Source organism: Thalassospira indica (assembly GCF_003403095.1).
In the GTDB taxonomy this organism is placed as follows: domain Bacteria; phylum Pseudomonadota; class Alphaproteobacteria; order Rhodospirillales; family Thalassospiraceae; genus Thalassospira; species Thalassospira indica.
The window spans coordinates 3280688-3338358 of record NZ_CP031555.1 but is presented as its reverse complement, the minus strand read 5'-3'; the positions used below and the strand labels follow the sequence as shown (position 1 = coordinate 3338358).

The following is a 57671-nucleotide window of genomic DNA, read 5'->3' as shown; positions in this document are numbered from 1 at the left end:
ATCGAATTGCAGGTATCAGAGACACAATCTATTCGCCTCTGCTGCCGTCCATTAATCTTGTCGACTGATGTTTGCATTCAATCAGATCCCGTCTCACAGGATACAAGTGATAGTAGTGAGGAAGAGAATGAGAGAATGGAAACTTACCTCCGTTTGAGCGACCCTGCCTTCATATTGCGTGAAGACGAAGAGGAAGAAATATGACGGAGCGAAACCTGAAATTTGTTCCTGAAACTCAACTTGAATTTGCTCACGGCCAGTGCGAGGAGCATCCAAAAGACGGTTTGTTTCTATACGGCCCGTTGGCTTCACCAGTTTCGGGTGGAGTACTGAAGTATGGTGTTATCGGAACAGATAAGGGAATTGAGTTGTTTGCAAAGTGGCGCAAATCGGTTCAGGGATATATCGCTCCATACAAGGAAGGTGTTGCCCATCATTCTGCTTTTCCGGGCTTTCAAGCCGCATTTGGAATGAAATGGCCTGAGAAGCCGTTAGCTGAGTTACGTGTTTCGAATACCAAAATACAGGACACCATCCGTATTCGGAATCGTCATGAGTCGATCAAGAAAACCGTCGATATATTTTCTGACGCGATATCGGACCATTTGAACGATGAAGCAGATATCACTCCAGACCTTTGGTTCGTTATTATTCCGGGTGAGGTGTTTTTATGGGGAAGACCACAGAAAGCGCCGCCGATCTCAGAACGTAAAGCTGGTTCAGCGCAGATGAAAAATAAGGACGCTAGAGAGTTTTTAGCTGAGCCCTCAATGTTTGAAGAAGACAACCAGCAGGCACAGCTTCAGTTATATGATTTGAATTTTCATAATCAGCTTAAAGCAAGATTACTGAATAAAGCTGTTGTGCAAATTATTAAGGAGACAACACTTGATCAGGCTACTTGGCCTGAAACCGCGACGGAGAAGCGAACAATTCAAGACCCAGCAACCTTGGCATGGAATCTTTGCACGACAACCTATTTTAAATCGGCAGGTCCTCCATGGAGAATACGTGATATACGTCCAGGCGTTTGTTACGTTGGTATCGTATTTAAGAAAGACTCTTCTGACCCAGCCTCAGGAAATGCCTGTTGTGGTGCTCAACTATTTTTGCGTTCTGGAGATGGGTTGGTTTTCAGAGGTGCAGTTGGTCCTTGGTATTCCAAAGAACTTAGGCAGTTCCATTTGCCGCGGGCAAAAGCTTCTGAGCTGATGAAATTAGTTATCCAAGCTTACAAGCGCATCCATGGTGAACCACCACAGGAAATATTCATTCATGGGCGTACTCGTTTCGACAAGGAGGAGTGGCTGGGGTTTAACGATGCCAAGACGGATGAGACAAAAATTATAGGCATTCGAATACGCCCTACAGATGAACTAAAGCTTTATCGCTTAGCAAAACAACCACCAATCAGAGGTACGTATTATCAGGTCCATAAGCGCATGGCTTATCTTTGGACAAAGGGATACGTTGCGAGGTTTAATACTTATCCGGGCTTTGAGGTGCCAAATCCCTTAGCTGTATATATTGATTGGGGTGATGGTGACTTACACCAAGTCGTTTCCGATATACTCGCCCTGACAAAGGTGAATTTTAACGGGTGTTCATTTTCAGATGGAGTTCCCGTAACTCTTAAATTTGCGGATGCAATTGGAGAAATTCTAACTGCTGCACCAAATATCGAAGGCGCACCTCAGCCGTTCAAGTATTATATTTAAGCGGGAAGCATCTTTTCTCGGGTGCTAGTATTTTTCGTGCGTAGGGTCTTCGTGTGGGAATGGCTCAATGTGACCGAAGTTTACCTCCGAAACGTCCATGTAGACCTTAACGTCTAAGACCTCCGGCTCGGGGATTTCATCTGTTTCTCTTTGGACAGTTAAAACCAATCCTGCGGTGATGTTTTGTTCTGTATCGTAAGCTTGCGAACTCAAATGAACCTCATCTCTGTCGAAGCTGTCGGTCACGTAAAAATCAAATGATGCAAAGAACCTGACAGTCGCATCCACCGCAATCGTAAAAACAACCTCATCTTCTGTTGATTCGATAACAATGGGAGCAACACCGTCCATAATTGAAAATGTCTCCAGTGTTGCACCTTCTGAATTCCCTTCGAACTCGACGGGCGCGCTGCCATCAGCCAGAAAATAAAGGCTTTCCAGTTGGTGCTCGAATTCTCTATGTATGGACTCTTCAAGATCTTTAGCATTCCCCTCCTGCCATAGCGCGATAACATGGTCAGCGGTTTTTCTGCCTGAATCATTAAAGTAGGAAAGTGCTAGTTCTAAGTCATCAATACAGACCAAAAAGTCGGAATTATCGGCAAAATTTTGCCAACCTTGGTCGGATGAAACACAGAGTATGAGGTTCTTGCCGTGTTTGGCAGCTCTTTCCAAAGAGAGTAATGCAAATGCGTCTGGAAACTCATTTTTCTTCTTGGCATTATCTTCGAAGGGGGGCTGTCTTTCAAAGTAGCGTGTGATCAAATCATCTGTAGATGAATCTGATGCTGGAACGATTTGAATAGCCCCTGGAATTGTAGACACCCCATCACTTATAAAGTGAGGCAAGGAGTTTACGATGCCCAAGAGTCATTTTACCGATGAGTTCAAAATCAATGCCGTTCGCCAGATTACAGAACGAGGTTACTCAGTAGCGGAAGTTTCTGCTCGTCTCGGTGTCAGCACACATTCCCTGTATGTGTGGAAGAAGAAGTTCAGCAAGTCCCCTGATACGATTGCTGAAGCTGATCAACAATCATCCGAGATACGCCGCCTGAAGCAAGAACTCGCGCGGATCACCGAGGAGCGCGATATTCTAAAAAAGGCAACCGCGTACTTCGCCAGGGATGCAAAATGAGGTACGCGTTTATTGACCAGCATCGCCGGGTCTACTCGGTGCGCACCATGTGCCGGTGTTTGCAGGTTCATCCCAGTGGCTTTTATGCCTGGCAGAAGAAACCACACAGCGCCCGGTTTCTGGAAGATCAAAGGCAGACCGCGCTTGTTCGCCAGATATGGGAAGACAGCGGTCAGGTATATGGCTACCGCAAAATCCATGATGATCTGCTGGATATGGGAGAGAGTTGCAGTCCGAACCGTGTTGCCCGACTGGCCCGCAATGCAGGCATACGCGCCCGGATCGGTTACAAGAAGCGTCCCGGCAAATATGGCGGCAAACCGGCTGTCGTCGCTGACAACAAACTGGATCGGCAGTTTGATACCGCCAGACCAAATACCGTTTGGGTGACCGATATCACCTATATCAAGACACAGGAAGGATTTGCGTATCTTGCCGTCGTAATTGACCTTTATTCCCGCATGGTGGTTGGCTGGGCATTGAAGCAGCGACAAGATACAGAGGTTGTTCTGCAAGCCTTGCTGATGGCCGTCTGGCGGCGTAAGCCAAAGAACAGGGTGCTGATCCATTCTGATCAGGGTTCCCAATATACCAGCATCGACTGGGCCGCTTTCCTTCGTCAGCACAATCTTGAACATAGTATGAGCCGCCGTGGGAACTGTTATGACAATGCTGTTGCCGAAAGTTTCTTCAACTTGCTTAAACGCGAACGCATCCGCTGCAGGGTCTATAAATCACGGGATGAGGCACGTCAGGATGTCTTCGATTACATAGAAATGTTCTACAACCCGAAGCGCAAACATAGTACCAACGGGATGTTGTCACCCGTCGAATTCGAAAGACGAAAAATCTGATCAAACCGGGTGTCTACAATTCCAGGGGCTATTCAATTTCGCCCTTAACTTCATAAAGAAATTTGTCGAATTGCAACTTAGCCGCTTCTTTAGCGTCGCTGTCCAGCGATAATTCTTTTTCTATTTTTTCGCCGTCGAAATCAATCTGCCATCGTTTAGCGTGATCTTGAAGAGCCTTGTTTACAGCTTTGCGAGTGCTCTCTGCGGCGCGGGAGATGTGGGACTTGATCTCATTCTCGACTATTTCAGATATGAGAACTTTTATTGTTCCATTCTGAAATTGATCCAATGCTTTGAGAACCTTGTGCTCTAGGTTGCAACCAAATTTATCAATGATTGACGTATCAACAGTAATCGCTAGGAACTGGTTCTTTGCGATGTGATCTTTGATCTGCTCAGGCTCTAGGTGAGGCAATTTTAGTCTCTGTTTGTATAGTGTTTGTTGTTGTCTGCAATTTTAGGCGGTAGAATAAGTGAATGGCAACAATAAATAGTTGAGCAAAAAAACACCCCCAGCCTCACGACCGGGGGTGTTCTCACATCAGAACCCTAAAGCTCCAAATCACATCAGGCGATCAGCCTCTCACGCCAGATCAAAGCGATCCGCATTCATGACTTTGGTCCAAGCCGCGACGAAGTCCTTGACGAACTTCTCCTGGTTGTCGTCCTGGGCGTAGACTTCGGCGTAGGCGCGCAGGATGGAGTTGGTGCCAAACACCAGATCGACGCGGGTGGCGGTGAATTTGGTGTCGCCGGACTTGCGATCAAAAATGTTATACAGGTTGTCGCCCGCCGGCTTCCAGCTATAGGCCATGTCGGTCAGATTGACGAAGAAGTCGTTCGTCAGAACACCTTCGCGATCGGTAAAGACGCCGTGCTTGGTGCCACCATGGTTGGTGCCCAGAACACGCATGCCACCGATCAGGCAGGTCATTTCATGAGCCGTCAGACCGAGGAGCTGCGCACGATCCAGCAGCATTTCTTCTGGCGATACAACATAGTCCTTTTTCGACCAGTTGCGGAAACCGTCTGCCAGCGGCTCGAGCGCGTCGAAGCTGTCGGCATCGGTCATTTCATCGGTGGCGTCACCCCGACCCGGTGCGAACGGGACGGTGATGTTTACCCCGGCATCCTTGGCGGCCTTTTCAACCGCGGCGGTACCGGCCAGAACGATGAGATCGGCAATCGAGACTTTCTTGGCAAGGCCTGCCTGGAAGTCTTCAAGGGCCTTCAGCACCTTGGCAAGGCGGGCCGGTTCGTTGCCCTCCCAGTCCTTCTGCGGGGCAAGACGGATGCGTGCCCCATTGGCACCACCACGTTTGTCCGAACCCCGGTAGGTGCGGGCACTATCCCAAGCGGTATTGATCAGATCGGCCGGGGCGATGCCAAGAGCGAGCAGTTTGGATTTGAGATCGGCGATTTCGGACTCGCTCAGCGTATAATCAACAGTCGGGATCGGGTCCTGCCAGATCAGGTCTTCAGACGGTACATCCGGACCGTGATAGCAGGATTTCGGGCCCATATCACGGTGGGTCAGTTTGAACCAGGCACGGGCGAAGGTTTCGGAGAAGTATTCCGGGTCCTTCATGAATTTCTGGCAGATGGCGTTGTAGGTCGGGTCGACTTTCATCGCCATATCGGCATCGGTCATGATCGGCATGCAGCGGATTGACGGGTCTTCGACGTCGACCGGCATGTCTTCTTCCTTGATGTCGATCGGCATCCACTGCCATGCACCGGCCGGGCTTTTCTTGAGTTCCCATTCATAGCCGAACAGCAGGTCAAACCAGCCCATATCCCACTGGGTCGGGTTTTTGGTCCAGGCGCCTTCGATGCCCGAAACAACGGTGTCACGACCAATACCACGGCCTTTGGTATTGAACCAACCCATGCCCTGGTCAACGATGTTGCCGGCTTCGGGTTCCGGGCTCAGGTCTGCGGCATCGCCGTTGCCATGACATTTACCAATGGTGTGGCCACCGGCGGTCAGTGCCGCGGTTTCTTCATCATCCATTGCCATACGGGCGAAGGTTTCACGAACCTGGGCTGCGGTTTTGGCCGGGTCAGGCTGACCATTTACGCCTTCCGGGTTCACATAGATCAGACCCATCTGAACCGCAGCCAGCGGGTTTTCCATGGTGTCCGGTTTGGAAACGTCGCCATAGCGGCTGTCAGAAGGTGCCAGCCATTCTTTTTCAGCGCCCCAATAGGTGTCTTTTTCCGGGTGCCAGATGTCTTCGCGGCCAAAGGCAAAGCCAAATGTTTTCAGACCGGCAACTTCATAGGCAATGGTGCCTGACAGGATCATCAGGTCAGCCCAGGAGATTTTGTTGCCGTATTTCTTTTTGATCGGCCAGAGAAGACGGCGGCCCTTATCGGTGTTGACGTTATCGGGCCAGGAGTTCAGGGGTGCGAAACGCTGGTTGCCGGTGCCGCCGCCACCACGGCCATCGGCCAGGCGGTAAGAGCCGGCAGCATGCCATGCGACACGGGCGAACATGCCAACATAGCTGCCCCAGTCTGCAGGCCACCAGTCCTGACTGTCTTTCATCAGGGCGCGGAGATCATTTTTCAGCGCTTCGACATCAAGTTTTTTGAGTTCTTCGGCATAGTTGAAATCCTTGCCAAGCGGGTTCACTTTGGTGTCGTGCTGGTGAAGGATGTCAAGGTTCAATGCGTTCGGCCACCAATCCATGACCGTTGTGCCCAGCGCGGTCTGACCGCCATGCATTACCGGACATTTCCCTGCGGTATGTTTTCCGTCCATTTTCTCTCTCCGTCGTGGCTGAGATGTTTTAAACAGCTTCTGGACCCGTATCGCGTGTATCGCGCGGTCGTGGGACGCGTTGGTGTGTTGCGTCCGTTTGTTGTTTCTCCCTGACCTAGTTTAACCAAAACCAGCACCATGAAACCAGAAGTTATGCGTGACGGTTTCATGTTGAAGGTAATCATCAACTCAGGGATCGCAATGCGACACGGGGTAATCAATTTTGCGCAAAGGGTTTCCCATCGCTTTAAGAAGGCTAACAACGATACAGTTGATAGGGGAAATAGTTATTTCATGTGTTTTCGATAGTTTTTATCGATGGTTTGATGTGGATTAGTGAAAGTGCCGGTTTGGGCCGGGGTCGGTTGGGGCCGTGACATTTGCAATCAGTCGGGTAGACTGTGTTCGAGTTCACAGTCTTAAGGCCTTAAACATGCGGGGTTTTCCTGATCCCGGATGTTAAAGGCCAAATCATCGCCCCACAGAAAGCGGAAATCCCCATATGTCTCATTCTTCAAAAGGTGCCATCTATATGGCGGCAGCAGCCAATTTGCTGATTGCGGTGGCCAAGTTTGGCGGGGCGGCGATTACCGGATCGGCCGCGATGATGTCGGAAGGCATTCATTCGCTTGTCGATACCGGCAATCAGGGGCTTTTGCTTTTGGGTTTGAAGCTTTCAACCCGTGAACCCGATGAACGGCATCCGCTGGGCTATGGCAAGGAAACCTATTTCTGGTCGTTTCTGGTGGCGGTGATGATTTTCGGGTTGGGTGCGGGCGTTTCGATCTGGGAAGGGGTGGACAAGGTCATTCATCCGCATGCGCTTGATGTGCATGTGGTGGCAACACTTGGCGGGTTTGATATCCGCACCTATCACGTGGTTTTTTCGATCCTTGTGATTGCGATTGTGCTTGAGGGCTTGGCGTTTCGCACGGCCTATATCACCTTCCGGGCACAGCATCCGAACGTGCCGCTGATCAAGGCGGTACGCAGCAGCAAGGACCCGACCGTGTTTGTCATCCTGTTTGAGGATTCAGCAGCGCTTTTGGGGCTTGTTGTGGCGTGTGTCGGGATTGCGGCGGCGTATTTGCTTGAAATGCCGGTTCTTGATGGTTTGGCATCGGTGATGATCGGGCTTATTCTGGCGGTGACGGCCTTTATGCTGGCGGTTGAGTGCAAGGGGCTTTTGATCGGGGAAAGTGCCAACAGCCAAAGCCGCAAGAAGATCAATGATATGGTTGCCGCCATTCCCGGCATCCTTAAGGTCAACGAGATCATTACCCTGCATCACGGGCCGCAAAGCCTGATTGTGTGCGTCAGTGTTGATTTCGAAGATACGGTCACATCGGTCGCGTTGGAGGCCGCCGTATCGCGGCTTGAAAGCGATATTCGCGCCGAAATTCCCGAAGTATCGAAAGTGTTTATCGAAGCACAGAACTGGCGTGCCCATCAGAAGCTTCTCGATGAATTAGGTAGCACCCCCGATGCCACGCCCTCGGCCCACCCGGCCTAAAGCTTCGGTGCTATTGGCGTGTGTGCTGGTTGCAGTTGAACTGGTGTGCGCGAAATAGTATGAGGAATAAAACCAATAAGGAATTTCACGGGAAGGGACGTATTCGAGCATGACTAAAAAGATCTTCCCGAGCTGGATCGCGGTTGATTGGGGGACGTCGAACCTGCGCCTTTGGGCGATGGATGATACCGCTAACATCCTTGGTTCGGCGGAAAGTCCGCTGGGTATGAATGCGATTGCAGGCGACCCCAAACTTTCGTTTGAGGCGGTCCTGATCGACCTGATCGAAGATTGGCTTGGCGCTGCCCCGGCAAAGCTGCCGGTGGTGATTTGCGGCATGGCCGGGGCCAAGCAAGGCTGGCTTGAAGCCCCTTATTGCGATGTGCCGGCACGTCCGAGCGATCTGGCAAAGGGAGCGGTGACGCCGAATGTGACCGATCCTCGCATTTCTGTTTTTATCCTGCCGGGGCTTTGTCAGCGCGCTGACCCTGACGTCATGCGCGGCGAGGAAACCCAGCTTGTCGGCTTCATGGCGCAAAATCCGGACTTTGCCGGTTGGGTCTGTTTGCCAGGTACCCATTCGAAATGGGCGCATGTCAGCACAGGCATGATCAGGGGCTTTCGCACCTATATGAGTGGCGAGGTGTTTGCCTTGCTCTTCCAACACTCCATCCTGCGCCATTCGGTTGATGATACTTGGGATGATGCGAGTTTTGCTGATGCGGTGCGCAAGGCATCCGAACAGCCAACCGCGTTTTTGCATAGCCTTTTTGGGGTGCGGGCGGGCGCGCTGGTGGCACCTGTGGGCGCATCTGTGGCCCCGGGGGCATCGGTTTTGTCGGGCACGGTAATTGGTGCAGAAATCGCCGATGTTTTGGGGCTTTTGCAGCCGGGCGAGAACATCGCGCTCATCGGGGCGGGCAAGCTGGCGTCGCTTTATCAGGCGGCCTTGGCCGTTCATGGCTATAGGGCGGCCTTGCAAGACGGTGCTGCAATCACGCTTTCGGGGCTGCGTCAGGCCCATGACACCCTTATTTCGCCACCACAGGAGACCTGAGCCATGACAAACTATGTCGGAGAACAGATTACCGATCCGGTAACCGGCAAGGCCCATCGCCGCCTGATCGCGATCCTGCGCGGCGTACAGCCCCATGAGGCCGTTGATATGGCGCGCGCGCTGGTCGATGCCGGGATCACCATGATCGAAGTGCCGCTGAATTCCCCCGAACCGCTTAAAAGCATTGCGGCGATGAAAGACGCGGTTGGCGATGCGGCGATGATCGGGGCGGGGACGGTCCTGACCCCCGATGATGTTGCCAATGTCAAAGCGGCGAATGGTGAATTCATCGTGTCGCCAAATTGCGATATCGACGTGATCGCCAAGACCAAGGAACTGGGCATGGGGTCTTGGCCCGGCGTTTTGACGCCCACCGAATGCTTTGCCGCGATCAAGGCCGGCGCAGATGGCCTCAAGATTTTTCCGGCCAGCATCATCGGGTCTGAGGGCATCAAGGCCATGCGCGCGGTCCTGCCCAAAGACCTGCCGGTTTTTGCTGTCGGCGGGGTTGGCCCGGATGATTTTAGCACCTATGCTAAGGCGGGCTGCGATGGCTTTGGCCTTGGATCGGGCATCTATAAACCCGGCATGACCGCCAGCGATGTGTCCAAGGCCGCCATTGCCTATGTTACGGCGCATGATGCGGTGTTTGGCTGAGGTCTTTGCTGTCAACTCGCCGTTTATTCTACGGGCAATTGATGGTGCTAAAGCCTACAGAACGTGTCGGTGCCGCAGCAAAGAAACAGCTACCATCATTGGTCGTGTTCCCGGTTGATGCGACGTTGAAAATTGTTGCTCCGTTACCGCTAATAACTCTTTTGGTGCCGGTGGTTGAAAGTGAAAACGTGTTGTTGGCAATGGTCGCATTGGTGGCGTTTCCAACAACAATTCCGTTCGTAGTGGCGGTATTGGATGATGCCGATAACGTGTTGTTACGAACGACCAGATTTGTTGAGCCACTGGCTGCGATGGCAACGCTACTCGTTGTCCCATCAAAGGACGTAAGTGTGCTGTTTTCGATTGTGACACCGGTTGTGTTGTCAGCGCGAACTGCAAACGTGCCAGTCCCATTATTCGAATTGCTGACGGTCATTCCGATCAGTTTGGTATTATCTCTCATCAGCAGTGTATAAGCGTTATTTTGGTTCGTCGCCGCGATTTTGCCGCCGGAGATGGTCAGGACCGCTTCCCGACCGGAAGGGGATTTAACAGTGATATTGCCAGACCCGACCAGCGTTTGACCGGCAACCATATTTACCTGCTTATCTACATCAATTGTTCCGTCAATGATAACCGTATTGGCCCCTGCTGTGCCCAGGTCAATATTGAATTCATCTGTATCGGCCACCGATGAGGCGTTGATAACCGTCAAAGTTTGGCCATCGGCTGTTTCTGTGGCGGTTTCAACCGGGCCGAAGGCGCCAGCTTGGCTGACAATATCAATGTCACGGACCACCGGATCAGTCATGCGCCGTTCCATCGGTGTCAGGCGCTTGTGGCCTGCGCCAAAGAATTGCAGCGGAATGCGCAGACGTGCTGTAACAAATCCCTGTGAGCCACGCGGTTTGTCATGTTGCCATTCGCCTCCTATGGAAAAGCGCGATCCGTTCCAAAGCCAGGGTACCTCGTCGAATGTCATTTCAGCCCGCAGTCGTGGGCCGGTTATGTCCTCGACTTTATCGGCAAAGAAATGATATCCACCGGCAAACAATCGGATTTGCCGGGGTTCTTCTGGTTCATAGACCGGCAGACGCCAGCCGATTTCGCCATCAAAGCCCGCCATGCTGCGTTCTTCGCCGCCGCGGAAGCTGATGGTTGTGCCCGACAGATTGGCCTCGTTCAAGGCGTTAACATTGCGAACACGGCTTCCCTGCGGGATATAGGCGTTGCTGCGAAAATCCCAGTCGGTTGAAAGCGCCTCGGCACCAAGTGTTACCTGATTGAAGTAGTTGCCCCATTCGCTTTGTCGGCGATCAAAATAGGCAACACCACCCAGATTCCAGCCACTTTCATGCATGTGGCGGATGCCAAGGCCGAAATTGCCTTCAACACTGCTGCCATCATCCATGCGTGTACGTAAATTAGTAAAGAACAGCGTATCTTCATTCTGAAGAAGCGGAATGAAAAGATCGGTCTCACCGAGATTGCGGTCTGTGCCTGCTTTGCCTTCAAGATCAAGGTGCGCTCCCCATTTGGCAGAAGTTTGATCCTGTGCACTGCTGGGCGAGGTCAGACTGAGAAGCGTTGCAAAAACGGCAAGTGGCAGTGGTATCTGGGGGCGGAAGAGTGTCTTCACGGTAAAACCTGTCGGGCTACATATAAGCGTGTTGAGCGTCGGGCAGGCACGCCTTTGGATGTGCCCCGGTGCTTTGGTTGATTGATTGTTTGTGGGCGAAGGCTAGTGACGATCAAATGGGCAAGCCACGGAAATTCTTTATCAATTTCGCAAAAGTTATCATTTTCCGAACCGGCGGCGTCTGACCGGTGCTCAGATTATGTAAATGCACCGATGGTGATAAATGGCGGCGGCGCTTTTCTACTGGCGTTTGGGATTGTCGAATATTTTGGAACATTCGTTTTCCAAATCGTGGAAGGGCGTTTGACCCGGTTGGCCTGTGCGGGCTAAATTCCTGCCATTGTCTGAATTCCTGAAAATGGGAGGATCCATTGGATCTTGGAATTAAGGGCCGCAAGGCCATTGTGTGTGCGTCATCCAAGGGGCTTGGTCGTGGCTGCGCGATCAAGCTGGCCGAAGCCGGTGTTGATCTTGTGCTCAATGCGCGTTCCGAAGGGCCGCTGAGTGAAACCGCGGAATATATCCGTGATACCTATGGCGTGAATGTCACAACGGTCGCCTGCGACATTACCATCGAAGAAGGCCGTAACAAGGTTCTGGCTGCTGTCGATGCGCCGGATATTCTTGTGAACAACGCCGGTGGTCCGCCCCCGGGGGTGTGGTCCGACTGGGGTCAGAAGGAATGGGAAGCCGCCGTTCAGTCGAACATGCTGACACCGATCCTGCTTGCGACCGCGGTTCTGCCGGGCATGATTTCGCGCCAGTGGGGCCGGATTGTGAATATCACATCGGGTTCGGTTAAATCGCCAATCCCGCATCTGGGCCTTTCAAACGGTGCGCGTGCCGGTCTGACCGGCTTTGTCGCCGGGACTTCGCGCCAAGTAGCCAAGGATGGTGTGATTATGAACAACCTCCTGCCGGGCCAGCACGATACGGACCGTATCAATGCGCTGATGACCAACAAATCCAAGGCAGAAGGCATTTCGCTGGAAGAGGCACGCACCAAAACCCAGGCGGGTCTTCCCACGGGACGTTTTGGTGATCCGCTTGATTTCGGGGCGACCTGTGCCTTCATGTGCAGCGAGCATGCGAAATTCATGGTCGGGCAGAATGTCTTGCTTGATGGCGGAGCCTTCAACTCCACCATGGGCTGATATGTCGCCTTTCGTCACAGGACGGTCTGCAAACACCCATTTGCTGCGCTTCCGGTGCTCACGTACGTTAAGTACTCTGCGCGCCGGTTCTCGCAAACAGGCATTTTCGACACGCCCTGTGACGAAATCCAACATATCACCAAGTACCCAACACAAAGGGTGGTGCTAGCATGGCGTCATTCACCTTTGTTTATGTGCTGCGCGAATGTGATTTCAGGCCGGGGCAGGGCAAGGCCGCTTTGCCCCGAACCTATGTTGGCTGGTCGACCGATGTTGAGGCCAGGCTTGCGACGCATAATTGCGGCAAGGGGGCCAAGACGACGCGTGGACGCCAGTGGGAGCTGGTTTATGTCGAACGGTTTCGCACCTTCGGGCAGGCGATGAGCCGGGAATGGCATCTTAAGCGCGATCGCAAGCTGCGTAAGATGCTGGCAGGTGGATAGTCTGGTTGATTTGGGCGAAAATCAGGGCTTGCATCATTGCGCCAAGTGACAGATATGTCCTTGCGACAAACGCATATAAACCGGGGTATCCTTCATCATGGCATTCGTTCGCAAAAATCCACTGAAACTCAACAATCTGCAGCTGCGCACCCTTGTGCTGGCCCAGGTGATTGCCAAGGACCCGAATTCGGGCAAGATTGACGAGGCCACCGGCGAAGCAACGCTTCTGCGTGTCCCCCATGCCCATGGCGACCATGTTCATGTTGGAAAGTTCACTGTGGCCGCCCGGGATGCCAGCGGGTTCGATAACCCGGCTGTTTGGGTCGCACTTGCCCGCAAGGGGCTCGTCAAGGAAGGCTATCCGGCCAGCATCGTTCTGACCAAGGAAGGCATGGAATATGATACCGGCCTTGGCGATCATTTCCTTGAGGAAAGCGATCACTAGGATCGGTTGATAGCGATACCGACCTGAGACAAAAAAGCCCTGCAGTTGCAGGGCTTTTATTTTGGAAATTACGTGCCTTGTTTAGTCGACCCGGATGAATTTTCCGTCCTGGATGGCCACAAAATAGATGTTGCGATTGCCATCGCCAAAGGCATCAAACACCAGTTCCTGATGCAGCCCCTGTTGCGGCGGCAGATTGGTCAGCGCATCGGCAAGCGATTGATCCGGGTGCTTGGTGCGGAGTGCGGCAAACAAAACGGTCGCCGCGTCATAGCCCAGAACCGCGGTATAGCCGGGTTGACGACCGAACATTTCGTTGAACGCCGCGACAAATTTCTGGAAGCGTGGATTGGTGTCATAGTGGTCATAGACCTGTGCCAGTTCCACGCCCTCAACCGCCTCGCCACCGACCTCGATCAGGGCCTGTGAACCTGCCCATTCTGAGACAGAAAGCGGAATGCTTGAGGACAGCTTGCGGATTTCCTGCGCCATCATCGCACTGTCTGTGCTGTTGGTGATCAGAACGATCGCGTCAGGATCGTCGGCCAACAGTTGGGCTGCTGCTTCGGCGTGGGTGATATTGTCGGTATTGATCCAGATTTTGGAGATGACCCGCCCGTCAAGGGCATCAAGTTCCAGAAGGAATTCCCGATACCAGCTGTCGGCAAAGGCCTGGTTCTGGCCGTCAAGGGCAAGGGCGACACGTTCATAGCCCTGATCGATATAACGACGCGCATAGGCGCGCGCATTTTCACGCGTCGTGGTGTTCATGCGAAACAGGTTGTCACGAAAACCGGCAAAGTCGGCCGCAGAGACCGTCGGCGAAATGGTCACGACACCCAATTCATTGATCACCGGCAGCATTGCCATACCGATCGAACTGATGATCGGGCCGACAATGGCATCAACGCCAAGGCGCTTGAGCTCGCGCACGTGATTTTGGGCCACTTCCGGTGTTTTCAGATCATCACGTGGAATGATTTCCACCATGCGACCATTGATGCCGCCATCGGTATTGACCTGTTGGGCGGCTAGTTTCAACGCATCAAGCGCATCCGTTCCGGCATCCGATCCGGGGCCGGACAGGCCCGCAATGAAACCGATTTTGATCGGGCCTGATTGATCACAGGCAACCAGCAAGAAGCATCCGACAAAGACAGAGCACAGAAACCTGATGGACCGCATTTTATTCCTTGCAGTTTTTCTTGATCGGCCCGATAGGCTGGCCCTTTGTTATTGCCTTATCCTGTCATGATCGTCAGCGACAAGGCGACAAATCCGATATGGCAGTTCCCCGAATGTGTTTCAAGCGGTTGATATTGCGATATTTGCCGCACCAACCCAAATCCCGATCCTAGCCAAAGTCGCGTCTGGCCTGAAGCACCCGTCCCATGGTGGTCATCAGGCACAAGGCCCCGAAAATGGCGGCGATCATGTTAAACGAGGCCGGGAAGATACAAATAAGGCATAAGACCAGTATGGTCTCGCTGCCTTCGGTGATGCCGGTCAGATAGAAAAAGCTCTTCTTGCCTTGGGCATCGCCATCCATGCGCCCCTGCTTGGCAGCAATGATCGCATAGGCCAGAAAACTCGACCCGGTGCCGACAAAACAGAAAATCAGAAACGCCGCCATCAGGGCATGTTCCGGACGACCGATGGCAAAGGCCAGAATGATGCCCGAATAAAACAGAAAGTCGGACACGATATCGTAGTAACCGCCAAGATCGCTTTCCTGGCTTTTTGCATTGGGATGGCGCGACCGTGGGGCGGCATGGCGCGCAACCGCGCCATCAAGCCCGTCCATGAACCGTGATCCAAGGATAAAAACAAGTGCTGCGTAATCAAGTTTCAGCACAAGACAGCCTGCCGCCAGCAAGCCAAGGAAAAAGCCAACGCCGGTGATGAAGTTCGGCGTAATGCCCGTGCCCGAAAGCGTACGCGCAATCGCATTTAACGGCACATCAATCAGCGGGCGCAGGCGGGCATCAAACATCTGGTGTTTCCGGTTATCTCGTTGAAACAGCGACTATAAGCGCAAGTTCGATGGAATGAAAATCACCAGTTTGTTGATTGCGGGTGAGATGGCTATTCACCCGACGGGATCAGTTGGTAATAGGGGCTTTCTTCAAGCACGGCGTCATCGACGGGGCTGAGTTTGTTTTGTCGAATGACCGCCTGAATTTCTTCGATATAGACACTGCCGCGTTCGGAATATCGGGTCAGTGTTTCGGCCAAGACAGATCCCGAAAGGGGTTGCTGATCGGTGATCATTCTGGCGCGCAAATCGCGAAATTCCGTGTAAGCCGACCCGGTATTGAGGTTCATCATATAGGCCCGGACCGAACCGAACGGTGTTTTGAAAGCCGCGATCTTGTAATCACCAAGATGCTTTCGCTGTTCTTCGGGCGTGATGCCTTCGCCGCCATAGGTCCATTGACCAAACAATGCGTTGCCAAGAGCGGCAAAGCGCGATGTGCCCCAGCCGCTTTCGATGGCCATTTGCGCCATGGCAAGCGACGGGGGAACCGGTGCGATGCGTTTTTCAAGTTCCACGATGGTTGCCGGGTCTTCAGGGGCTGTTTCAACACGGTATTGTTCGGCCAGTTCGGCAATGACTGAAAGGTCGTTGGTGCGGATCGCATCGCTAAGGACGCTGCTTTGCAGGGCGATTTCCTCGTTCGCAAGCAGGGTCAACGGGCCGAGTGTCCGGAAAAATGTACGTTTCTTGGCCGTGACCGTCAGTTGATCGGCAAGTTCGTCACGCCATCTCGTCGGGATGGTTTGCAGGAAAAGCCGGGGAACGATGCGTTCCCCCGCGTTCCAGCGTTCTGCGGTATAGCCAAGATCCTCAAACAGCTTTTCAAGCTGTTCATAGCCATTCAGTTCAATGCGGATAACGTCGCTTTGGTCGGGCGTCGGCAGAAGGATATCCGCCCGTGCAGCGGGAAGGACACCCGCGGCCATCCCAAAGGTGGCAACCGCCAGAACGGAAAATATGCGTATCAGGACACGTTTAAACATGGTGTGCCTCGCTGATCTGACCTGACATCGGTGCAGGATCAGGATGCTACCATGCTTTGGGGTTTAACGGCGAAAATCTTCAAGACGTTTGCGCTGTTTTCCAGTCTCGTCAAAGTTATCGGGTGCCAGCCACGCCTCGAACGCGGCCTTGACGGCAGGCCATTCTTCAACAATGACGGAAAACCATGCGGTGTCGCGGTTGCGCCCCTTATAGACCATGTGATTGCGAAACGTGCCTTCATAGGTGAAGCCATACCGTGTGGCGGCGGCACGCGACGGGGCGTTTTGATCGTCGCATTTCCATTCATAGCGGCGATAGCCCAACTCATCAAAGGCGCGCTTCATCATCAGATACATCGCCTCTGTCCCGCCGATGGTTCTTGAAAGGGCCGGGGCATAATTGATATTGCCGATTTCGATCACGCCATTGGTGGGATCCATCCGCATGAAGGCGGCAACGCCGACGGCCATGTTGGATGCCTTGTCGATGATGGTATGGAGCATCGGGTCATTATTGGCATTCATGCCATCCAGCCACGCCTTGTAGGCGGTGAAATCGGCAAACGGGCCAGTCGGAAGGTATGCGAAGCGCGACCCATCGGGCACCTTGCTGTTGGCATCAAACAGTTGCGTGGCATCGCGGGCAACATCAAGCGGGCTTACGATGACGTGGCTGCCGATCATGTCGTTGCGCGGTGGCATCGCGCATCCGGTCCAGTTTTCAACCGGGTGGCCGACGGGTTTGCCAAAGATGTCTTTGTGGGGCGTGGTCATTTTCAATCCTGACTGGTGTTAGTATGCTGCCAGATTGTTACGGAATGGTGCCGTGTTGAAGGGCCATTTTTATCAATCTGATGATACCAATTTGTTATTGGGTCATTTCCGAACATAGAAAACCCGGCATTTATAGATGCCGGGTTTTCCTGAATACATGTCTGAGTGCAGATCAGATTTCCGGGAACCAGGCCCCGAGAACACCGAATTCTTCAAGCTTGGAGACAATGGCCTCTGCTGCTTCTTCGGCGGTCTGATCGGATGTGTTGACCGTGATCTCGGCATTTTCCGGGCGCTCATAAGGGCTGTCGATCCCGGTGAAGTTTGCGATCTCGCCAGCACGGGCCTTTTTATAAAGACCCTTCACATCGCGCTGTTCGCAGACTTCAAGCGGGGTGTCGATAAACACCTCGATGAACTCGTCTTTCTCAACAAGGCTGCGCGCCAGTTGGCGTTCGCTTCTAAACGGCGAGATGAAGGACACCAGCGTGATCACACCGGCATCGACAAACAGCTTGGCGGTTTCACCCACGCGGCGGATGTTTTCCACACGATCGGCATCGGTAAAGCCAAGATCCTTGTTCAGGCCATGACGCACATTGTCGCCATCCAAGGTGTAGGTGTGCTTGCCCATGGCATGGAGCTTTTTCTCAACCAGGTTGGCAACGGTTGATTTACCCGCACCCGAAAGCCCGGTGAACCACAGAATGGCCGACTTCTGGCCTTTCTGATAGGCACGCGCCCCCTTGTCGATGTCCAGTTCCTGCCATTTGATGTTGGTCGCACGGCGGAGCGAATGGTTGACCATGCCCGCCCCAACAGTGGCGTTGGTATAGCGGTCAATGATGATGAAACGGCCCGAATGACGGTTTTCGTCATAAGGATCAAAGGCAAGCGCCTTGTCAGCCGAAATATTGGCAATGCCGACTTCATTAAGCTCAAGCGTCTTGCCCGGTTCATGTTCAAGCGTATTGACATTGACCTTGTATTTAAGGTCGCTGATCTGCGCATTGGCAACCTGTGCGCCCATCTTGATCAGATAGGGACGGCCGGGCAGAAGATGATCTTCATGCATCCAGATGATGCGGGCTTCGAACTGATCGGCAAAGTCGGGCTTGGCATCTGCGTGTGCCAAAACGTCACCACGCGAAATGTCGATTTCATCTTCAAGGGTCAGGGTGATCGCCTGACCGGCAATGGCAACATCTAGGTTGCCATCAAAGGTGACGATGTCCTTGACCTTGCTGGTCTGGCCCGATGCGGTCACGATAACCTCGTCACCCGGTTTGACGCGGCCTGATGAAATGGTGCCGGAAAAGCCCCGGAAATCAAGGTTCGGGCGGTTCACCCACTGCACCGGCAAACGGAACGGCTTTTCAATCGCATCCTGTTCGACCTGCACATCTTCAAGATGGGCCAGAAGCGTCGGGCCGGAATACCAGGGCGTATTGGCGCTCGGCGCGATCATGTTGTCGCCACGCAGGGCCGAAAGCGGGATCGCGGTGATCGAGCTATAGTTCAACTGCTCGGCGAATTTCATATACTCGGCAACGATCTGATCGAACTTCGACTGGTCGTAGTCGATCAGGTCCATCTTGTTGACGGCCAGCACCACATGCTTGATGCCCAGAAGGGATGTGATGAAGCTGTGACGGCGGGTCTGGGTCAGAATGCCCTTACGCGCATCAATCAGGATGACAGCAACATCAGCGGTCGAGGCACCGGTTGCCATGTTGCGGGTATATTGTTCGTGGCCGGGGGTATCGGCGACGATGAATTTGCGCTTGTCGGTCGAGAAAAAGCGATAGGCGACATCAATGGTGATGCCCTGTTCGCGTTCAGCCTGCAAACCATCAAGCAGTAGGGCGAAATCAATTTCGCCACCTTGCGTCCCGACCTTGCGGCTATCTGATTCAAGGGCGGCCAGCTGATCTTCAAAGATCAGTTTGGAATCCCAAAGCAGACGCCCGATCAGGGTCGATTTACCATCATCCACGCTGCCGCAGGTGATGAAACGCAGAAGGCTTTTTTCTTCCTGGGCCTTGAGGTAACCAAGAATGTCTTCAGCAATCAGGTCAGATTTATGGGACATCAGAAATAACCTTCCTGCTTCTTCTTCTCCATCGACCCGGCCTGGTCGTGGTCGATCATGCGGCCCTGACGTTCGCTTGAACGGGTCAGAAGCATTTCCTGGATAATGTCGGGCAGGGTGGCGGCCTCGGACTCAACCGCCCCGGTCAGCGGATAGCAGCCAAGCGTCCTGAACCGCACCGATTTCATTTCCGGCTTTTCACCCGGGTTCAGCGGCATGCGGTCGTCATCAACCATGATCAGCATGCTGTCGCGTTCGACCACCGGACGTTTGGCAGAATAATACAGCGGCACAATCGGGATCTGTTCGAGATAAATGTATTGCCAGATGTCAAGCTCGGTCCAGTTGGAGATCGGGAAGGCACGGATGCTTTCGCCCTTGTTGATCCGGGCGTTATAGATATCCCACAATTCCGGGCGCTGGTTCTTCGGATCCCAGCGATGGGTCTCGGTCCTGAATGAAAACACACGTTCCTTGGCACGTGCTTTTTCCTCGTCACGCCGCGCACCGCCAAAGGCTGCATCGAACTTGTATTTGTTCAGCGCCTGTTTCAGCGATTCCGTCTTCATGACGTCGGTATGCAGGCTGGAGCCATGGGTGAACGGGCCAATGCCGCGCTCCACACCGTCCTGATTGATATGCACAATCAGATCAAAGCCATATTCAGCCGCCATACGGTCGCGAAATGCGATCATTTCGCGGAATTTCCAGGTGGTATCGACATGCATCAATGGAAAGGGCGGCGGGGCCGGATAAAACGCCTTGCGCGCCAGATGCAGCAGAACTGATGAATCCTTGCCGATGGAATAAAGCATCACCGGCCGCTCGAACGATGCCGCCACCTCGCGGATGATGTGGATACTCTCTGCCTCAAGCTGGCGGAGATGGGTCAGATTAGGCTGCATTCTCTTTCCTGCCGATCAATCATAACTGTGGCAATCAACACATAAATTAGTGTTTATAAAAGTATTTCACTTAGCTTTGATGGGTAATATGGAACGCCCCGCAACGCAAGTGTGATTTCTATTTTCACACAAAATTTTGTAGTCGAATGATTATCAACACTCTTAGCGGTGTTTAATTCGAAAGGCGTGGCGGGGCAAGTTTATTTGCATCGCAGGGCCTCTGTTCGGGGAGGAAGACCTAAATTTTACCTTCCAAGCCAGAGTAAGCCAGATGCATTGACCAGATACCCCATTCATCGCCATATCAATCACACGCAATTGCGGCGGCGATATGTGGGGGGCGATGAACGGAAACGCACAGCCATTCAAGACCTGGATTATTCAGGATGGTATGGCCCTGATGTGGCAGGGGCGGGGCATTGTTGCCATTTCGGTGCTGCTGACAGTTCTGATCAGCGGGCTTGGCGCTGTCATGCCCGGCCCGGCATTGCTGGACGCTGAAGGCACGCCCAACCTGACGGGCGCCATCTGGCAAGTCATCTGGTTTGCGATTTATACCATTCCGCTGATCCCCGTTGCCTATGTCAGCCACATCGCTGTCCTAAGGGGCGAGGTCGGGTTTGCAGCCATGCGCGTGCAAGGTTTGGCCGGTTTGTTGCGTTTTGCGCGGGGCATGATGGCTGCTGTAGTGGTGGTGGCGGTGTTGGTCACGCTCTATCAGCTTGTGTTTGTGTCTGATCTTCTATTGATGAGTACAGGCCGCGTTGATGCGTCGGCCGCTTTACGTCTTGGTGCCGGGGCTGTGGTGGCCCTTCTGGTCTTTGTCCTGTTTGTGCTGTTGGGCGCATGGGGTGCGATGATCGTTCAGACGGGGCGGGCAAGGTTTGGCGATGTTTTGTCCGTCGGACGGCAATGCTTCTTCTATCTGTTTGTGCGACTCTTGGCGGTGGTTCTGTTCCTGCCCATTCTCTCAGCCTTGGTATTGCCGGTCATGGGGCAGGTGGTGGCGATACTGGTTGCCGTTGGCATCCCCGCCGATCCGGCATTTCTGATCGTCAGTGCGGCATTCTCCGTATTGATCGGCTGTTTCGCGGTTGTGCTGGTTTCTGTGATCTTTTGTCGGGCTTGGCTGCGGGTAAAATAGAAGGCACAGTGCAAAACCGCATAGGGCTGTAACAAGCTTGGCGACAGATCAAATTGTAATTTTATTTCAAATTTAGATGGCTTGATAAAATAAACTTGATTTAGGTCAGTGTTGCTTGCCAAATAACGGCAATGTTGCTGACCTAAAGAGTGCTGCCATGTCTGTTCAATGGAATGAAATGATCGTCGCCGATGCCCGTGCCCTGCGGGCGTCCGAAATTCGTGACCTGCTGAAAGTGGCTGAACGGCCAGAGATTATTTCATTTGCCGGTGGCGTGCCCGATCCCAAGCTTTTCCCGCTTGCGACCTTTAATGATGTTTATGGTGATCTGACCGGCGATGAGCAGGCCGGGCGTCGCAGCCTGCAATATTCCATAAGTGAAGGCCTGCCCGGGTTGCGGCAATGGATTGCGAACGATCTGGCGGCGACGGGGGCTGTGCGCGATATTGATAATATCCTGGTTACCTGTGGTGCGCAGCAGGGGTTGGATATGCTCGCCCGTCTGCTGCTGGAACCGGGGCGTGAAATCGTTCTGGAAAAGCCAAGCTATCTCGGCGCGATGCAGGCTTTTTCCATGCGTCGGCCAAGCTATGTCGGCATTGCCATGGATGATGAGGGGCCGGTGATTACCGAACTTGATGCCGCCTTTGCCAAGGGGGCGCGGATTGCCTATCTGTCGCCGGATTTCCAGAATCCGACCGGGCGATCCTATTCGCTTGATCGCCGTTTGGCGGTGCTGGAGACTGCGCGCAAATATGGCGCGGTGATCCTTGAAGACGCGGCCTATTGCAAGCTTGCCTATGAAGGTGAGAGCCTGCCGTCGCTTTTGGCCCTTGATGACACACAAGGCGATCCGGATGCCGGAACGGTTATCCAGCTTGGTACTTTTTCCAAAACGCTGGCACCGGCCCTTCGTATCGGCTGGATCACGGCACCGCGCCCGGTGATCCGTCAGCTTGTTTTGATGAAGCAGGCGGGGGATCTGCATGTTTCGACGATCAATCAGGAAATCGCACTGCGTGCCGCATCGAAACTGTTCCCAAGCCATCTGGAAACCCTGCAGGATGCCTATCGCGCCAAGCGTGATGTGATGCTAAGCGCGCTTGAGGACTTCATGCCCGAAGGTGTCACTTGGTCGCGCCCGCAAGGGGGCATGTTTGTCTGGTTAACATTGCCCGACAACATCAACAGCCGCGAACTTCTGATTGATGCGATGGAGGATGCCAAGGTCGCCTTTGTCCCCGGTCAGGCATTCTTCTGTGATCAAAGCGGCATCAATACCGCGCGCCTGAGCTTTGCCACCGAAAGCAGCGAACGTATCCGCGACGGGATTGAACGTTTGGCCCTGCTGATCCGGCGCAAGGACAACCAGTAAGCAAAAAAGAACCCGGCAGCGGGTGGGGAGTGCTGCCGGGTAGAGACCTGCTGTCGGGGGTATAAAGCAGGTCACGGGAGTTTGGTTCGGTTAGGTCAAGCGGATCATTACGCCTGCCCCATCAGGGCACGCAGCAAAAGTGATGCGGCACCAAGCACGACGACGCCGCCGATATAAAGGCCGACAAACCACAGCCATCTGCGGGTTTTGGGTGATTTGATACTGGCCATCAGTGATACCCCTCATCCCCGGTTTTTCCGCGAAACACCCAATAGGCATAGGCGGTGTAGCCCAGAATGATCGGTAGCAAGATGGCGGCCCCCACCAGCATGAAGGCAAGGCTGTTTTCAGGTGCCGCGGCATCGCGGAAGGTGATCATCGGCGGCACGATATTGGGATAAAGCGTGATCCCGAAGCCAAGGTAACTCAGGAAGAAAATGCCAAGCGTGATGCCAAACACGGTCTTTTCACGCTTCTTGACCGCATGCCACAGCCAATAGAGCAACCCAACCGTCACAAGCGGAATGGGGGCGAGATAAAGCATGTTTGGCAGTTCAAACCAGCGCTGGGCATAGGCCGGATTAACATAGGTCGTCATCAGCGACACCACGCCAAGATTGGCCGCCATCCAGATCACGGCGGGTTTGGCGAGACGGCGCAAGTTGCCCTGAAAATCGCCTTCCATCTTCATGATCAGCCAGCCGGTGCCGAGCAGGGCATAGCCCACCACAACCGCCGTCGCGCAGAACACCGAAAACGGGCTCAACCAATCAAACGCACCGCCCACAAAACGTCCGTTTTCAACGGCAATGCCTTCGATAAAGCCGCCCAGCATCGCACCTTGCATGGCGGCTGCGATGATTGATCCGGCCGAAAAGGCAAAGTCCCAGTGTTTCTGGTGGTTCTTGCTTTTGAACCGAAACTCAAACGCCACACCACGGAAAACGAGCGCGAGCAGCATGGTAAAGACCGGAATATAAAAGGCCGTCATCAGCAATGAATAGGCCTGCGGGAAGGCGGCATAAAGTCCACCCCCGCCAAGGATCAGCCAGGTTTCATTGCCATCCCACACCGGGGCGACGGTATTCATCATCCGGCCGCGATTTTTCGGGTTCTTGATGAATGGAAACAGGATGCCGATGCCAAGGTCAAAGCCATCCAGCGTGACATAGGCAAAGACGGCAACAGCAATCAGCAGAACCCAGATCAGTTGATAATCCATGATCATTCTCCTGCCACGGGCGGATGTGCGGCGGTTGATTGGCGACCACCGGCCCGCAAGATTTCGGTTTCTTCAGGGATGTGGGCGCTACGCGGGTCCTTGATCATGGCGCGCAGGATATAGGCCGTGCCGACCCCGAACACGATGGCATAGACCACCACAAAGGCGATCAGCGATCCGGCAATGGCGGTCGGGGCGACGGGCGACCCAGCCTCGGACGTACGCATCAGGCCATAAACCACCCAGGGCTGTCTGCCCACTTCGGTGGTAAACCAACCGGCCAGAATGGCAACAAAACCACTCGGCCCCATCAAAAGGGCAAAGCGATGCAAGTAGCCACAGCTATAAAGCTTCTTGCGCAGGCGTGCGATGACGCTGGCAATGCCCAGAAGTGCGATCAAAACACCCAGCCCGACCATAATGCGAAACGTCCAGAACACAATTGCCGCATTCGGGCGATCTTCAGGCGCGAAGTCCTTAAGGCCGGTGATCTTGCCATCCCATTCATGGGTCAGGATCATCGACCCCAGCTTGGGAATTTCGACCGCGTATTTGGTTTCCTCTTCTTCCATGTCGGGCATGCCAAACAGGATCAGGGGCGCACCTTCGCGGGTGTCAAAATGCCCCTCCATCGCGGCCACTTTGGCCGGCTGATGTTCAAGGGTATTAAGCCCATGCAAATCACCGGCAAAAATCTGGATCGGGCCAAGGATTGCCGCCATCCACATTGCCATGGAGAACATGATCCTGGCCGCCCGGTTTTCACGATCCCGCATCAGATGCCATGCACCAACCGCACCAACCACAAGGGCGGTGGTAAGGTAAGCCGCCAGCACCATATGCACCAGACGATAGGGGAAGCTCGGATTGAAAATCGCGTCGATCCAGCTTGAAACAACCGCCCGGCCATTTTCGATCACATAGCCGTCAGGCGTTTGCATCCAGCTGTTGGCTGACAAAATCCAGAAGGCCGAGAAAAGCGTTCCAATCGCAACCATTGTGGTGGCGGTAAAGTGCAGCTTTGGCCCGACACGGTTCAAGCCAAACAGCATGATGCCAAGGAACCCGGCCTCAAGGAAGAAGGCGCTCAGCACCTCATAGGCCAGAAGCGGGCCGATCACACCGCCGGTAAATTCGGAAAACGGTCCCCAGTTCGTGCCGAACTGATAGGACATGACAATCCCGGATACGACGCCCATACCAAAGGCAAGGGCGAAGATTTTCATCCAGAATTTGTAAAGCGAAAGATAGGTCTCGTCCCTGGTGCGCAGCCACAGGGCTTCGAGCACAAACAGGAAACTTGCCAGTCCGATGGTAAAGGACGGGAAGATAATGTGGAACGAGACGGTAAAGGCAAACTGTATGCGCGCCAATAGTTCTGCATCAAGCATTGGCAGGGTCCTCTAAGGTGGCGAAGCCTCGGGACAACTCTGCATCTTCCGCGATCGGAAGTGCCCTTTGACGGATGCATGTGTCGGTTTCGGGTGGCGCATGCACAGGTTGCCCTGTCAGACCGACCATTAGAACCGACCCCAAAATGCTGCATTGCGAATGCGCAATTTACACTTGGAATATTTTTAAATTCGATTGTTGCGATCTAGGTATTCAGGGACGAAAGGCACAGTTTCTCAAGTGCCAAAGAACTTTGGGTTTGCTGGCGTTCCTTGTGGCGCAGCACCATGAATTTGCGCGGCGGGATCGGGAAGTTTGCGCGGGCAAGGCGGCCTTGCGCGATCAGCGAACTAACCGCGAACTGGGAAACTGCGGTGGCGGCGACGCCGTTTTCGACTGCGGTAATGACGGCCTCGTTGCTGGGTAAGACAAGTGCGGTGCGCAGGCGCGCGGGATCAACGCCCAGATCGAGCAAGGCGGCTTCGAATTCCGATCTGGTGCCTGAACCGGCTTCGCGCAGGATCCAGTTGGTCTGGGTGACAAGCGCCTGTGGGCTCAGCGCCCGGCCATTGGCCCAAGGGTGTTTGGGGGACACAACAATCACCAGGGCGTCTTCGGCGACTTCGCGTTTGGCCAAGGCCGGTTCATCAATGTCGCCTTCGATAAAGCCGATATCGGCCGCACCACCGCGAACCGCATCGGATACGGTTTTGGTGTTGCCAATCGTCAGGCGGATTTCGATGCCGGGATACTGGTCATGAAATTTCATCAGGAACGGCGGCAACCAGTAACTGGCAATCGTCTGACTGGCATAAACATTAAGCTCCCCGCGCTGCATGCCGCCCAGTTCGGCGAGCGTCAGTTCTGCTGCCCGCGCACGGGCCAGCGTTGATTTGGCTTCATCCAAAAACAGTCGCCCGGTCTGGGTCAGCTCAATCCGCCGTCCCACCCGGTTAAACAGCGCCACACCATAAAAGCCTTCAAGGTTCTTGATGGCGGAGCTGACGGCCGATGGCGTAAGCCCAATCGCCTCTGCCGCGCGGGTCAGATGTTCGCGTTCGGCAACCGCGACAAAGATCTGAAGCTGTTCGAGTGTCATCATGGTTATGTTCAACTGTTCAATTTAATCGAATGAAATATGAATTTTTATTCGATGGAAGTAAATGGTTGGGCGTGAGATTTTCTGCCTGTGATCAAAACACAGGAAAACCATGTTTTTTAACACCCACCTCAAACCGATCCTGCCCGGGCTTGCCGTGACCGTTTTGGTCGCACTTGCCGCGAAGCTGGCCGAACATGCCGAGCGTATGTTGTTCGGGCGTGGCTGGGTGGAAAGTCTGGTTTTTGCCATTCTGATCGGGGTGGTGGTGCGATCGGTGTTTGGATTGGCGCCGCGCTATTTTGCCGGGGTGCGGTTTTGTGCCAAGACGTTGCTTGAAATTGCCATTGTGTTGCTGGGCGCATCGATCAGCGCGCAGGCCATCGGATCGGCCGGTGGCGGGTTGGTCGCGGCCATCATCGCGGTCGTTTGTATCAGCCTGTTTGTCAGCTACCACATTGGTCGGGCGCTTGGTCTTTCCAACCATCTTTCGATGCTGGTGGCGTGCGGCAATTCGATCTGTGGCAATTCGGCAATTGCGGCAACCGCGCCAGTGATTGAGGCGCAATCGGATGATGTAGCGGCATCTATCTCGTTCACTGCGGTTTTGGGTGTCTTGTTTGTTTTTGTCTTGCCGATGCTTCATGCCGGGCTTGGATTATCGGCAACCCAATATGGTATTTTTTCCGGCCTTACCGTTTATGCCGTGCCACAGGTTCTGGCGGCAACCGCCCCGGCCGGCACCCTTGCGGTTCAGGTAGGCACACTGGTCAAGCTGATCCGGGTTTTGATGCTGGGGCCAGTGATCTTTGCGCTGGCCGTGATTGGCGGTCGGGCACGTGAGACGAAGCTTCCGATTGCGCAGGTTGTGCCGTGGTTCATTATCGGCTTTATCGCCATGATGGTGGCCTGTTCGTTTGATCTGATCCCGGATGTTGCCCGCGCGCCGATCAAAACGACATCGTCCTTCCTGACCATCCTTGCCATGGCTGCTTTGGGATTGAGTGTCGATATCCGCAATGTCCTGCATGTCGGCGGGCGGGTGGTGATAGCTGCCCTGTTGTCGCTGATGTTTCTCTGCGCCCTTTCGGGGGTGGTGCTTGTAGTTCTGGCATAAAAAATGCCCGCTGCCCAAATGGGGAAGCAGCGGGCAAGGGGGAAGAAGCCGCACATGCGCCGGATAAGCTGGCAGCTTCTTATGGCGTTTCGCTGGGGGTGGACACCATGGGAGGAGATGTCGGAAACGAAACGCCCGGGTAGATCCAGGATCGCAAAGCGATGGCTTTGCTAATCCGTGATTGGTGCCTTTTCTTCATGCGCCTTAAGCGCGTTCCATTCATCGTCGCTAAAGATGCGCGATCGGGTCAGGAAGCGTTTGCCTTCCGGGCCCTCCAGCGAAAACATGCCGCCGCGCCCATCGACCACATCAATGATCAGTTGGGTATGACGCCAATATTCGAACTGTGCGCGCCCGATATAAAACGGACTGCCTTCAATCTCGCCCAGCAACACATCCTGATCACCGGTTTTGAACTCTCCGTCCGGAAAGCACATCGGCGCACTGCCATCGCAACAGCCGCCCGACTGGTGAAACATCACCGGCCCGTGGATATCCTTAAGCTTCCTGATCAGTTCAATTGCGGCATCTGTCGCAACCACCCTGTCAGGCGCGTTTTCTGATCCAGTCAATGTCACCTCCTTCTTTGCGAAAGGCGACCGGACGCGAGGTTGGCCTCGCGTCCGGCTGTGAAGAGGATCGGATCAGAAGAAGCCCATCGGTTTCGGATCGTAGGAAACCAGAAGGTTCTTGGTCTGCTGATAATGGTTCAGCATCATCTTGTGGTTTTCACGCCCGATGCCCGATTGCTTGTAGCCGCCAAAAGCCGCATGCGCCGGATAGAGGTGATAGCAGTTGGTCCACACACGACCGGCCTTGATGTCCCGGCCGAAGCGATATGAACGGTTGGCATCCCGCGTCCAGACACCAGCCCCAAGGCCATATAGCGTGTCATTGGCGATATGCAGCGCCTCGGCGTCGTCCTTGAACGTGGTGGCCGATACGACCGGGCCAAAGATTTCCTCCTGGAAAATCCGCATGCGGTTATGGCCCTTGAAGATGGTCGGCTGGATATAGAAACCATCCGAAAGATCTCCACCCAGATCGGCCTTGTCACCGCCACACAGGACTTCGGCACCTTCCTGTTTGCCGATATCCAGATAGGACATGATCTTTTCCATCTGCTCGGTCGATGCCTGCGCACCCATCATGGTGTCGGTATCAAGCGGGTTGCCCTGTTTGATGTTGGCAATACGCGACAGCACGCTATCCATGAACTTGTCATAGATGCTTTCCTGAATGATCGCGCGCGACGGGCAGGTGCAAACTTCACCCTGGTTCAGGGCAAACATCGCCATGCCTTCGGCGGCCTTTTGGCGGAAATCATCATCCGCCGCCATGATATCTTCAAAGAAGATGTTCGGCGACTTGCCACCAAGCTCCAAGGTCACCGGAATGATGTTTTCCGATGCATATTGCATGATAAGGCGGCCGGTAGTGGTTTCACCCGTGAAGGCGACCTTGGCCACACGGTTGCTTTGTGCCAGCGGCTTGCCAGCCTCCACGCCAAAGCCCTGCACAACGTTGACCACACCCGCCGGGATCAGATCAGAAATCAGTTCCATCAGAACGCAGATCGATGCCGGGGTCTGTTCGGCCGGTTTCAGAACCACACAGTTACCCGCGGCAAGGGCCGGGGCCAGTTTCCACACCGCCATCAGGATCGGGAAGTTCCATGGGATGATCTGACCGACCACGCCAAGCGGCTCATGGAAGTGATAGGCGACCGTGTTGTCGTCAATCTCGCCAAGCGAGCCTTCCTGCGCGCGGATGGCGCCTGCGAAATAGCGGAAATGGTCAATGGCAAGCGGGATGTCGGCTGCCAGCGTTTCACGCACGGCCTTGCCATTGTCCCACGTTTCGGCGACGGCCAGCATTTCAAGATTGGCTTCCATACGATCAGCAATCTTGTTGAGCATGTTGGCCCGTTCCGTGACCGAGGTCTTGCCCCAGGCCGGGAAGGCGGCATGTGCGGCATCAAGGGCCTTTTCGATGTCTGCAGAGCTCGATCGTGCGATTTCGCAGAACGGCTTGCCATTTACCGGCGACACATTTTCAAAATACTGACCCTTTGCAGGGGCCACCCATTCACCGCCAATGAAGTTTTCATAGCGGCTCTTGAAGCTGACCTTGCTGCCAGAGTCATTTGGATTCTTGTAGATCATTTGGGTTCCTCCGAGATAACGGGCGATTTGCCGCCCGCATTTTTGATTATGACGATCCGTTACCCGCAAAGGTCGTGCCACTTGCCGATTTCGATACCGGTTTGTCAGAAAGAACCTGTTTTTCAGATGGTTGAGCGTTCCCGGTTGAGCCGCGGGTTTTGTGCCATCGGCATGACTGGAACAGGGCGATTGGCACAAATTGTTCCAAAAATGGAACACTCACGGTTTTGCCGGATTTGGCGGGCGAAACTGTTTGGCGTGGGGGACGTCAAATGTGTTACGATTTGGCCTGTGATCGGCTGTGACAAAAGTCACGCACCGGAAAAATCCGGGCCAAAACAATGGCAAAAACACCGACACAAGGGAGATAGCGTCTATGTCAGGAAACATTCCCGGCGGACGGATAGAAGCAGCCCTGCAGCTGAGCGGCGGGGCGCAAAATCGTGCGGTGCTTGAAAGCTGGCAACGGTGTGAACAACGCTTTGGTCTGGCTCATGACACCCTGCGCCGTCCCGAAGTCATATCTGAAAGCCAGACCCGGCAATTGCGTGATCGCAACGGGCGGCTTTATCACCATGCCCACGATCTGGTGCGTACCCTTTACCGCAAGATTGATGCATCCGGCTATGCGGTGTTTCTGACCGATAATAGTGGTGTCATCCTTGACAGTGTTGCGGCCCATTCGCTTTTGCCGTCATTTCGCACCAACGGCCTGCTCCCCGGTGCGGTCTGGAGCGAGGAACGCGAAGGCACCAATGGCATTGGTACCTGTATTGTCGAAGGCCGCCCGATCACCATCCACAAGGATGAACATTTCCTGGCCCAGCATTCGGTTCTGACCTGCACCGCCGCCCCCGTCTTTGATCCCGATGGCAAGGTGTGCTCGGTCCTGGATGTGTCGGCTGTGCGCGAAGATATCAAACGCCCCGATTGCCTGCGCGTGCGCGGCATGGTGGCCGATTACGCCGATGCGCTTGAACGTATCCTGTTTTTTGATGAACGCGCCGGTGATGTGATTGTCCACCTTCATCCCGATGCCCGCCATGTCGGATCAACCCGTGATGCGATGATTTCGATTGCGCCAGATGGCACAATCAGCGGGGCAACATCGACTGCGCGTCGCATTCTGGCGGCATGCGACAATTCCGCCGATATCGCCGATATGTTCGAGATGGATGTCGACAACCTGATTGCCAAACTGGCAAGCCCGGACGGGCAGGGACCATCGGCAACCCCGCTTAATATCGCGGGCGGTGGTGTTCTGTTTGGCAGTGTCACCATACCGCAACGTATGCGCCGCCGTTATGTCGGGCGCTCAACACCGGTGGCGCGCAAGGCGCCATCCCTGCCAGCCCGACGCACGACCGACATCCCGGACAAGGACGCCGCCCTTCGGCGTATTTTTGAAATCGGAACGCGGCTTCATGCGCGCGATATCAATGTCCTGATGTCAGGCGAAACCGGCAGCGGCAAGGAATATCTGGCCCGTCATATTCATGATGCCACCCTTGGTAAATCAAAGGCGTTTGTTGCGATCAACTGTGCCGCCCTTCCCGAAGGACTGATTGAAAACGAACTGTTTGGTCATGCCGGTGGCGCCTTTACCGGGGCGGCACGCGATGGCTTTGGCGGCCGCATCCGCGAGGCCAATGGCGGCACGCTGTTTCTCGATGAAATTGGCGATATGCCGCTGGCCGCCCAAGGCCGATTGCTGCGTGTGCTTGAAAGTCGGACGGTGGAGCCGCTTGGCAGTACAAAGTCCGTGCCGGTCGATTTCCGCCTGATCTGTGCGAGCAATGTCGACCTGAATGCGGCGGTGGCCGAGGGCAAATTCCGTGAAGACCTGCTTTATCGCATCAAGGGCGCGCGCCTTGCGGTGCCGCCGTTACGCGAACGCAGTGATCTTGCGGATCTGATTGGGCGGCTATTGGCGGCGTTGTCGGACGACTATGTCGCATGCAGTGATGATGTTCTGGCACTTTTGACGGCTCACCGCTGGCCGGGAAATGTGCGCGAACTGATCAATGTTTTGCAATATGCCGCTGTCTTTGCCGAAGACGGAGTGATTGAGCCCAATCATCTGCCCGATGATTTCGATGTGACGCAGGATACAGCGCCGCCATCGCCGGGCCAGACCATCGCACGGGCGGAGGCCGATGCCCTGCGCCAAGTCCTTGATGATCAGCAATGGCACATCAGCAACACCGCCAAGGCACTGGGCATTGGGCGCAACACGCTTTATCGCCGGATGGCGCGGCTTGGGATCAATCGACGTTAAAAATCGTCGAATTACCCGGCTTTTGCGAATGTTTTCATTGTAGGGCACACCGTTATTGTTTTAAGTAACGGCAGGGCTTTACAGGATATTTTCATGTGTGGAATTGCCGGTTTATGGCTGTCTGAACAAGCTGATGCAACGCGCTTGGGTGATCGTATGTCGCGCATGAATGATGCGCTGTATCACCGTGGCCCGGATGGCGGTGATGTCTGGCTTGATGAGCAAGATGGGATTGCCCTTGGGCAGCGCCGCCTTGCCATCATTGATCTATCCGATGCCGGCAAACAGCCGATGCATTCCGCCAATGGCCGTTATGTCATGGTCTATAATGGCGAGATCTATAACGCCCCGGAACTGCGTGAAAAGCTTGCCTCGGCCAACATCACGTGGCGCGGCCATTCCGATACGGAAGTCATCCTCGAATGTATTGCCCATTGGGGCCTGCGCGATACCATCAAGCGCCTGATTGGCATGTTTGCCATCGCCCTTTGGGATCGGCAGAAAAAGAAGCTGTTCCTTGTACGTGACCGTCTGGGCATCAAGCCGCTTTACTGGTCGCGCTATGACGGCCATATCGGTTTCGCGTCCGAGGTCAAAGGATTGCTGGCAGGCGACGCCATCTCGCGCGAGGTCAACCAGACCGGCCTTGATGCCTATTTGCGCTTTGGCTATGTGCCGTCCGGGCTTTCGATTTACGCCCATGCCAAGATGCTCAAACCCGGCCATATTCTTGAAATTTCATCGCATGATCAGGCGACCGAAAACGCCTATTGGTCGGTCGAAGATGCGGTGCTTAACGGTCAGACACATGCCTGGAGCGGCGATGATCAAAGCGCAATTGATGCGCTTGAAGATTTGCTGCGCGATGCGGTTCAACGCCGCATGGTGGCCGATGTGCCGTTGGGCGCGTTCCTGTCGGGCGGGATTGATTCATCGACCGTCGTTGCCCTGATGCAGTCGGTTTCAGACCGGCCGGTCAAGACATTCTCGGTCGGCTTCGAGGACGAGGCCTTTAACGAGGCGGCCTTCGCCGGTGAAGTGGCAAAGCACCTCAAGACCGATCATACCGAACTTTATGTCACGCCCCAAGATGCGCTTGATCTGGTGCCGAAGCTTTCGGAAACTTATGACGAGCCGTTCTTTGACAGCTCCGCCATTCCGACCTATCTGATTTCGGCCCTGACCCGCAAGCATGTCACGGTCGCCCTGTCGGGCGATGGCGGCGATGAGACTTTTGGCGGGTATAACCGTTATTTGTGGGCCAAGCAGCTCAGTCGCGCGGCTGGCAGCATTCCATTTGGCGCGCCTCTTGTGTCGCGCGGGCTGACCATGCTGTCGCCGCAACATTGGGACACACTTGTCGGCCTGATGCCGGGCAAAAAATCGACCAGTGCGATTGGCGATAAAATCCACAAGGCCGCACCGCTGCTGGCGATCCGCGATGATATTGATCGCTATCATGCGCTGATTTCGCTGTTTGATCCCGACAAGCTGCGCGGCAAGCATGCATCGAGCAAGAAATTCCGTGTGCCGGGCGAGAAGTTCTGTCGCAACCGTCACCTTGATTACGTGTCCTCCATGCAGGCCATGGATACGATGATGTATATGGTCGATGATGTTCTGACCAAGGTGGACCGGGCATCGATGGCCAATTCGCTTGAAGTGCGCGTGCCGTTCATTGATCACCGCGTGATCGAGTTTGGCTGGCGTTTGCCCGCCCGGCTTAAGATGAACGGATCGGTCGGCAAATATGCCCTGCGCCAGATCCTGTATAAATATGTTCCGCGCGACCTGATTGACCGGCCGAAAACCGGCTTTGGCGTGCCGTTGGCGCAATGGCTGCGCGGGCCGCTTCATGAATGGATGGGCGACCATCTGGCCAATGAAGCGCTTTATACCGATTTTGGTCTGGATCGTCGCCAGATCGAAAAGCTTCGGTCCGAACATATGTCGGGCAAGCGCAATTGGGGCCATCAGCTTTGGACGATTGCCATGCTGTCTGACTGGCAGAAACGCTGGCTGGCCTAATCGGCTCTTACATCTTGCTCTGGCATCTTGCGTGTTGCGCACACTTGATCCCCGTCTGAACCTCAGGCGGGGTTTTTCATTTTCGTTCACGAATGAACGTTTTCTTTCCTGTGGTTGATTCGGGTTTATCAAGCATAACTGAAGCATGTGCGTGCAAGCGGCGCATGGCTGTGTCGAATAAATGTCACAATTCGAAACTTGAAAATTTTCGAAAATGAACTATTTTGAAGATCAACGAGTTTCCTTATGTGATGAGAGGCCCCAATGGCTGGCACTTCAAACTATGATCTGATCATTATTGGCGGCGGCATAAACGGTGCCGGGATCGCGCGCGATGCGGCGGGCCGGGGGCTTCACGTATTGTTGTGTGAAAAGGATGATCTGGCCAGTGCGACCTCGTCGGCCAGTACCAAGCTGATCCATGGCGGGTTGCGTTACCTTGAACATTGCGAGTTCCGTCTGGTGCGCGAAGCGCTGACCGAACGTGAAGTGCTGTTGGATAATGCGCCACATATCATCTGGCCGCTGCGCTTTGTCCTGCCGCACCGCAAGGATCTGCGTCCGGCCTGGATGATCCGTCTTGGATTGTTCCTGTATGACCATCTTGGTGGGCGCAAAAAACTTCCGGCCTCCGAGGGCATTTCATTTGCCAAGCACGTTTCAGGTGCACCGCTGCGTGACGAAATGACCAAGGGCTTTGTCTATTCCGATTGCTGGGTCGATGATGCGCGGCTTGTTGTCCTCAATGCGATGGACGCAAAGGACATGGGGGCAGAGATTTTGACCCGCACTGAATGCGTTGGGGCAAACCGCGCAGGCGATGGTTGGAACGTGACGCTGCGCGATCAGGAAACCGGCGAAAACCGTTCGGTGTCAGGCCGCATGCTGATCAATGCCGCCGGTCCGTGGTGTGCCGATCTGATCAATCCAAAAAACGGTGTGGTTAAATCCGATACCAAGGCCAACATCCGTCTGGTCAAGGGCAGCCATATTGTCGTGCCCAAGATGTTCGATCATGATTTCTGCTATATCTTCCAGAATGGTGATGGCCGCATTGTCTTTGCCATTCCCTATCAGGATGACTTCACCCTGATCGGCACCACCGATGTTGATTTCAAGGGCGATCCGGCCAAGGTCAAGATTGATCAGGATGAAATCGATTATCTGTGCAAGCTTGCCAGCGGTTATTTCAAAAAGCCGATCACGTCTGATGATGTCGTCTGGACCTATTCCGGGGTGCGCCCGCTTTATGCCGGTGAGGGCGCGGAAGCAAACGCGTCCAAGGTATCGCGAGATTATACCCTGAAGCTTGAATCCAAAGATCACAAGGCACCGGCACTGCATGTGTTTGGTGGCAAAATCACCACCTATCGCAAGCTTGCCGAACACGCGCTTCAGATCATCTCAAAGGAACTGGGAGCCAAGGACACCCCATGGACGGCAAATACGGTGCTGCCGGGCGGGGATTTCCCCAATGCATCCTATGAGGCGGCCTTTGCTGATTATGCCGCGCGTTATGAGTGGATGGATGCGGTGATGCTCAAACGCCTGCTGCGCGCCTATGGGACGCGGATCGAACAGATCATTGGCGATGCCCAAACTGTTGGTGATCTTGGTAAATGTTACGGTCATGACCTGTATGAGGCAGAGGTCCGCTATCTGATCGATCAGGAGTGGGTGCGCGATATCGATGACCTGATCTGGCGTCGTTCCAAGCTTGGCCTGCGCTTGTCGGGGGATCAGATTGCGGTCCTGCGCGAACGTTTGGCACAGGAAAAGCCAGACCATAAATCGGTTGCCGCCGAATAAGCCAAGGATTGCCCGCGAACTGTCAGGCCTGAACGTCGGCTCGTTTGTCGGGCGCGGCAATGGGTAGGTCAGGGGAATGTCTGCCACCCAACAGTTTGGCAAGGGGCTAAACATCCAATTGGGTTTGGTCCCCAAACTGCGCTATGGTCGGTTTGTTTTCAACCGATTACCTCGACCGGTGCCCAATGCCGACATTCCTGAAATCCATTCTTGCAAGCGCGGTCTTGCTCCTTCTGGCCAACTCGGCGGCCTGGGCGGCGGACAACGCGCCATCGCTTGACACCTGGTCGATGGCGATCGGTCTGGTTGGCGGGTTGGCCCTGTTTTTATACGGGATGGATCATCTTGCAGGCGCGCTTAAAACCCTTGCCGGGTCCAGATTGCGTCGTGTTTTGTCTGGCATGACCCGCAATCGTATCTGGGCCGCAGTTTCGGGTGCGGTTATTACCGGGCTGGTGCAGTCATCAAGTGTTACGACTGTGCTGGTGGTTGGCTTTGTGTCGGCCGGACTGATGCCGTTTGCCCAATCGATTGCCGTGATCATGGGCGCCAATGTCGGCAGTACCCTGACCGCGCAAATCATCGCCTTTCAGATTGATGCCATTGCGCCACTTTTTATTGCCATCGGCTTTGCCATGACGATGCTGGCCGATCGCAAGCGGTTTACCCTGATCGGCAAGGCGGTGCTGGGTATGGGCATGCTGTTCTTTGGCATGGGCATGATGAGTGACGCCATGGAACCGCTTCGAACCTATGGCCCGTTCATCGATGTGATGGGCCAGATGCGCAATCCGTTTCTCGCCATGCTGGTGGCGGCGGCGTTCACTGCGCTGGTGCAATCAAGTGCGGCGACGATGGGGATTGTCATTGTTCTGGCCGGGCAGGGATTGGTGCCGCTTGATAGCGGTATCGCGCTTATTTTCGGGGCCAATATCGGCACCTGTGTCACCGCGTTGCTGGTGACGATTGGCAAGAACCGTGATGCATTTCGCACCGCCCTTGGCCATGTGTTATTTAATGTGGTCGGTGTTTTGATCTGGTTGCCGTTTATTGACCAACTGGTAAGGCTTGTCGAATTCATCACCACCGGACGCACACCCGAGACAACAGACATCGCGCGCGAAATTGCCAATGCGCACACCATCTTCAATGTCGTCAATGTCATCCTGATGATCGGGTTTGTGCCCGCAATAGCGCGCCTGATCGAAAAACTGGTTCCGGCCGAAATCGACACCGAACCACGTCTCAGCCCGGAACCAAAATACGTTATTCACGAACTCAGCGTCGCACCTGCCGCAGCACTAAGCCTGCTGCGCAACGAGGTTGTCCATATGGGCGATGTGGTGATTGATGTCGTGCGGCGAGGGCGCGAAAACCTGCGCAACCCGACACGACCAAAGCTTAAAAAGCTTGGCGAACTCGATGACGGGGTCGATAGCCTGCAAGACGCGATTGCGCTGTTTGCCGCAAAACTGCCGCGTGCGGGACTGCTGGCAGCGGACCTCAACCGTATGCAGAACGAGCTTGCCGTCAGCAACCATCTTGAAGCCATCGGTGATCTGATCAGTGAGGAAATGGTCAAGCTGGTCGGCGAATGGCTTGATATTCGCCACATGCCATCAGACGAAAACCGCCAGAAAATGGCAGAGCTTTACGAGATCGCCGAAGATTGCCTGAAACAGGCGATGACCGCCTTTTCGGCCGAGGATCTGGAGGCCGCCAATCGTGTGCTGGGTCGCAAGGCGGAGTTCACCACCAAACTTGATACGACATTGCGCAAGGTTAGTGACGAAATCGGCCCGCGCGATCTTGATATTCGTCGTTACCGGATTGAAGTCGCGATGGTCGAACGCATCAACCGCCTGTATGAGCGCGCACGCCGGATTGCCCACGCAACAATCGCAATTAAAAATCAGCAAAAACCAGCCCCGACAGAGCAAAACGCGGCATCGACCATCGCCGATGCCATGTAATGCAACCGCGACGGGGCTATCGGTCGGCAGGCGGGGTGTTGATGTCTTTTTGCATCACCGTGACGTCACAGGCGCGATAGCCAAGATGGCGATAGAAATCCTGCATCGCATGGTTGTCCGCACGCACCATCAACTGCATGCGCCAAACACCCTGATCGCGCAGCCAGTTTTCCCCGACCTCCATCAGGCGACGACCCAGTCCTGATTTCTGCAAACTTGGTGTTACGGCCATATAATAGACCCAGCCGCGATGCCCGTCATGACCCGCCATGACAGACCCAATAATGTTATCGCTGTTATCTTCCCAGACGAAAAGGGTGGCTTCCTTGCTTTCAAGCGCAAAGCGCACATCCCATTCTGGCGGGTTATACGGGCGGTAAAGCCCGGTTTCCTGCCAAAGGGTTGTTAATGCGGGGATATCATCGAGGGTGGCTGTTCTGGGGGCGGGTTTTGGGGCGTTGGTCGTCATGGTGCTTCTTTCATGGGGCGGATTATAGAAGCGCGTAACAATGCTTGGATTACACGAAGCCGTCAAACCTAATTGCGTGACAAGCCGATGAAGTTAAACCCAAAAACGCAAAACGCCCCCAAGGGGAGCCTTGGGGGCGCAGGCGGGTCCGGGGTATCGGTTGGGATGGGGGAAGTCCCCGGACCGGGGAAGGTTCGGTTTTGACGGACCGATCAGCTGATCGGGCGACCGGTCACGCTGCTCAGTTCCATTTCACGCACAATGTCGCCGGCCTGATTGGTGACGGTGGCGGTATAGGTACCACGCGGGGTTTCGGCGATGTCACCCAGTTTAAGCTCACCATTGCCAAACCGGATCACCATCGCATTGGCCAGAAGCGTCATCTGATCAGCGGTGAATTTGCGATCAAAACGTGCCGCCTTGTCTTTGTTCGGTTTGCCGATCAGTTTGCGCAGATCATGGCGGGTACCGCGATCCATACGGCCGGTTTTTTCATCAAATTTCAAAACCTCGACCACATCACCACTGGCATTCAGCAAGACAACATCAATCTTGCCAGCCTGTTCGGAGGTCTTGGCATCACCGGTCTTGAGGTTGGATTTACCCATTTTCAAAAGCATCGCATCTACCAGCGTGCGGGCCTCATCGGTGGTCAATGGCACGGCGCGTGTGCGGCCTTCGCCATGGAACATGCCGCCTTTGTGATACTTGCCATGTTCGCCGAAGTCACCGTGTTCACCCCGCATATATTCGCCTTTATGGTCACGTTCGCCAGGCGACGCATAAGCCGCTGCAAACGGGGTTGCGATCATGGTGGTGGCAATCAGGGCGGCAGCAAGTTTAAGAATGGTTTTGCGTTTCATCGGGAACCTCATCAGGTTTGTGGGGGATCAATGTGTTGAGGGCCGTTATCGCCTATGATTGTCGCGAAATGATCCCGGCGAACGGGCAAAATGGTCGCAAGCTGTGCCAAAAGGCCGTTTTGCGACAATCTGATACAAATTGCCGTTTCTGCGATACCGGTCGAGGCGGTAGGTTAGGCTTACCAAACGACTTTGATTTCAGGACCGCATATGAGCGACCAGCCCCACATTCTTGTTGTCGATGACCATCGTGATATCCGTGACCTTCTGGGGCGGTATCTGCGCCAGCATGAATATCGCGTCACATTGGCGTCCGACGGGCGCGAGTTGCGCAAACTGATGACTGACAACATCGCACCCGATCTGATCGTGCTGGATCTGATGATGCCCGGCGAGGACGGGCTGAGTTTATGTCGATGGCTGCGCGAAAACTATGATGTGCCGGTTGTCATGCTGACCGCCCTTGGCGAGGAAACCGATCGGATCATCGGCCTTGAAATGGGCGCAGATGATTATCTGGCCAAGCCGTTTAATCCGCGCGAGTTGCTGGCGCGGATCAAGGCCGTGATGCGGCGTGCGCAAAGTCTTCCGGTCGGACGCAAGGGACCGCTTCCGGGCGGGCAGGTGCATTTTGATCGCTGGGTGCTGGATCGTACCCGCCATGAGCTGCGCGATGCCAATGATGTGGTTGTACCGCTCAGTGCCGGGGAATATGGCTTGCTTTGTGCCTTTGTCGAACATCCCAATATGGTACTTAACCGCGATCAGTTGCTTGACCTGACCAAGGGGCGCGAAGCCATCCCGTTTGATCGCAGTATCGACAATCAGGTTAGCCGCCTGCGCAAGAAGATTGAGGTGGATGCCAAGAACCCGACCCTGATCAAGACCGTCTGGGGCGGGGGATACATGTTCACCTGCGAGGTGACCGAAAAATGACCAAGCGCCGCCTGATCAAACGTCTTTGGCCGCAAAGTCTGACCGCGCAGCTTGTCTGTTTGCTGTTGGGCGCGATCATCCTGACCCACATCGTTCTTGGTGTCATGTTGGCCGAAGAACGCCGGGATGCGGTGGCGTCTGAGCGACGCGGCTATGCCCTTTCACGGGTGGCGGCGATTTCGCGCATTCTGACGACAACGCCGCGTGATAACTGGGCCGATGTGTTGCGCGTGGCGCAATCACCACAGAACCGCCTGCGGCTGGTGCCGGAAACTGATGTGGTTTCCGGTGACGGATTTACCTCGGACACGCTGACCCAGCGTTTAAACGAGGCACTCGACCTTGAAACCGGGGTCCCGGCGCGGGTTGAAATCCTGTCTGAGGATGAATGCTGGAGCGAACGCAAAACACTCCGGCGTGAAAAGGATGCGTTTCTGGAACGTGACCGCATGGATCGATCCGGCCACGACGATGACCATCATGATCGCGATGATCACCGTGATGATGATCGCCGCGCACCCTGGTCGTTGCGCTACCTTGACCGGTTTGATTGCGATACTTCGCCGGTGATGCGCCTTGTTGTGCCGATCAGGATCCTTGGTCCGGACGGGGAGCCAACCGGCACAGAGCCCGATGTCTGGCTGGAAGCCATGATCGGCGGGGTCGTTTCGCCACCTTGGTTTGTGTTCGACAACCTTTTGCGTGTTTTGGCATCCGGGCTTGTCATTGCCGTGATCGCCTTCTTCCTGGCGCGCCGGATTTCGCGGTCGTGGGACGTTTTGACAAGGGCGGCCGATCGTGTCGGGCGGGGGGACTATCCCGAACCGGTGTCTGAAACCGGTCCGATTGAAATCAGACGCGCCACAAGGGCCTTTAACCGGATGACTGCGCGCCTCAAACGCTTTGTCGAGGACCGCACAAGGATGCTGGCCGCCATTTCGCATGATCTGCGCACACCGATCACATCGCTGCGTCTGCGCGCCGAATTTGTCGATGATCCGGAAAACCGTGCGCGTATCATCGAAACCCTTGATGAAATGGAACAGATGGTCGAAGCGGCGATGACCTTCGCCCGCGAAGAAACCGCGAATGAGGAAACCCGCAAAATCGATCTGACCGCCCTTGTTGAATCCGCGGTCGAGGATCTGGCAGAAACCGGACGACCAATCAGATATATTGGCGAGGTAGATACCCGGGTTTATCCGTGCCGGCCGCTTTCGATCAAACGCGCCTTTGGCAATCTGGTGTCCAATGCCCTTAACTTCGGCGATACGGTCGAGGTTGCGGTGCGCGATGCCGATGACGGGGGGCTTTGGATCGAAATTGCCGATGATGGGCCTGGGATACCGGTCGAACAACGCGAACAGGTGTTTGAGCCGTTCTTCAGGATTGAAGCGTCACGCAATCGTGATACCGGCGGTATTGGTCTTGGGATGGCAATCGCACGCACAGCCGTCCGGGCGCATGGTGGTGAAATATACCTTGAAGAATCGCAGAAAGGCGGGCTTTTGGCGCGCATTTATCTGCCGCCGGCACAGCCGCAATAGCGCCAAATTTGGTCGTTTGCAGATAGCGCAATTCAGTTACGCGAAAAGTGCGACAGTTTTTTGACAGATGGCCCTTGCGTTTTAAGTGACCAATAGTCATTTGTTTGCCGGAAAATAACTGTTTCCAAATCAATAATTGCTAAATTGCATTGCTGTTCTATTTAGGGTCTGGATTTGAACCAACGGCAGTGCGACAATCAAGCAGACGAACGGACGGAGCGTGCCCATGACCAACAATCAGTCTTCATCCGGCGTGGTAACCCCGCTTCCCGGAACCAATAACGCGCAAGCCGCGCGTGGCTTTGTGCGCTCTGTTAACGACTGGCTGATGGAATGTGCGCTTGATGATACCGACATCAGCGAACTTCTGTCAGGCATGGCCAGCCGTCTGGTTGCATCCGGAATCCCGATTGATCGCGTCATGGTCGCGTTCAAGACCCTGCATCCGCTCTATGAAGGTGTTTCCTATATCTGGACCAAGGAAAACGGCCAGGTTGTGCGCACCACCCATATGGGCGATGACGAAAAGGATCGCGATTGGGCCGAAAGCCCGATGAAATGGATGCTTGATAGCGATGTCAGCTTCATGCGCCGTCATCTTATCGGCCCAAGCGCAGTTGTCGACTTCCCGATCCTTGAAACTTTCCGCCGTCAACGGGGCACGGACTATTACGCCCTGATGACGCCGTTCGTGACCGATAGTGACAGTACGCTCAATAGCAACCGCATCTTCATGACCTATCTGACGCGGCGTCCCAGTGGTTTCTCGGACGAGGATCTGGCGATCCTGTCGGGTATTCAGCGCCGCTTTGCCGTGTCGTGCAAAATGCGTATCAACCACGAAGAAACCCGCACCATTCTGGAAACCTATCTTGGCACCGATGCCGGGCAACGTGTCCGCAATGGTCAGATCAAACTGGGCGACAGTACCAAAACCCGTGCAGTGATCTGGTTTTCGGATATGCGCAACTCGACCTCGGTTGCGACCCATGTCGGTGATGATGCGTTCCTGGGCGAAATGAATGATTTCTTTGGCGCAACAGCCGGTGCCGTGCTTAAGCATGGCGGGCAGGTTCTGCGTTATATCGGGGATGCGACGCTTGCGATTTTCCCGATTGATGAAGACGAAACCAATCTTGAAACCGCCTGTTACGCAGCACTTTATGCCGCGGCCGAGGCCCAGTTGAACATCGATGCGCTGAATGCGCGGCGCGAAGAAGTCGGAAAACTGCCATTCGATTACGGCCTTGGCATGCATGTCGGGGAAGTGATTTACGGCAATGTCGGCGTGTCGGAACGTGTCGATTTTACCGTGGTCGGGCAGGCGGCAAACGAAGCAGCCCGCATCGAACAGCTTACCAAGCAACTTGGCCGGCGTGTTCTGGTCAGTTCGACCGTGGCCCGGTTCATTTCCTGCCCGACAGAGGAAATGGGCGCGTATGAGCTTCAGGGGACGGGTGTCAGTCTTAAACTGTTTGCCCCGGATTTCTCCGAGGCTTGCCACCGTATCGAGCTGATGCGCAGCGCCTGAGCCTGATCAGGCGAGGCTATCAAAATCCTTCACCACCGAACTGGCTGACGTGCCGACCTTGGAAAAGGTTGTCTGGGCGTCGCCAACTGCCTTGGTTGCTGCCTCGATGATTTTCGAATAAGGATCGACTTCCTTTGTGGCCAGCATCTGTTGCATTGCGACACCGGTTGTGGCGGATGCCATCGACATGATATTGCGCAGATAATCCGTGGAATCCTGCACCGCATAGGCGGCTGCCTGGGCAACCTTTTGATAGGCGACACCATTGGCGCCGGGGATCGCGCCGTTCAGAACCGCATGGTTGGTCGTGCCGACAGCCTGCACGATCTGCGGGTTCAAAGCTGTGCTGAGCGGCGGTGTGCCCGGCGGATTGTCCGGGGCTGCGGGATCAGAAGGGGATGCCGGTTTGTTTGCATCATCCTTGTCATCGGCCTTTTTATCGCCGTTTGCAGCGCCACCATCTTTCGCGTCCTTGGCGTCTGCGGCGTTTTTGTCACCGTCACCATCCTTGTCGGCGGGGGACGCGGCTTTGTCCGGCTCATTGCCCTGATCTTTGTTTCCAGCTTTCGGATCTTCGTTCTGTTTTGCGTCGTCGTCTGCCATCGAAAACCTCATATGCAACGGGTCAAAAGACCGGTTTGATTATCTCTGTCGGGACGGGCCAGGAGCCATAAAATCTGCGGGCGCGTTATTCGCCGCTTTTGCCACCGCCCATGCCACCGCCAGTACTTTCCAGGATCATACGGCAGGCGCTTGATGTGACGGCGTTGCCGATCTGCTGCAGGCCGCCTTGGGTCTGCATGGCGTTTTGCATCGACAAACTGATGGAATGTGCCATCGTCTGATACACAAGCCCCATGGCATGTGCCGGTGCTTCGCCCAGAACCTTGACGTTGTTCTGGGTCACTGCATCGGTGATTTGTGAGTTTACAGGGGTGTTGTCTGCCATTTCACGCCCTCATGTTTTGACCGTATTTGGTCCGGGCAGGACCAGACGGATCATGTGCCTAGCGGCGGGTTGCTGCCAAAATTACGAGTAGTGTCAAAAGCGCATCGCTGTTGTCGGACCGGCCGAGTTTGGCTGTTGCCTGCGCACCCGCCATGGTGTTGACGGAATAAAGCTGCATCACGCCCTGATTGGTGGCGGCTTGCGAACACATCGATGCCTGTTGCTGTGCCTGAACAGCGTTCTGGAACAGGATCGATGTTGAATGGGCCGCACTTTGGTAAATCGCACCCATTGCATTCGCAGGCGCGGAACCAAGAACACTGACCGCACTCTGGGTCACAGAGTCTGTAATCTGACCATTCACCGGGGTTGGAATTGCCATGTTATCCTCCGAAAAAGCGATCGGTCTGACCGCACATCTCTAGACGTCGCACGGACGTGATTGTGATCAATTAGAGTCTGTTGCGCCTAGCCCGCCAGGGCGGTGATCAGGGCAACAAGCTTTGACGTTGCTGTATTGGCAACCTGTTGCATGTTGCCTTGTGTCAGGGTTGCGTTTTCCATGGCAAGGCCGGTGGCATGTGAATGCGACTGCATGGCCATGGAAACCGCCTGTGCCGGGCTTTCACCCAGAATTTTGACGTTGGTCTGGGTGACAGCATCGGTAACTTGCGGGTTTACGATATCACTCATCCTGTGACCTCACTGCTTGCACCACCTTCGTTCGCGGCCGTTTCCAACTGGGTTCCGGTTCCGGCTGGGCCGTAGAAACGTGGATCCATGGTGCCTTTATACCAGTGGTCTGCTGTCTCGGTGCTGCCACCGGTTCCTCCGCCCCCAAGGGCACCTGTCTTGTTCTGGCCTTGGGGCGTGCCATCGGGGTTCAGGTCGGGTTGTTGTTGACGTCCGGTTTCTTGGACGGTGAACTGGCCGGACTGGCCATGGTAAAAAAATTTGGCTTGTTGTCCTGGACCGACAGGGTGGCCTTTGCGCATTCCATGGTGGTTGCAAGGCTGGCAACTGCCTGTTGCTGCTGCTCATTGACCATGTTGGCAAACAGGATCCCCTGTGCCTGGGCCTGCGACAGATAGGTCTGCATCGCGCCCATCGCCGGACCATTGGCAATGACCGATGTGTTGGTCTGGGTGACGCTGTCTGTAATTTGTTCGTCGACTTCGTTCGGATTGCTCATCGGGGTGATCCTTATTAACTACGACGTTTCATCATTTGCAGAATGCTCTGGGTCATGGTCGTCATGCCGATCATGGCATTTTGCTTTTGGGCCGAGACCATGTTCGCCATCAGGATGTTCTGCGATTGCGCCTGACCCATCATGGATTGCAACGCGGCGAAGCCCGGACCGGCCCCCATCGTGGCAACATTCGTCTGGGCAACGCTGTCAGTGATCTGATCTGAAACCGAGCACTGATGATCATCTTCAGGGTGACTGGCGGGGTGGTGCTGGGATTTCTTGCCGTCTTGCTCAGGTGGTGCCGATGGCATGTCCGTCTCCTTGTCTGGAGGAATGGGCTGGTGGAAGTGCTACGTATCGGTTTGACGCCGAGCGCGGGCATTTGTGAAAGAAAAAGCCCGGCAAGCGCATGCATGCCGGGCGGGGTTGGCGGCGAAACCAGTGGGGATGTTTAGGACACGGCCGTACCGGTCGTGGCCTTAAGAGCCGACAACAGCGAAAGCATATTGTCGGGAACGTCGCTTGCGGCGAGTTTCGAGGTCGCAACGGCCCCCGCCATGGTGTTGACAGAGTAGACCTGGATGACGCCCTGATTGGTGGCCGCCTGAGAGGAAATGCCCACCTGATGCTGGCTGCTGACAGCGTTCTCATAGAGAATGCCATGAGAATGCGCCAGCGACTGGTAAAGCGAGCCCATGGCCATTGCCGGCGCATCACCCATGACCTCGACATTGGCTTGGGTGACGGCGTCGGTAATCATACCATTGACCGGAGTGTTATCAGCCATTGTGTATCTCCTGGTTACCTAAAGAAGTGCCGGAAGGAACGTAAGGCCCCGAACCGACCCTTTCCGCATGTCCTGCGGTCAGACAGATGACGGGGGACTTGGTGTCTTGTGACGATGGGCAGGCAAAAACTTGGATTGCTTGCAGAACCGTCGCCACAATGAAAACGGGCGGTCGCAGATCAATACGACCGCCCGGTGTGATATGGGCTGGACGGGCCGGAACCCTGAATAAAATCAGTTTCTGGTTGCCTGAAGCGTCGTCAGAAGCGTCAGCATATTGTCGGGCACATCGCTTTTGGCGATCTTGGAGGTCGCAACGGCGTCAGCCATGGTGTCGACCGAATAGATCTGCAGGATGCCCTGATTGGTCGCGGCCTGCGAGGTGATGCCGTTCTGCTGCTGGGCGCTGACGGCGTTCTGATACAGGATACCCGTCGAATGTGCGAGGGACTGGAAGATTGAACCCATCGCCATTGCCGGGGCGTCGCCCAGAACTTTCACGTTCGCCTGGGTCACGGCATCTGTGATCTGACCATTTAGCGGAGTGTTATCAGCCACTGTTTATCTCCTGTTTGCCTAGGGAAATGCCGGAAGGAAAAGATGTTCCAAACCAGCCGTTTTGCGTGTGTTGCGGTCAGACAGATGACGGGGGGCGTGTCGTCTTGTGACGCAGCGCCTTGCAAAAGAACGGATTGTTTTGCAAGGCGCTCGCCAAATGAAATCGGGCGATCGCTGATGATTGCGACCGCCCGATTTGAAACTGGCTTTGGGGCCAAAGATGTTTTGAAAATCAGCCCTTGGTTGCCTGAAGAGCGGTAAGAAGCGACAGCATGTTGTCGGGAACGTCGCTTTTGGCAATTTTGGAGGTCGCAACAGAGTCTGCCATCGTGTCGACCGAATAGATCTGGATGACGCCCTGGTTGGTTGCGGCCTGCGAGGTGATGCCGATCTGCTGCTGTGCGCTGACGGCGTTTTCATAAAGAATGCCGGTGGAATGTGCGAGGGACTGGAAGATCGAGCCCATTGCCATTGCCGGGGCGTCGCCCAGAACTTTCACGTTAGCCTGGGTGACTGCATCAGTGATCTGACCATTTACCGGGGTCGGAATCGCCATTGTAAAGTCTCCTTCGTTACGCTTTGCGGTGTGCTGCTTGCTGTTGTGTTTCTGTCGGGGTTTCGCCGTCCCGTTTTCAGTCTATCGACGCTGGTGGTGTATCGTTGTGACGCGTCTTTTTTGCGAGTTGGTCGTTTTTTTACGCACGTATTCTTATTGAATGCCCGAAGCCCTGAGGTGTTCGCGGGCCAGCTGAACACGCTTGCGCACCGCGCAGTTGCTTAATCCAAGGGCCGCTGCAATCTCGTCATAGGTGCGGTCCTGAACACAGCGCATCAAAAGCGGCTTGCGCAGTTTTTCCTGCATCTCCAGAAGGGCCGCCTCCAGCTGATCAAGTTTTTCACCAGCCAGATATGATTCCTCGGGGCTGGGTGTTATCGGGGCCGTCATCGGGGATGCCGGTGTGTCGGCCGCCCCGTGGGTTTCTTCGCGATATTCCGCCTTGCGCCGGTTTTGCCGGTGCAAATCAATGCAGGCATTGTGGACGATGCGCGACAGCCAGGCGCGATGGTTGCGGATTTCATCCATGGATTCTTCGAATTTGGTCGATGCCTTGACCATCGCCTCGGACAGCGCATCCTGCGCATCATCCATATTGCCTGACATCAGTTTCAGGCATTGCTTCAAAAGTGCGTCTTGCTGATCAATCCAAAGCGGCCAGAAATTCGGTGCCGCCGGTCCCAAATCCGCATCCGCTTGCCGATCGCTTTGCGGCGAATGTTGCGGGGACGCATGTTGTCCGCCATCTGGGACATTCGGTGAATTCGGCGCGGGCGGGGTTGCCGGCGATTGCGGGACCGGTACATGGGGCACCGGTTGTCGCAATGTCGGGTTTTCTGCCCCCGGAACAAGACCACGCAGGATATCAAGCGGGTCGGTCGGTGTGCTGCCGGGCGATCCCAGTGCACCGGCAATGATGTCTTCCGGGCTTGGGCCGCTGCGCGATGGTTCAAGGCCGGGAAAGCCTGCCAGCGGGTTGAAGTCTGCCGGATAACCGGGCGGTGGGCTGTACTGCGTGTTGCCCGGATTTTTGGGCGGACGGGGATTTGCCGTCGAGGCTGATTGGTGCTCGGGCGGGGGTGCCGCCAAACCAGGCGATGCCATTGATTGCATAATCGCGCGCGGATCAAGTGCGCTGCTTGTCGGGGCGGTCAATCTGCTGTGGTCGGCTTTTGGGTCGACGGGATCATCCTCTGCGGCAAGCTTTGCCAGATAATCTTCGGCAATGCGCGCCCTTTGTTCGGGTTTTAACCGGGACCAGATTGACGTCACCTTGTCATCGTCACCCAACGCCAGAGACAGGCTTTGTTCAAGACTTTTGGCAAAGCTGATCTCGGCTTCTGTCAGGATTGCCTCATCCTGCGGACTGTTCTTTTCGTTCTGCACTATGGACCCCTCCGGTTGATACAGTACAACCATAGGATGAATAACTTTTGCGGTAATCATTATGACGTAGCCGCAAAGAAATTGTGAATAAAAGTTTATACACATCCTATAGTTGTGTTTACATACATAACGGCACAGCCGTCGCCAGGCGGTCTGAGGGTTAGGTTCGGGACAAATTGTCGCGCGTTGACGCGCTTGTTATTGGCGTTGATGTTCCGGGCCAGGCCCGGTGGTAAACATCGGGCTAGGTCTTTTTGCCGGATGTCTTTTGTGGGGGCGCGGGATTTGAAGGCTGGGGATTTTGGTCCTTTGTCGGATCCCGTGGCGGGAAGGCTTCGGCAAGGGCGGTTTCCACCTTCTCGGACAAGGCCTGCATGCGCAAGTCAATCTCGCGTGCGATGATGTTACGGATTTCATTGGCGATATCGAACATCACCTGCTGGCCGTTTTGCATGTTTGGATCCGATGCCATATGCGGTGCCCCTTGTTGTGCCGACTGAGGATGCGGGGTGGCTTGCCCTGTTTGCTGGCTGCCGATTGCGGGCTGCGGGGCCTGTGCGCCGGATTTCACGTTTTCGGCATGATTGGAAATGGTCTGTTTTTGATCAAGAACCTGGGCGCGGGCCCGTTCGGCAGCCTGCGCCATAGCCTGCTGGGTTGCCAGATATTCCTGATTGAACGCCTTCCTGACCGCGTCCTTGCGATCACTTGCCGTGGTCACATCGTTTTGCGCTTGCCCGGACATCAGCTGCCTCCTTTGCTGCTACCAGTGCTGCCAGTGTTGTCAGTGTTGTCACTATTGCCGTTCTTGCCTTTGCTTGAGCCCGATGACGATTTGGCATTGCTGCTGCTGGTTTTGCTGCTGTCGCTGTTGTCGCTGTTGTCGGTGTCACCATCATCGCCCGGATCGGATGTTTTTGCCGCTGTACCAGATTTCGCCGGCGTGGGTGTGGGGTCAGCTTTCGCTGCTGCTTTTGTCGACGTCAAACTCGGCGCTGATGCCGATGTGCTTGTGTCTGCTTCAAGCATAAAGGCCGGTGGTATGAACCCGTATTTTTCAAGATCGGCGGTATCCGGATCGGTTGGCAGGCCGGTCAACCCGGTTTCAAGACGTCCTCTGCTATCAGAGATCATGCTGGCAGCCCGGCAGGCCGACCGATCATGCTGCGCATTGCAGCTCAGGATCGCGGTCGGGGTGCTGGTCCGGGCCTGCGTCATCAGCTGGGCGGTCACGTCAAAGCTGGTCTCGGCTTCATAACGGACCAGAACAACAAGACCGGCCCCCTTGTCGCCTTCGCTGGGCGGGGTGATCTGCACCCAGAACGGAATGCTGGAATTGGGGGCCACCATCACATTTCCCGCAACGATCGGGCTTGGCAGGGTGCCAACATATTCCAGATGGATTGGCACCGGCGCACGGTCGGCAAAGATCAGGCGGATCAACGCCACATCCGGGGTTGCTTCGCTGCCCGTCGCGCCAACGGTCTGTTCAAGATGGATGGCATGCGGTGCGCCGCCATAAATCGGCACTTCGGACATCTGGGGGGCTGCGCCATCGGCATCGATCGCATCAAACAGAAGTGCACGCAATTGTGACGGGGCCGCATTCGGTGCCGTAACAGAAAGTTCGGACTGCGCATCTGTTGATGCGCCGACATGCAAGGACCATTTGCACAAGGATTTTGGCACATCGGGTGCCAGCATTTTCGCAGAAATGGCGGTCTGCGCACTGGTCTTGGTCGGCGACAGGGGATAGCCCTGTTCCATGCTGATCGCCCAGTCGGGCGTATCGGCGGTGGTGTCTGCCTTGCCCTGAAGGGTCGGCATGGCGGTGCGGAACATGTCATCGCGGATCACCGGGCCGGTCATGTCGGTTGTGCTGCCGTCCGCATGGATCGTGGTTACACCCCATTGCGCGTCCGCAGTACTGCCCGGGCTATTGGTGGCAGACGAACCGCCATCGGCACTGTACCAAGGGTCCATGTTTTCAAGCGGGCTGGTGTAGCCTTCCGTCGGCGCACTTGCGGTTGTTGGGGTTGGCGATGACGTCCCGCCATCAAGCAGATAACGTTGAATGATCTGGAAGGCGGTTTCCATTGGTTGTGACTGCTGTGATGACTGAGTCTGACTGCCCGATGCGGCTTGCTCAAAGCCCGGCAGGCCAAAGTCACGGCAAAGGGCTGCCATCATATCCACAGCGGCCTGCTCGGAGCTGATGGCGTCCGGGGCTTCGGTTGGTTCACGCAGATTGTTTTCGGCATCTGCCGCACCGGCCTCGGATGACGGTTGCCCGTTATCGGAATTGTCGCTGGATTTGTTCGAAGCCTTGGCTGGTTTGGGCGCGTCACTATCGGTCATGCCTGCACTCCCCAATGGTGTCTTGCAACACTCAAAAGGGCCGCCATCATGCCGCCCCTGATCTGCAAGAAGTTATAACGGTTCCTTGCAAACAGACGGGGTGGGGAGTGGAATGTGAAAAGATCGCGCCGAAATTGCATCGCGCAAAGTCGCAAACCAGGGCCTTGAAACACAAAACCCGCCAAAGATGCAGCAGGCTGCGTCTTGGCGGGTCTTTGTTTTACAAAATGGTGCTGGTGATAGGATTTGAACCTACGACCTACGCATTACGAATGCGCCGCTCTACCAGCTGAGCTACACCAGCACGATTCATTTTGTGGCGCGGAAAATACGGACAATCACCCGCCTTGGCAAGAGGTTTGTTGTTCTTTTTGCCAACAAAACCCTGTTTGCGGCCATGTCCTGGAAACAGGGCAGAGACACACAATATCACATTGACCGTGATGTAATTATCCGGCTTAGATGTGCGCGATCAAATTTCATGTGCGGGGGCAAATCATGTGTCGTTGGCTAAGCTATATCGGGGATCCGGTTTATCTGGAAAAGCTGGTCTTTGAGCCGCGCCATTCGCTGGTCGAACAAAGCCTGCATGCCGAACAGGCGAAAACGCCGACCAATGGCGACGGGTTTGGTCTTGGCTGGTACGACGAACGTCCGACACCGGGGCTGTATCGCGAAATCCTGCCGGCCTGGAATGACCCGAACTTGCGGTCGCTTGCCCATCACATCAAATCGGGTTTGTTCTTTGCCCATGTCCGGGCCTCGACCGGAACGCACACCAGCCGCACCAACTGCCACCCGTTTTCCAACGGCCAGTATCTGTTCATGCATAACGGCCAGATTGGCGATTATCCGCTGGTGCGTCGATCGCTTGAAATGATGATCGAAGACGAATTTTACGAAGGCCGACAGGGCTCAACCGATAGCGAACTGATCTTTTGCCTGATGCTGACGCTTGGACTGCGCAATGATCCACACCGCGCAATCCGCCGCACGATTGAAGTGGTGGAAAATGAAATGAAGCTGCGCGGAGCAACGTCGCCGTTTCGATTCACCGCCTGCCTGTCAAACGGCAAAAGCGTCTGCGCCATCCGCCATGCCAGCGACGACAAACCGCCATCGCTCTATTGGCGCAAACGCGATGATCACGTGATTGTCGTGTCCGAGCCGCTCGATACTGAAAGCGATAGCTGGAAAGCGGTTGCACCCAACCATACCCTGCATGTCGAAGGTGATCTAACGATCAGCGAAGAAGCAACGCTATGATGAAGAGGAGTTCGAGAGATATGAGTGCGCTTTTTTCAAAAGATGAAGCTGAGAGTCATCTTGAAGCCTTAAAGAAAAACCCAAGATATAGAGGTTTTTTTTATGAGCAAAGGATCTCGGATGCTTTAAAGAGCCCGAATGTTGGAGGGTTGGATGTTTCTGATTTATACCTAACGTTAGACAATGCTAAATTTGGTGACATTATAACAAAATTGTACGACAATAATGTGAATTTATTTGAGTATTATTGCGGTAGTTACAGAAATGGATTGTCGATAGAAGTTAAAACTAGTTCGTCACCCCAAGTATCAATCCGAAAAACCAAAGGTTTTATTGTAAGGGACTTCTATGAGTTAAACGATTTTCATCGTGAAAATGTTGAAGAATTGATAGAAAAAACGCCGAAAAGAGAAGCTGTCTTTCGGGCTGGTAAAGGATGGGTTATTGATCAAAGTGAAAGGTGGTCAGATTTGTACTGTCTAATATTCTTTGATGATGATGGAGAACTCAAAGATTCATATTTAGTTCCTACCTTTATGATTGAGGAAGACGAGCTGCGATCTCGAGTTTCAGAGTCGTTTGTTCGCGCGAAATACGGGGAGGAATTTTTATTTAAAAAAATGAAAAAAGCAGATTTCTCTAGTAATGATGAAATATTAAAGAGCTTTTTTTTGCTAGTTTATAGAATAATTATTCATTATGGTAAGGAAATTATGGATTACAAAGAAAGAATAGATGCGATAAAGTCAAAATCTCGCATAAAAAATATGGGCAGATTGTTCTGAGTTTTGTCTTTTGAGCGCTGATTGTTAGAGACCTCAGGGCACCACCACAATCTGACACCGCGCCTTCACCAGCGCACGTTGTAACGCATCCCCCGGCGCGGTGTTCAGCAACACCGTCTGAAAATCGCTGGCGTGGCCGTCACGGCAAAGGGCTTTGCGGCCAACCTTCTTCTCGTCGATCATCAGGATCGCATGGTCGCAGCACGATACCAGTGCGCGTCTGGCGCGGACTTCATCCATATTGAAGTCCAGTAAATCACCTTCGTCACTCATGCCGCCAACACTGACAATCCCGAAATCGGCACGCATGCTGCCGAAAAAATCCGCGCTGTCTGCGCCGATGATATCCAGATCGCGGGTGCGGACCGTGCCACCGGCAAGGCGAAGCGTCACATTCGGTGCGTTTTGCAGGGCCATCACCACATGCAGGTTGTTTGTGAGAACCGTTAAGTTGCGATGCGCTGCCAGATGCTGGGCGGCGAGTTCGGCGGTGGTGCCAGTGCCAATCGCAATCGTGCAACCCTCGGGGATCAGGTCGGCGACCTTCGCGGCAATCGCCATTTTGCCCGTCCGGTTCCAGACTTCACGTTTTTCATAGGCCGAGTTATCCGGATCGGGTGCCGGGCCCGCCAGACCATGACGGCGAAACACGCGCCCCTGTTCATGCAGATCGCGCAAATCGGTGCGGATGGTCTGGACCGAGACGTTAAACCGGCGTGCCAGTTCCTCGACCGCCATAAAGCCGGTCGATTTGACAAGGGCGACGATGCGGTCGCGTCGGCGGTCAAGGGGCACTGCATCAGACGTTTTAGTCACGGCATTTCTTTCGTTCGAAAGTTGTTATTTCGCTTGTGATCTAAGTATAGACAGGCCGAAACACTGCTGCATAGCCCGGTTTTCCTATTGAAACATTTAATTCTTGGTGTTGTCACACAATTGAAACCGAAATCCCGATAGCTTCCGGATCGAAACATTTTCGAACGAAACCTTCTTTCTGATCTATAGGGATGCCGATCATGCGTAACGTTCTTCTTGCTGCGGTTGCCTCTGCCGCGATGATGCTGCCGGTTGTGGGGCAGGCTGCTGAAAAGCTGGTTCTTTATACCAGCCAGCCGAACAAGGATGCCCAGACCACTGTTGATGCCTTTATGGCTGCCAACCCCGATATTGAAGTTGAGTGGGTCCGTGACGGCACCACCAAACTGATGGCGAAACTGCGTGCGGAAATCGCTGCTGGCGACCCGCGCCCGGATGTTCTTCTGATTGCCGATACCGTGACCCTTGAAGGTCTCAAGCAGGAAGGTCAACTGCAGGCCTATAAATCGGGCGAGGCAAGTGCCTATGAAGACGGTCTTTATGACGGTGAAGGCTATTACTATTCGACCAAGCTGATCACCAGCGGCATCGTTTACAACACCGCCGTTAAAGCCCCGACATCGTGGAAAGACCTTGCTGATCCGGCGGTGAAAAACCAGATCGCAATGCCAAGCCCGCTTTATTCCGGTGCGGCCCTTATTCATCTCTCCACCCTGACCGAGAACAAGGATCTTGGCTGGGATTACTATCAGGCACTGGCGGCGAACGAAGCACGCGCCAAGGGTGGCAATGGCGGCACCTTCAAGGCGGTTGCATCGGGTGAAAAGCCTTATGGCGTTGTTGTCGACTTCCTTGCCATCCGTGGCAAGGCAGATGGATCGCCGGTTGATTTCGTCTTCCCGTCTGAAGGTGTCACCTATGTGACCGAGCCGGTCGCGATCATGAAAGACGCCAAGAACGTCGATGCCGCCCACAAGTTCGTTGACTTCCTTCTGTCCGAACAGGGTCAGGAACTGGTCCTTGATATGGGTTACATCCCGGCGCGTAACGACATGGCACTTCCGGCCGGTTTCCCGGCACGCAGCGAGATCAAGCTGATGAACTTCAATCCGGCCATCGCGCTGGAACAGGCCGAAGCCAACAAACAGAAATTCGCAGACATGTTCGGGGCTGAATAATGCAGGCTACAGGTCGCCTTCGCGGCGTTCTGCCTGGCATAATCGCCAAACCAAATGGCAACCGGTCTTCGGACCGGTTGCTGATTTGGTTGGTGGTGCCGGTATTTATTATTTCGATTTTGCCGATCCTGCGCCTTGGGTTTGAAGGCGTGATGGTCGGTGGTGTGCCTTCGTTTGATTATTTTCACGACGTGCTGGGCAATTCATCAACCTGGCGCGCGACAGTAAACAGTCTTTATACCGCCGGTCTGGGAACAATTATTTCCCTTTTGATTGGCGGGTCATTTGCCTTTCTGGTTGCACTGACTGATATCCGCGCCAAGGCCGCACTCGTGTTCTGTTTCATGATCCCGATGATGATCCCGCCACAGATCACAGCACTCAGTTGGGTGCAATTGACCGGGCCCAGCAGTGCGCTTTTGAACGCAATTGGCATGGCTCCGCCGCTAGGATCGCCCCAGCCGCTTTATTCGGCCGAGGGCATCGCCCTTTTGCTGGGGATCCAGCATGCCTCCATCGTGTTTCTGACCTTGCGGGCAAATCTGCGCATGTTACCCCGCGAACAGATCGAAGCCGCGCGACTGGCCGGTGCACGCGGCGGGCGTTTGTGGTGGCAGATCATTTTGCCGCTGACCAGTCCGGGCCTGATTGCCGGAACCGCCATGGCCTTTGTGACTGCCCTTGGCAATTTCGGTATTCCGGCAATGCTGGGCATCCCCGCAGGCTATCAAACCCTGCCAACCTTGATTTATCAGAAGCTTGCCGGGTTTGGCCCGTCCGTTCTGGGCGAGGTATCCGTGCTGGCCATGCTGATCGGCGCAATTGCGATTTGTGGGGTCGCGCTGCATCACCGGTTGCTGTCCAAACGGGATTATCGCCTGATGGGGATGGTCGGGCGTCCTTTGGATGTCAAACTCGGCGCACGCCGAGGCTTGGTTGAAATGGCCCTGTGGACGGTATTGGTCGCCATTCTGGTCATCCCGCTTTTGGCCCTGTTTACCACCGCACTTGTACCGGCCTTTGGCGTCAAGCTCACATTTGCAAATGCGACGTTCGAGGCGTTTCACGAAGTCATGTTCGTGCAGCCATCGACCATTCGCGCATTCCAGAACAGCTTTGTTCTGTCCGTGGGGGCGGCGGTGACGCTTGTTGTGATGTGCCTGCCGCTGGCCTATGTGATGGTGCGCAGACCATCGAATTTGACCAAGCTGATCAATCTTCTGGTCGAGGTGCCCTATGCCTTGCCCGGCGTAGTTCTGGCGATTGCCTGCATCTTGCTGTTTATCCGCATTCCGCTGATTGATGTCAGTCTGTATGGCACGCTTGCGATCATTTTTGTCGCGTACTTGGCGCGTTTTCTGGTGATTGCGCTGCGCCCCGTCATGAACAGCTTTACCCAGCTTGACCCCGCCCTTGAAGAAGCCGCCCAGGCCTGCGGGGCAGGCTTGTCGCGCCGCTTGCGCGATATCTTGCTTCCGCTGGCAGCCCCTTCGGCCGCGGCCGGTGCGCTTTTGGTTTTCCTGACCGCCTTTAACGAACTGACGGTTTCGGCCCTGTTGTGGTCGGCCGGGAACGAGACGTTGGGCGTTCTGATTTTCAATCTTGATGACAGTGGCGACACCGTTCTGGCCTCGGCCGTGGCGGTTCTGGTCGTGCTGGTGGTGATCGCGCTGATGAGCTGTTTTCAGCTTGCCGCGCGTCGTTTGCCCAAAGGAGTTGTGCCGTGGCAGACATAAATCTTTCGCGCATTACCAAATGCTTTGGCGATTATCGGGCGGTCAATCAGGTCTCGCTTGATATTGCCGATGGGGAATTCGTGGCTCTGCTGGGCCCGTCGGGCTGTGGCAAGACGACCCTTTTGCGGTTGCTTGCCGGGTTCGAGGAACCCGATCACGGCCAGATTTCACTGGGTGGTCAGATCATGGCAAGTCCTGAAAACAATGTCATGATCAGTCCCGAAGATCGCAATCTTGGCATCGTGTTTCAATCCTATGCCCTTTGGCCGCATATGACAGTCGCGCGCAATGTCGGCTATCCGCTTGAGGTGCGCGGGCTCAGCCGTGCCGATCAGGATCGCAAGATTGCCGAGGCACTCGATATCGTCGCCCTTGGCCCCTATGCCAATCGCAGTCCGTCGGAACTATCGGGTGGCCAACGTCAACGTGTTGCGCTGGCACGCTGCCTTGTCATGGAACCGCGTGCGGTGTTGCTCGATGAGCCACTTGCCAACCTTGATGTGCACTTACGTGAAACCATGCAACAGGCGTTTCTGGATTTCCATCGCCGCACCGGGGCGACGATGATTTACGTCACCCATGACCAGGCGGAGGCCATGGCAATGGCCGACCGGATTGCGGTGATGGACAAGGGCCATATCCGCCAGATGGCAGCCCCCGAAACCCTGTACCGCGAACCCGCCGATCTGATGGTGGCGGGCTTTGTCGGGGCGGGGGCGGTCCTGCCGGTGCAAGGTGTAACGGTCGGAAGTAACGGCAACTGTTCTGTCCAGTTGGGGCAAAGCAGCATTACCGCACGCATCTGCCCGAAACTGGCCGATGACATTAGTACTGCCAATGCCGGTCTTTGCCTGCGGCCCGAGGACGTCTGGGTCACGGATGATGCGCCGTTGCGCGGACAGGTCGATGATTGCGTCTATCTCGGCGGGCGGTTCCGCCTTTCGGTTCGGATTGGCGCAGATCAGACATTACCGGTCTA

The 57671-nt window shown here is 54.8% G+C and carries 55 protein-coding genes and 1 tRNA gene (2 of these 56 running past the window's edge); 24 read left to right on the top strand and 32 right to left on the bottom strand.

All coding sequences use genetic code 11. The annotated features are described in order from the left end of the window. Together DY252_RS15745 and DY252_RS15740 are read left to right on the top strand one after the other, a co-directional pair. Positions 1-204 carry the end of a toll/interleukin-1 receptor domain-containing protein gene (locus DY252_RS15745; RefSeq protein WP_064790849.1) on the top strand. It extends 1293 nt beyond the left edge of the window, so 204 of the gene's 1497 nt are visible here — the last part of the coding sequence; its start codon lies beyond the left edge, outside the window; it ends in the stop codon at positions 202-204. Beyond that, positions 201-1718, top strand: coding sequence for an argonaute/piwi family protein (locus DY252_RS15740; protein WP_064790850.1), 1518 nt, complete (start codon positions 201-203; stop codon positions 1716-1718). Before DY252_RS15745 ends, DY252_RS15740 begins: the two co-directional genes overlap by 4 nt. Before the next feature lie 24 nt (positions 1719-1742). On the opposite strand, the gene DY252_RS15735 is transcribed toward DY252_RS15740, so the two are convergent. Next, positions 1743-2585 carry a PIN domain-containing protein gene (locus DY252_RS15735; protein ID WP_129542747.1) on the bottom strand — a complete coding sequence of 281 codons (843 nt, stop codon included), beginning with the start codon at positions 2583-2585 and terminating at the stop codon, positions 1743-1745. Between DY252_RS15735 and DY252_RS15730 the strand changes: the two genes are divergently transcribed. After that, a protein-coding gene (locus DY252_RS15730; RefSeq protein ID WP_086013190.1) for an IS3 family transposase occupies positions 2578-3710 on the top strand; the annotation gives its coding sequence in 2 pieces (ribosomal slippage) (positions 2578-2827 and positions 2827-3710; 1134 coding nt in all). The two genes, DY252_RS15735 and DY252_RS15730, sit on opposite strands and share 8 nt — an antisense overlap. 28 nt (positions 3711-3738) lie before the next feature. Here the strand turns inward: DY252_RS15730 and DY252_RS15725 are convergent. Together DY252_RS15725 and katG are read right to left on the bottom strand one after the other, a co-directional pair. Further along, positions 3739-4125, bottom strand: coding sequence for a PIN domain-containing protein (locus tag DY252_RS15725; RefSeq protein ID WP_064790557.1), 387 nt, complete (start codon positions 4123-4125; stop codon positions 3739-3741). Between the two features lie 168 nt (positions 4126-4293). Further along, complete coding sequence (katG, locus tag DY252_RS15720; protein WP_064790558.1) at positions 4294-6477, bottom strand: catalase/peroxidase HPI; 2184 nt, start codon at positions 6475-6477, stop codon at positions 4294-4296. A gap of 502 nt (positions 6478-6979) precedes the next feature. Here katG and DY252_RS15715 point away from each other — a divergent pair. The 3 genes from DY252_RS15715 (at position 6980) to DY252_RS15705 (ending at position 9704) form a co-directional block, all read left to right on the top strand. Then, positions 6980-7990: a cation diffusion facilitator family transporter gene (locus DY252_RS15715; protein WP_064790559.1), complete on the top strand. Its 1011-nt coding sequence runs from the start codon at positions 6980-6982 to the stop codon at positions 7988-7990. A gap of 109 nt (positions 7991-8099) precedes the next feature. Then, a complete protein-coding gene (locus DY252_RS15710; RefSeq protein ID WP_064790560.1) occupies positions 8100-9047 on the top strand; it encodes a 2-dehydro-3-deoxygalactonokinase in 948 nt (315 codons plus the stop codon). Between the two features lie 3 nt (positions 9048-9050). After that, positions 9051-9704 carry a 2-dehydro-3-deoxy-6-phosphogalactonate aldolase gene (locus tag DY252_RS15705; protein WP_064790561.1) on the top strand — a complete coding sequence of 218 codons (654 nt, stop codon included), beginning with the start codon at positions 9051-9053 and terminating at the stop codon, positions 9702-9704. 28 nt (positions 9705-9732) lie between these two features. On the opposite strand, the gene DY252_RS15700 is transcribed toward DY252_RS15705, so the two are convergent. Further along, a complete protein-coding gene (locus DY252_RS15700) occupies positions 9733-11343 on the bottom strand; it encodes an inverse autotransporter beta domain-containing protein (protein ID WP_064790562.1) in 1611 nt (536 codons plus the stop codon). 371 nt (positions 11344-11714) lie between these two features. Between DY252_RS15700 and DY252_RS15695 the strand changes: the two genes are divergently transcribed. The 3 genes from DY252_RS15695 to DY252_RS15685 all read left to right on the top strand — a co-directional run bounded on the left by DY252_RS15695 (position 11715) and on the right by DY252_RS15685 (position 13385). Continuing rightward, positions 11715-12497 carry an SDR family oxidoreductase gene (locus DY252_RS15695; protein WP_064790563.1) on the top strand — a complete coding sequence of 261 codons (783 nt, stop codon included), beginning with the start codon at positions 11715-11717 and terminating at the stop codon, positions 12495-12497. 170 nt (positions 12498-12667) lie between these two features. Further along, entirely contained in the window at positions 12668-12940 is a 273-nt protein-coding gene (locus DY252_RS15690; RefSeq protein WP_064790564.1) for a GIY-YIG nuclease family protein, read from the top strand. Positions 12941-13037: 97 nt separating this feature from the next. Next, positions 13038-13385, top strand: coding sequence for a hypothetical protein (locus tag DY252_RS15685; RefSeq protein WP_008890446.1), 348 nt, complete (start codon positions 13038-13040; stop codon positions 13383-13385). A gap of 81 nt (positions 13386-13466) precedes the next feature. Here DY252_RS15685 and DY252_RS15680 read toward each other — a convergent pair whose 3' ends face one another. The 6 genes from DY252_RS15680 to cysD all read right to left on the bottom strand — a co-directional run bounded on the left by DY252_RS15680 (position 13467) and on the right by cysD (position 20165). Continuing rightward, positions 13467-14570, bottom strand: coding sequence for an ABC transporter substrate-binding protein (locus DY252_RS15680; RefSeq protein ID WP_064790565.1), 1104 nt, complete (start codon positions 14568-14570; stop codon positions 13467-13469). Positions 14571-14739: 169 nt separating this feature from the next. Further along, the gene (locus DY252_RS15675) at positions 14740-15378 is read right to left on the bottom strand and encodes a CDP-alcohol phosphatidyltransferase family protein (RefSeq protein WP_064790566.1); all 639 of its coding nucleotides are present in this window, start codon (positions 15376-15378) and stop codon (positions 14740-14742) included. A gap of 92 nt (positions 15379-15470) precedes the next feature. Continuing rightward, positions 15471-16406 (bottom strand): glucosaminidase domain-containing protein, encoded by a 936-nt coding sequence (locus DY252_RS15670; RefSeq protein ID WP_064790567.1) that lies wholly within the window; start codon positions 16404-16406, stop codon positions 15471-15473. 63 nt (positions 16407-16469) lie between these two features. Further along, positions 16470-17180, bottom strand: a complete 711-nt coding sequence (locus DY252_RS15665) for a GNAT family N-acetyltransferase (protein WP_064790568.1) — start codon at positions 17178-17180, stop codon at positions 16470-16472. 172 nt (positions 17181-17352) lie between these two features. Then, positions 17353-19272 (bottom strand): sulfate adenylyltransferase subunit CysN, encoded by a 1920-nt coding sequence (gene cysN / locus DY252_RS15660; protein WP_064790569.1) that lies wholly within the window; start codon positions 19270-19272, stop codon positions 17353-17355. Next, positions 19272-20165, bottom strand: coding sequence for a sulfate adenylyltransferase subunit CysD (gene cysD / locus DY252_RS15655; protein ID WP_245960880.1), 894 nt, complete (start codon positions 20163-20165; stop codon positions 19272-19274). Before cysD ends, cysN begins: the two co-directional genes overlap by 1 nt. Before the next feature lie 355 nt (positions 20166-20520). On the opposite strand from cysD, the gene DY252_RS15650 reads away from it, so the two are divergent. Together DY252_RS15650 and DY252_RS15645 are read left to right on the top strand one after the other, a co-directional pair. After that, complete coding sequence (locus tag DY252_RS15650) at positions 20521-21321, top strand: hypothetical protein (RefSeq protein WP_064790571.1); 801 nt, start codon at positions 20521-20523, stop codon at positions 21319-21321. 157 nt (positions 21322-21478) lie between these two features. Continuing rightward, positions 21479-22696, top strand: a complete 1218-nt coding sequence (locus DY252_RS15645; protein WP_082923616.1) for an aminotransferase-like domain-containing protein — start codon at positions 21479-21481, stop codon at positions 22694-22696. 107 nt (positions 22697-22803) lie between these two features. On the opposite strand, the gene DY252_RS15640 is transcribed toward DY252_RS15645, so the two are convergent. The 4 genes from DY252_RS15640 to DY252_RS15625 all read right to left on the bottom strand — a co-directional run bounded on the left by DY252_RS15640 (position 22804) and on the right by DY252_RS15625 (position 26412). Beyond that, on the bottom strand, positions 22804-22926 hold the full coding sequence (locus DY252_RS15640; RefSeq protein ID WP_082923617.1) for a DUF2474 family protein: 123 nt from the start codon (positions 22924-22926) through the stop codon (positions 22804-22806). Next, positions 22926-23918: a cytochrome d ubiquinol oxidase subunit II gene (gene cydB, locus DY252_RS15635; protein ID WP_425451859.1), complete on the bottom strand. Its 993-nt coding sequence runs from the start codon at positions 23916-23918 to the stop codon at positions 22926-22928. The genes DY252_RS15640 and cydB overlap by 1 nt, the downstream gene beginning before the upstream one ends. 2 nt (positions 23919-23920) lie before the next feature. Next, on the bottom strand, positions 23921-25309 hold the full coding sequence (locus tag DY252_RS15630) for a cytochrome ubiquinol oxidase subunit I (protein WP_064790574.1): 1389 nt from the start codon (positions 25307-25309) through the stop codon (positions 23921-23923). Positions 25310-25515: 206 nt separating this feature from the next. Further along, positions 25516-26412, bottom strand: a complete 897-nt coding sequence (locus tag DY252_RS15625; protein ID WP_318532891.1) for a LysR family transcriptional regulator — start codon at positions 26410-26412, stop codon at positions 25516-25518. Between the two features lie 109 nt (positions 26413-26521). Here DY252_RS15625 and DY252_RS15620 point away from each other — a divergent pair, with 109 nt between their 5' ends. After that, entirely contained in the window at positions 26522-27526 is a 1005-nt protein-coding gene (locus tag DY252_RS15620; RefSeq protein WP_064790575.1) for a YeiH family protein, read from the top strand. Between the two features lie 170 nt (positions 27527-27696). Here DY252_RS15620 and DY252_RS15615 read toward each other — a convergent pair whose 3' ends face one another. Then, on the bottom strand, positions 27697-28098 hold the full coding sequence (locus DY252_RS15615; RefSeq protein ID WP_063088417.1) for a DUF779 domain-containing protein: 402 nt from the start codon (positions 28096-28098) through the stop codon (positions 27697-27699). Positions 28099-28170: 72 nt separating this feature from the next. Continuing rightward, complete coding sequence (gene adh, locus DY252_RS15610; RefSeq protein ID WP_064790576.1) at positions 28171-29691, bottom strand: aldehyde dehydrogenase; 1521 nt, start codon at positions 29689-29691, stop codon at positions 28171-28173. A gap of 376 nt (positions 29692-30067) precedes the next feature. On the opposite strand from adh, the gene DY252_RS15605 reads away from it, so the two are divergent. The 4 genes from DY252_RS15605 (at position 30068) to DY252_RS15590 (ending at position 37779) form a co-directional block, all read left to right on the top strand. Continuing rightward, complete coding sequence (locus DY252_RS15605; RefSeq protein WP_064790577.1) at positions 30068-31969, top strand: sigma-54-dependent Fis family transcriptional regulator; 1902 nt, start codon at positions 30068-30070, stop codon at positions 31967-31969. A 93-nt stretch (positions 31970-32062) separates the two neighbouring features. After that, entirely contained in the window at positions 32063-33997 is a 1935-nt protein-coding gene (gene asnB, locus DY252_RS15600; protein ID WP_064790578.1) for an asparagine synthase (glutamine-hydrolyzing), read from the top strand. 264 nt (positions 33998-34261) lie between these two features. Further along, positions 34262-35806, top strand: a complete 1545-nt coding sequence (glpD, locus tag DY252_RS15595) for a glycerol-3-phosphate dehydrogenase (RefSeq protein ID WP_064790579.1) — start codon at positions 34262-34264, stop codon at positions 35804-35806. Positions 35807-35991: 185 nt separating this feature from the next. After that, the gene (locus DY252_RS15590) at positions 35992-37779 is read left to right on the top strand and encodes a Na/Pi cotransporter family protein (protein ID WP_064790614.1); all 1788 of its coding nucleotides are present in this window, start codon (positions 35992-35994) and stop codon (positions 37777-37779) included. A gap of 16 nt (positions 37780-37795) precedes the next feature. On the opposite strand, the gene DY252_RS15585 is transcribed toward DY252_RS15590, so the two are convergent. Beyond that, the gene (locus DY252_RS15585; RefSeq protein ID WP_082923618.1) at positions 37796-38248 is read right to left on the bottom strand and encodes a GNAT family acetyltransferase; all 453 of its coding nucleotides are present in this window, start codon (positions 38246-38248) and stop codon (positions 37796-37798) included. A 212-nt stretch (positions 38249-38460) separates the two neighbouring features. After that, complete coding sequence (locus tag DY252_RS15580; protein WP_064790580.1) at positions 38461-39111, bottom strand: hypothetical protein; 651 nt, start codon at positions 39109-39111, stop codon at positions 38461-38463. Positions 39112-39321: 210 nt separating this feature from the next. Here DY252_RS15580 and DY252_RS15575 point away from each other — a divergent pair, with 210 nt between their 5' ends. From DY252_RS15575 to DY252_RS15565, 3 genes are all read left to right on the top strand, one after another. Beyond that, positions 39322-40047 (top strand): response regulator, encoded by a 726-nt coding sequence (locus tag DY252_RS15575; protein ID WP_064790581.1) that lies wholly within the window; start codon positions 39322-39324, stop codon positions 40045-40047. After that, entirely contained in the window at positions 40044-41594 is a 1551-nt protein-coding gene (locus DY252_RS15570) for an ATP-binding protein (RefSeq protein WP_064790582.1), read from the top strand. The genes DY252_RS15575 and DY252_RS15570 overlap by 4 nt, the downstream gene beginning before the upstream one ends. A gap of 226 nt (positions 41595-41820) precedes the next feature. After that, entirely contained in the window at positions 41821-43125 is a 1305-nt protein-coding gene (locus DY252_RS15565; RefSeq protein WP_064790583.1) for an adenylate/guanylate cyclase domain-containing protein, read from the top strand. A gap of 6 nt (positions 43126-43131) precedes the next feature. On the opposite strand, the gene DY252_RS15560 is transcribed toward DY252_RS15565, so the two are convergent. The 13 genes from DY252_RS15560 to DY252_RS15500 form a co-directional block, all read right to left on the bottom strand. Next, positions 43132-43728 (bottom strand): hypothetical protein, encoded by a 597-nt coding sequence (locus DY252_RS15560; protein WP_082923619.1) that lies wholly within the window; start codon positions 43726-43728, stop codon positions 43132-43134. A gap of 85 nt (positions 43729-43813) precedes the next feature. After that, on the bottom strand, positions 43814-44074 hold the full coding sequence (locus tag DY252_RS15555; RefSeq protein ID WP_008890480.1) for a RebB family R body protein: 261 nt from the start codon (positions 44072-44074) through the stop codon (positions 43814-43816). A 58-nt stretch (positions 44075-44132) separates the two neighbouring features. Further along, positions 44133-44456 (bottom strand): RebB family R body protein, encoded by a 324-nt coding sequence (locus DY252_RS15550; RefSeq protein ID WP_008890481.1) that lies wholly within the window; start codon positions 44454-44456, stop codon positions 44133-44135. 86 nt (positions 44457-44542) lie between these two features. Continuing rightward, positions 44543-44767: a RebB family R body protein gene (locus DY252_RS15545; RefSeq protein WP_064790584.1), complete on the bottom strand. Its 225-nt coding sequence runs from the start codon at positions 44765-44767 to the stop codon at positions 44543-44545. A gap of 190 nt (positions 44768-44957) precedes the next feature. After that, positions 44958-45266, bottom strand: a complete 309-nt coding sequence (locus DY252_RS15540) for a RebB family R body protein (RefSeq protein WP_064790585.1) — start codon at positions 45264-45266, stop codon at positions 44958-44960. Positions 45267-45280: 14 nt separating this feature from the next. Continuing rightward, the gene (locus DY252_RS15535; RefSeq protein ID WP_064790586.1) at positions 45281-45577 is read right to left on the bottom strand and encodes a RebB family R body protein; all 297 of its coding nucleotides are present in this window, start codon (positions 45575-45577) and stop codon (positions 45281-45283) included. A 140-nt stretch (positions 45578-45717) separates the two neighbouring features. After that, positions 45718-46053, bottom strand: a complete 336-nt coding sequence (locus DY252_RS15530) for a RebB family R body protein (RefSeq protein WP_008890486.1) — start codon at positions 46051-46053, stop codon at positions 45718-45720. Between the two features lie 234 nt (positions 46054-46287). Then, on the bottom strand, positions 46288-46611 hold the full coding sequence (locus DY252_RS15525; protein ID WP_008890487.1) for a RebB family R body protein: 324 nt from the start codon (positions 46609-46611) through the stop codon (positions 46288-46290). A 232-nt stretch (positions 46612-46843) separates the two neighbouring features. Then, on the bottom strand, positions 46844-47167 hold the full coding sequence (locus tag DY252_RS15520) for a RebB family R body protein (RefSeq protein WP_008890488.1): 324 nt from the start codon (positions 47165-47167) through the stop codon (positions 46844-46846). A gap of 153 nt (positions 47168-47320) precedes the next feature. Then, positions 47321-48553 carry an RNA polymerase sigma factor gene (locus DY252_RS15515; protein ID WP_064790587.1) on the bottom strand — a complete coding sequence of 411 codons (1233 nt, stop codon included), beginning with the start codon at positions 48551-48553 and terminating at the stop codon, positions 47321-47323. Between the two features lie 244 nt (positions 48554-48797). Next, positions 48798-49298: a hypothetical protein gene (locus tag DY252_RS15510; protein ID WP_064790588.1), complete on the bottom strand. Its 501-nt coding sequence runs from the start codon at positions 49296-49298 to the stop codon at positions 48798-48800. Then, positions 49298-50911 (bottom strand): hypothetical protein, encoded by a 1614-nt coding sequence (locus DY252_RS15505; protein ID WP_064790589.1) that lies wholly within the window; start codon positions 50909-50911, stop codon positions 49298-49300. The genes DY252_RS15510 and DY252_RS15505 overlap by 1 nt, the downstream gene beginning before the upstream one ends. Before the next feature lie 228 nt (positions 50912-51139). Further along, positions 51140-51215 (bottom strand) — tRNA-Thr (locus DY252_RS15500). Positions 51216-51409: 194 nt separating this feature from the next. Between DY252_RS15500 and DY252_RS15495 the strand changes: the two genes are divergently transcribed. Further along, complete coding sequence (locus tag DY252_RS15495; RefSeq protein WP_064790590.1) at positions 51410-52177, top strand: class II glutamine amidotransferase; 768 nt, start codon at positions 51410-51412, stop codon at positions 52175-52177. Positions 52178-52197: 20 nt separating this feature from the next. Beyond that, a complete protein-coding gene (locus DY252_RS15490) occupies positions 52198-52962 on the top strand; it encodes a hypothetical protein (RefSeq protein ID WP_129542746.1) in 765 nt (254 codons plus the stop codon). 33 nt (positions 52963-52995) lie between these two features. On the opposite strand, the gene DY252_RS15485 is transcribed toward DY252_RS15490, so the two are convergent. Then, positions 52996-53778 (bottom strand): DeoR/GlpR family DNA-binding transcription regulator, encoded by a 783-nt coding sequence (locus tag DY252_RS15485; protein WP_082923621.1) that lies wholly within the window; start codon positions 53776-53778, stop codon positions 52996-52998. A 200-nt stretch (positions 53779-53978) separates the two neighbouring features. On the opposite strand from DY252_RS15485, the gene DY252_RS15480 reads away from it, so the two are divergent. The 3 genes in view from DY252_RS15480 to DY252_RS15470 are tightly spaced (each overlapping or abutting the next) and all read left to right on the top strand, a layout consistent with a single transcriptional unit that may run on beyond the window. Then, on the top strand, positions 53979-54956 hold the full coding sequence (locus tag DY252_RS15480) for an ABC transporter substrate-binding protein (RefSeq protein ID WP_174713884.1): 978 nt from the start codon (positions 53979-53981) through the stop codon (positions 54954-54956). Further along, on the top strand, positions 54956-56692 hold the full coding sequence (locus tag DY252_RS15475) for an ABC transporter permease (RefSeq protein WP_064790593.1): 1737 nt from the start codon (positions 54956-54958) through the stop codon (positions 56690-56692). The genes DY252_RS15480 and DY252_RS15475 overlap by 1 nt, the downstream gene beginning before the upstream one ends. Further along, on the top strand, positions 56680-57671 hold the 5' portion of the coding sequence (locus DY252_RS15470; RefSeq protein WP_064790594.1) for an ABC transporter ATP-binding protein. The gene runs 91 nt beyond the window's last position; 992 of the gene's 1083 nt are visible here — the first part of the coding sequence; it begins with the start codon at positions 56680-56682; its stop codon lies off the right edge, out of view. Before DY252_RS15475 ends, DY252_RS15470 begins: the two co-directional genes overlap by 13 nt.

What these genes read in the sequence shown, in the direction of transcription:
- DY252_RS15740 (WP_064790850.1), top strand. Translation starts at nt 201, where the DNA reads ATGACGGAGCGAAACCTGAAATTTGTTCCTGAAACTCAACTTGAATTT.
- katG (WP_064790558.1), bottom strand. Translation starts at nt 6,477, where the DNA reads ATGGACGGAAAACATACCGCAGGGAAATGTCCGGTAATGCATGGCGGT.
- DY252_RS15715 (WP_064790559.1), top strand. Translation starts at nt 6,980, where the DNA reads ATGTCTCATTCTTCAAAAGGTGCCATCTATATGGCGGCAGCAGCCAAT.
- DY252_RS15710 (WP_064790560.1), top strand. Translation starts at nt 8,100, where the DNA reads ATGACTAAAAAGATCTTCCCGAGCTGGATCGCGGTTGATTGGGGGACG.
- DY252_RS15705 (WP_064790561.1), top strand. Translation starts at nt 9,051, where the DNA reads ATGACAAACTATGTCGGAGAACAGATTACCGATCCGGTAACCGGCAAG.
- DY252_RS15690 (WP_064790564.1), top strand. Translation starts at nt 12,668, where the DNA reads ATGGCGTCATTCACCTTTGTTTATGTGCTGCGCGAATGTGATTTCAGG.
- DY252_RS15685 (WP_008890446.1), top strand. Translation starts at nt 13,038, where the DNA reads ATGGCATTCGTTCGCAAAAATCCACTGAAACTCAACAATCTGCAGCTG.
- DY252_RS15680 (WP_064790565.1), bottom strand. Translation starts at nt 14,570, where the DNA reads ATGCGGTCCATCAGGTTTCTGTGCTCTGTCTTTGTCGGATGCTTCTTG.
- DY252_RS15675 (WP_064790566.1), bottom strand. Translation starts at nt 15,378, where the DNA reads ATGTTTGATGCCCGCCTGCGCCCGCTGATTGATGTGCCGTTAAATGCG.
- DY252_RS15670 (WP_064790567.1), bottom strand. Translation starts at nt 16,406, where the DNA reads ATGTTTAAACGTGTCCTGATACGCATATTTTCCGTTCTGGCGGTTGCC.
- DY252_RS15665 (WP_064790568.1), bottom strand. Translation starts at nt 17,180, where the DNA reads ATGACCACGCCCCACAAAGACATCTTTGGCAAACCCGTCGGCCACCCG.
- cysN (WP_064790569.1), bottom strand. Translation starts at nt 19,272, where the DNA reads ATGTCCCATAAATCTGACCTGATTGCTGAAGACATTCTTGGTTACCTC.
- DY252_RS15650 (WP_064790571.1), top strand. Translation starts at nt 20,521, where the DNA reads ATGAACGGAAACGCACAGCCATTCAAGACCTGGATTATTCAGGATGGT.
- DY252_RS15645 (WP_082923616.1), top strand. Translation starts at nt 21,479, where the DNA reads ATGTCTGTTCAATGGAATGAAATGATCGTCGCCGATGCCCGTGCCCTG.
- DY252_RS15640 (WP_082923617.1), bottom strand. Translation starts at nt 22,926, where the DNA reads ATGGCCAGTATCAAATCACCCAAAACCCGCAGATGGCTGTGGTTTGTC.
- cydB (WP_425451859.1), bottom strand. Translation starts at nt 23,918, where the DNA reads ATGGATTATCAACTGATCTGGGTTCTGCTGATTGCTGTTGCCGTCTTT.
- DY252_RS15630 (WP_064790574.1), bottom strand. Translation starts at nt 25,309, where the DNA reads ATGCTTGATGCAGAACTATTGGCGCGCATACAGTTTGCCTTTACCGTC.
- DY252_RS15625 (WP_318532891.1), bottom strand. Translation starts at nt 26,412, where the DNA reads ATGATGACACTCGAACAGCTTCAGATCTTTGTCGCGGTTGCCGAACGC.
- DY252_RS15620 (WP_064790575.1), top strand. Translation starts at nt 26,522, where the DNA reads ATGTTTTTTAACACCCACCTCAAACCGATCCTGCCCGGGCTTGCCGTG.
- adh (WP_064790576.1), bottom strand. Translation starts at nt 29,691, where the DNA reads ATGATCTACAAGAATCCAAATGACTCTGGCAGCAAGGTCAGCTTCAAG.
- DY252_RS15605 (WP_064790577.1), top strand. Translation starts at nt 30,068, where the DNA reads ATGTCAGGAAACATTCCCGGCGGACGGATAGAAGCAGCCCTGCAGCTG.
- asnB (WP_064790578.1), top strand. Translation starts at nt 32,063, where the DNA reads ATGTGTGGAATTGCCGGTTTATGGCTGTCTGAACAAGCTGATGCAACG.
- glpD (WP_064790579.1), top strand. Translation starts at nt 34,262, where the DNA reads ATGGCTGGCACTTCAAACTATGATCTGATCATTATTGGCGGCGGCATA.
- DY252_RS15590 (WP_064790614.1), top strand. Translation starts at nt 35,992, where the DNA reads ATGCCGACATTCCTGAAATCCATTCTTGCAAGCGCGGTCTTGCTCCTT.
- DY252_RS15585 (WP_082923618.1), bottom strand. Translation starts at nt 38,248, where the DNA reads ATGACGACCAACGCCCCAAAACCCGCCCCCAGAACAGCCACCCTCGAT.
- DY252_RS15580 (WP_064790580.1), bottom strand. Translation starts at nt 39,111, where the DNA reads ATGAAACGCAAAACCATTCTTAAACTTGCTGCCGCCCTGATTGCCACC.
- DY252_RS15575 (WP_064790581.1), top strand. Translation starts at nt 39,322, where the DNA reads ATGAGCGACCAGCCCCACATTCTTGTTGTCGATGACCATCGTGATATC.
- DY252_RS15570 (WP_064790582.1), top strand. Translation starts at nt 40,044, where the DNA reads ATGACCAAGCGCCGCCTGATCAAACGTCTTTGGCCGCAAAGTCTGACC.
- DY252_RS15565 (WP_064790583.1), top strand. Translation starts at nt 41,821, where the DNA reads ATGACCAACAATCAGTCTTCATCCGGCGTGGTAACCCCGCTTCCCGGA.
- DY252_RS15560 (WP_082923619.1), bottom strand. Translation starts at nt 43,728, where the DNA reads ATGGCAGACGACGACGCAAAACAGAACGAAGATCCGAAAGCTGGAAAC.
- DY252_RS15555 (WP_008890480.1), bottom strand. Translation starts at nt 44,074, where the DNA reads ATGGCAGACAACACCCCTGTAAACTCACAAATCACCGATGCAGTGACC.
- DY252_RS15550 (WP_008890481.1), bottom strand. Translation starts at nt 44,456, where the DNA reads ATGGCAATTCCAACCCCGGTGAATGGTCAGATTACAGACTCTGTGACC.
- DY252_RS15545 (WP_064790584.1), bottom strand. Translation starts at nt 44,767, where the DNA reads ATGAGTGATATCGTAAACCCGCAAGTTACCGATGCTGTCACCCAGACC.
- DY252_RS15540 (WP_064790585.1), bottom strand. Translation starts at nt 45,266, where the DNA reads ATGAGCAATCCGAACGAAGTCGACGAACAAATTACAGACAGCGTCACC.
- DY252_RS15535 (WP_064790586.1), bottom strand. Translation starts at nt 45,577, where the DNA reads ATGCCATCGGCACCACCTGAGCAAGACGGCAAGAAATCCCAGCACCAC.
- DY252_RS15530 (WP_008890486.1), bottom strand. Translation starts at nt 46,053, where the DNA reads ATGGCTGATAACACTCCGGTCAATGGTATGATTACCGACGCCGTCACC.
- DY252_RS15520 (WP_008890488.1), bottom strand. Translation starts at nt 47,167, where the DNA reads ATGGCGATTCCGACCCCGGTAAATGGTCAGATCACTGATGCAGTCACC.
- DY252_RS15510 (WP_064790588.1), bottom strand. Translation starts at nt 49,298, where the DNA reads ATGTCCGGGCAAGCGCAAAACGATGTGACCACGGCAAGTGATCGCAAG.
- DY252_RS15505 (WP_064790589.1), bottom strand. Translation starts at nt 50,911, where the DNA reads ATGACCGATAGTGACGCGCCCAAACCAGCCAAGGCTTCGAACAAATCC.
- DY252_RS15495 (WP_064790590.1), top strand. Translation starts at nt 51,410, where the DNA reads ATGTGTCGTTGGCTAAGCTATATCGGGGATCCGGTTTATCTGGAAAAG.
- DY252_RS15490 (WP_129542746.1), top strand. Translation starts at nt 52,198, where the DNA reads ATGAGTGCGCTTTTTTCAAAAGATGAAGCTGAGAGTCATCTTGAAGCC.
- DY252_RS15480 (WP_174713884.1), top strand. Translation starts at nt 53,979, where the DNA reads ATGCGTAACGTTCTTCTTGCTGCGGTTGCCTCTGCCGCGATGATGCTG.
- DY252_RS15475 (WP_064790593.1), top strand. Translation starts at nt 54,956, where the DNA reads ATGCAGGCTACAGGTCGCCTTCGCGGCGTTCTGCCTGGCATAATCGCC.